This window comes from Rhodococcus sp. PD04 (assembly GCF_035918275.1).
GTDB lineage: Bacteria > Actinomycetota > Actinomycetes > Mycobacteriales > Mycobacteriaceae > Rhodococcus > Rhodococcus rhodochrous.
Genome location: NZ_CP142143.1, coordinates 1 through 57671 on the forward strand (window position 1 = coordinate 1; position 57671 = coordinate 57671).

Genomic DNA, 57671 nt, shown 5'->3' on the forward strand with positions numbered 1-57671 from the left:
GTGTGGAAAACCGGTGATCAAAGGGAGGGAAGCTGCGTGAGCGACGAGCCGAACGCGCTGGCCGATGTGTGGACGGACGTCGTATCCGAGCTGACCATCGACGACGGAGTACTGACGAAGAGCCAGAAGGCATGGCTCGCGCTGGTCAAACCGATCACGCTCGCACAGGGATTCGCCCTGCTCTCGGTACCTTCCACACTCGCCCAGCAGTCGATCGAACGTGACCTGCGCGAACCCATCCTCCGCACCCTCAACCGGCACCTCGGTCACCGGGTCGAGGGTCTCGGTGTGCGCGTCGAACCGCGGGAACGCGTGGACGACCCCGCCGAGGATCCCTACGCCGAACCCCGCGACACGCTGCCCCTCGAGGGTCTGCCGGTCGATGCACAGCCTGTGAATCCGCGCACGGTAGAGCCCCGCAGCCGTGATCTGCGCCGCGATCCTCCGATGTCCCGCGAGGTCACCGGACCGCGCGACGGTGCCGTGACCAGGGATCCTGCAGGATCCGCAGACGCCGTCGCCTCCATGGACGGTGGATATCAGCGGGACGGCATGCTTCCCGGTGAGGGTGCGGCCTATCGGCGACGCCTGATCTCCTCCCGTGAACACGACATGCTCGAGGCCGACCACGGCGAACTCGAGGAGGTCGACGACGACCGAGAGGCGATGACCGCCGTCCGCGAGTCGTGGCCGTCCTATTTCACCCAGCCCCCGCCGCCCGAGACGCCGCCCATCGGCAGCAGCAGCCTCAACGCGAAGTACACCTTCGACACCTTCGTGATCGGTGCGTCGAACCGGTTCGCACACGCTGCGGCGGTGGCGATCGCCGAGGCCCCGGCGCGGGCCTACAACCCGTTGTTCATCTGGGGTGCCTCCGGACTGGGGAAGACCCATCTGCTCCACGCCGCCGGCCACTATGCACAGCGGCTCTTCCCGGGTATGCGGGTGAAGTACGTCTCCACCGAGGAGTTCACGAACGACTTCATCAACAGCCTCCGCGACGACCGCAAGGTCGCGTTCAAGCGGCGTTACCGCGAGACCGACATCCTGCTCGTCGACGACATCCAGTTCATCGAGGGCAAGGAAGGTATCCAGGAGGAGTTCTTCCACACCTTCAACACCCTCCACAACGCCAACAAGCAGATCGTCGTCTCGTCCGACCGGCCGCCCAAGCAGCTCGCGACGCTCGAGGAACGACTGCGGACCCGGTTCGAGTGGGGACTGATCACCGACGTCCAGCCCCCGGAACTCGAGACGCGCATCGCGATCCTGTCGAAGAAGGCACGCATGGACGGCCTGAACGTGCCGCACGACGTGCTCGAGCTGATCGCGAGCCGGATCGAACGCAACATCCGCGAACTCGAGGGTGCCCTGATCCGTGTGACGGCCTTCGCGTCGCTCAACAGGCAGCCGCTCGATCTCACTCTCGCCGAGGTCGTGCTGCGTGATCTGATGCCGGATTCCTCGGCTCTCGAGATCAATGCCGCCACGATCATGGCCGTGACCGCGGAGTACTTCGGAACGTCGATCGACGACCTGTGCGGGCCCGGAAAGGCACGACCGCTGGCGCAGGCCCGCCAGATCGCGATGTATCTGTGCCGCGAGCTCACCGATCTGTCGCTGCCGAAGATCGGGCAGACCTTCGGTCGCGACCACACCACGGTCATGTACGCGGACAAGAAGATTCGCAAGGAGATGACCGAGCGTCGCAAGGTCTACGACCAGGTGCAGGAGCTCACCGCGCGTATCAAGCAGCGGTCCAAGCGCTGATTCCTCGAGCCTCGAGTTTCCATCCACAGGGAGCGTCCACAGGGCGCTCCCTGTCCCGTATCTCGAGAAATTTCCGGTCCCCACACCTGTGGACAAGGGTGTGCAGAACGTGGGATCTTTGTGGACGAACGGTGGACAAAGAATGAACAGTCTCGAGGAATCCACATTCGTCCTCGAGAACTCCTCGAGTTCATCCTCGAGTTCGACCCCCTCGAGAACGTCGCCCCACCAGCCTAGACGGTCGTTCGTCCACAGATTCCACAGGCCCTATTACTACTTCTGTGAGTTCTCTTCAGAAATCTTCTTTCAAAACAGGTGTGTGGAGAGCGTCGGTCCACAGGCCCTCGAGTGAGGCTCACGCCTCGAGCCTCCCGGCTTTCCAAGCAGCGAGGGAAGGCATAACGTGGACCCGCATCCCCCGGCTCCGCCTCATCGGTGTCGGGGTTCTGTGACAGACTTCGTAGACTTGTCGAGACCACGATCGAAGGGATCCACCGGGCGATGGAGCTGGGAAGTATGAAGTTTCGTGTGCCTCGCGAGGACTTCGCTGATTCCGTTGCATGGGTTGCCCGAAGCCTTCCATCGCGACCCCCCGTTCCCGTCCTGGGCGGTGTCCTGCTCGGAGCCGACGAGCGCGGGCTGACGGTCTCGGGCTTCGACTACGAGGTATCCGCGCAGGTCCACGTCTCGGCCGAGGTCATCACCCCCGGTCAGGTGCTGGTGTCCGGCAAGCTGCTCGCCGACATCACCCGCGCGTTGCCCCACAAGCCTGTGGATGTCGTGCTCGACGGCACCCGCGTGCTCATCACATGCGGTAGCGCCAAGTTCTCGCTCCCCACCATGCCTGTGGAGGACTACCCGCAGCTGCCCGCGCTCCCGCAGCAGACCGGTTCGCTCTCCGGCGATCTGTTCGCCGAGGCCATCAGCCAGGTCGCCGTCGCCGCCGGCAAGGACGACACGCTCCCGATGCTCACGGGCATCCGGGTGGAGATCGAGGGCACCGACATGGTGCTCGCGGCCACCGACCGATTCCGTCTCGCGGTGCGCAAGCTCGAGTGGATGCCCACCGCGGAGTCCACCAGCTCGGCCGTGCTCGTGCCCGCCAAGACCCTCTCCGAGGCCGCGAAAACCGTTGGCGGCTCGTCCAACTCCCCGGTCCAGCTCGCTCTCGGCAGTGGGTCGTCGGTGGGCGCCGAAGGTCTGCTCGGCATCGTCGCCGAGGGGCGCCGCACCACCACGCGCCTGCTCGACGCCGAATTCCCCAAGTTCCGCCAGTTGCTCCCCAACGAGCACACCGCGATGGCGACCGTCGAGATCGCGCCGCTGGTCGACGCGATCAAGCGTGTCGCGTTGGTCGCCGAGCGCGGTGCACAGGTCCGACTCGAGTTCACCGAGGGCAGCGTGATGCTGTCGGCCGGTGGCGACGATGCCGGTCGTGCCGAGGAATCCCATCCCGCGGAGTTCTTCGGTGAGCCGCTGATCATCGCGTTCAACCCCGGCTACCTGCTCGACGGACTCACGTCGCTGCACACCGACAAGGTTTCGTTCGGGTTCACCACCTCGAGTCGTCCGGCCGTGCTGCGGCCGGCGCTGGACGAGGAGCCCGTGCCGGACTCCTCGGGTACGTTCGCCGCTCCGGACAGCGATTACACCTATCTGCTGATGCCGGTGCGCCTGCCGGGCTGACCGGCCCCGAGACTGGACCCCCGTGTACGTTCGCACCTTCTCGCTGCGCGACTTCCGTTCGTGGAGAACGGTTTCCGTCGACCTCACTCCGGGGGCGACGGTCTTCGTCGGGCGCAACGGGCACGGGAAGACCAACCTGCTCGAGGCCCTCGGTTATCTGTCGACGCTGTCGTCGCACCGGGTGTCCTCCGACGGTCCGCTGCTGCGGGCCGGCACGTCGCGGGCGTTCGCCGGTGCGCTGGTCGTCAACAACGGTCGTGAGCTCGGAATCGACATCGAGATCAACGAGGGCAAGCAGAACCGGGCGCGGATCAACCAGTCGCCGGCCCGTCGTCCTCGAGAGATCCTCGGCATCCTCCGCACGGTGCTCTTCGCCCCGGAGGACCTGTCGCTCGTGCGCGGCGACCCGGGCGATCGCCGGCGGTTCCTCGACGAACTGCTCAGCACGCGTTTCCCGCGGATGAGCGGGGTGCGGGCCGACTACGACAAGGTGCTCCGCCAACGGTCCGCCCTGCTCAAGACCGCGGGTGGAGCACTGCGGCGCGGGAGCCGCTCGAGCGACGGGGCGAGCGCTCTGGCGACCCTCGACGTGTGGGACGGCCATCTCGCGGCCCACGGAGCCGAGCTGCTCGCCGCACGCATCGCGTTGCTGAACGAGCTGGCTCCGCACGTCTCCGAGGCATATCGGTCGATCGCACCCGAGTCCCGTCCGGCGAGCCTGCGTTATCGCAGCAGTCTCGCCGACTCGTTGCCGCCGGAGTTCTCCGACCCGGCCCGGACGCCCGCGCCGGACGATCGGGAGTTTCTCGAGACCGTCTTCCTCCAGCGCCTCGCGGAGGTGCGGTCGAAGGAGGTCGAACGCGGTGTCTGCCTCGTCGGGCCCCACCGCGACGATCTCGACCTGATGCTCGGTACCGAACCCGCGAAAGGCTATGCGAGCCACGGAGAATCGTGGTCGTTCGCGCTCGCGCTGCGGCTCGGGGCGTTCGCCCTGCTTCGCACCGACGGCACCGATCCGGTCCTCATGCTCGACGACGTCTTCGCCGAACTCGATCGACGCCGCCGGTCCGCCCTGGCAGAGGTCGCCACGACGGCCGAACAGGTGCTGATCACGGCTGCCGTGCCGGAGGACGTGCCGGCCGAGCTGAACGGCGCCCGATTCCCCGTGCATGCCGAGGACACCGAAGATGGTCGTATCTCTGTGCTGGGATCGGTGCAGCGGGAGACGGACCCGATCACCGGGGAGGTCGGATGAACGACGAACACACAGGTCCCGAACGCGATGCCGGACCGGAGCGCAGCGCGGGCGAGCCGGAGTTGAAGGGCATCGATCTCGCCCGCCGTGCGCTCGAGGAGGCTCGGGCCGCCGCGAAGGCGAGCGGTAAGGCCGTCGGTCAGGGACGCGCGTCGCGCGGTCCGCTGCGCCCCAAACGCCGACGTCGTGGCTGGTCGGGGCCCGGTCCGGACGACCGCGATCCCCAGCCCCTCGGATCGCTCGCGCAGTCGCTGTCCAAACAACGGGGCTGGTCGGCGCACGTGTCCGAGGGCACCGTCATGGGGAGCTGGGCACGGGTCGTCGGCGACGACATCGCGAGTCATGCCCAGCCGACCAGGCTGCGCGACGGCATCCTGCACGTCTCGGCCGAGTCGACGGCCTGGGCCACCCAGCTGCGGATGATGCAGTCGCAGATCCTCGCCAAGATCGCCGCGGCCGTGGGACACGGGGTGGTGAAGGAACTGCGGATCACCGGCCCGACGGCTCCGAGCTGGCGGAAGGGCGAACGCCACATCCGCGGCCGCGGACCACGCGACACCTACGGGTGATCCCGGGCTCGCTCCCGGGCCGTACGAGGGGCGAAAATCGGAGCGCGTAGGAAATCACGCTGTCCGGGTCGCAAAGGGGCCGCTACGGGGACGTCAGCGGTGCGGAACACCCGCTTTCGTGTCCACCCCGGCGCAAGGCTCGCGGGCACGTAGGATGGACAGGAATGCGTCGCGCGCGTGCGCGGGGCCGATCGGAGAAGGAGAGCTACCCACCCGTGGCTGCCCAGAAGTCGAACAACAACAAGAGTGAGTACGGTGCGTCGTCCATCACCGTCCTCGAGGGTCTCGAGGCGGTGCGCAAGCGCCCCGGTATGTACATCGGTTCCACCGGAGAGCGTGGCCTGCACCACCTGATCTGGGAGGTCGTCGACAACTCCGTCGACGAGGCCATGGCCGGATACGCATCGAAGGTGGAGGTCACCCTCCTCGCCGACGGCGGCGTCCAGGTCGTCGACGACGGTCGCGGTATCCCCGTCGGTATGCACGCCTCCGGCGTCCCCACTGTCGAGGTCGTCCTCACCCAGCTCCACGCCGGCGGCAAGTTCGACTCCGATGCCTACGCCGTCTCCGGCGGTCTGCACGGTGTCGGTATCTCCGTGGTGAACGCCCTGTCCACGACCCTCGAGGTCGAGATCGACAACGACGGCTACCACTGGGAGCAGACGTACACCGCCTCGAAGCCGGGCGAGCTCATCCGCGGCGAGGCCACCAAGCGCACCGGTACCACCGTCCGTTTCTGGCCGGACCCGGAGATCTTCGAGACCACGACGTTCAACTTCGAGACCGTCGCGCGTCGCCTGCAGGAGATGGCGTTCCTCAACAAGGGACTGACCATCACCCTCACCGACGAGCGTGTCGCGCCCGAAGAGGTCACCGACGAGGACGTCCCGGAGACCGCCGAGGCACCGAAGACCGCCGAGGACCAGGCCGTCGAGGCCGCCGAGCCCGAGGTGCACAAGGTCAAGGTCCGCACCTACCACTACCCGGGTGGTCTCGAGGACTACGTGCGCCACATCAACCGCACGAAGACGCCGATCCACAACTCGGTCGTCGGGTTCACCGCCAAGGGCACCGGTCACGAACTCGAGGTCGCGATGCAGTGGAACTCGGGTTACTCCGAATCCGTCCACACCTTCGCCAACACCATCAACACCCACGAGGGCGGCACGCACGAGGAAGGCTTCCGTGCGGCGCTGACCACGGTCGTCAACCGTTACGCGAAGGACAAGAAGCTCCTCAAGGAGAAGGATCCGAACCTCACGGGCGACGACATCCGCGAGGGTCTCGCGGCCATCATCTCCGTCAAGGTCGGTGAGCCGCAGTTCGAGGGCCAGACGAAGACCAAGCTCGGCAACACCGAGGTGAAGTCCTTCGTGCAGAAGGCGTGCAACGAGCACATCTCGCACTGGTTCGAGGCCAACCCGGCCGATGCGAAGACGATCGTCACCAAGGCCGTGTCGTCGGCGCACGCCCGCGTCGCCGCCCGTAAGGCGCGCGAGCTCGTCCGCCGCAAGAGCGCGACCGACATCGGTGGTCTGCCGGGCAAGCTCGCCGACTGCCGGTCGAAGGACCCGAGCAAGTGCGAGATCTACATCGTGGAGGGCGACTCCGCAGGTGGCTCCGCCAAGTCGGGTCGCGACTCGATGTACCAAGCGATCCTTCCGTTGCGCGGCAAGATCATCAACGTCGAGAAGGCCCGCATCGACAAGGTCCTCAAGAACGCCGAGGTCCAGTCGATCATCACGGCGTTCGGTACCGGCATCCACGAGGAATTCGACATCTCGAAGCTGCGGTACCACAAGATCGTCCTGATGGCCGACGCCGACGTCGACGGTCAGCACATCGCGACGCTGCTGCTCACACTGCTCTTCCGCTTCATGCGGCCGCTGGTCGAGGAAGGCCACGTCTTCCTGGCGCAGCCGCCGCTGTACAAGCTCAAGTGGCAGCGCAGCGAGCCGGAGTTCGCGTACTCCGACCGCGAGCGCGATGTCCTGCTCGAGGCGGGTCTGAAGGCCGGCAAGAAGATCAACAAGGACGACGGCATCCAGCGCTACAAGGGCCTCGGTGAGATGAACGCCAAGGAGTTGTGGGAGACCACCATGGATCCGAGCGTCCGCGTCCTGCGTCAGGTGACCCTTGACGACGCCGCTGCGGCCGACGAGCTGTTCAGCGTCCTCATGGGTGAGGACGTCGCGGCGCGACGCAGCTTCATCACGCGCAATGCGAAGGATGTCCGCTTCCTCGACGTCTGATCGCCGTCGGCTCCGCTCGATGCGGAGACCGAATCCGCATCCGAACCCCCGCTGTGCTGTAACTCACAGCGGGGGTTCGGATGTCTGCCACCGGAAACGTGGAAGGGCCGTTAGCCTTCTTCGTTACTCGTGAGTACACTCCATTCGGCCATCTGTCCGCGTGGCTGCCGAAGAGGGGGCCGGGGCAGCGCGGGGGTGCGGGAAGGACTCACTCTTCCGTATCCGCTGTATGTCCCGATATGGTGCCCTCACCCGAAACGTCTCGTTCGACTGCACTCGATCGAAAACGCGCTCATCGGAGTGCAGTGCCGACTGGTGCTCGTCGCCCGGCGCGGACGGGGTGGAAGGAGAGCTGTAATCCATGAGTGACAAGTCGCCGCCCCAGCAGCGGTGGTGGAACATCGAGGGGTGGGGTCTTCGCAGGAAGGTCACCGCCGTTCTCGCTGTCCCCGTGACCGTGGCAATGGTCCTCGGTGGTCTTCGTGTCGAGAACGAGCTCAGCAACGCCGTCCACTTCTCGTCCGCGGCCGACCAGGTCGCGGCCGTGCCGGACATCGTCGAGTTTTCGACGGCGTTCGCGACCGCCACCGCGAGTGCCGCCGCCGGGACGGTGACTCCCGAGGAGATGGCGGCGCTCGGCGACGCCTTCGGCACCATCGCCTCGGTCACGGAGAACCCCGAACTCGATCCGGCGGTCACCGCCGACCTGAGCCGTACTGCTGCCTCCGCGCAGTCGCTCTACACGAAGCTGCAGGCCGGACCGGTTCCGGTCGAAGAGATCAGCGCCGTCACCAACGAGGTTCGTGACAGCCTGAACCGCATCGTCGAAGCGATCCTCGACGAGGTCGAGGACCGCGAGATCCTCATCTACGGCGACCAGCTGATCAACGCCTGGTATTCGCAGCGTTACCTGTTCGGCCAGGTGCTCGGTGTGCTCCAGCTCCTCGCCGACCCGAACCAGCCGGGCACCGCGCTGGTGTCCGCCTCCGGCGCCGAGCTCGCGATGCTCGACCTGCTCGCCCGCTCCTACCCGATGGCCGATCAGCAGATCGCCGAACTGCGGGCCGGCGTCCAGGAACGTGCCGACATGGTCGACGCGGCCGGTTCCGGTCCGCTCCCGATCCTCAACATCCGCGCGTCGCTGCTCAACAGTGTCGACATCTACGGCACCATCATCGACGAGGCGTCGGCGCAGGTCAGCACCACGATTCAGGACCGCGCCGCGGAAACCCGCTCGGTCGCTCTCCGCGATACCGCGATCGTGCTCGCAGCTCTGCTCGCGGCGCTCGTGCTCGCACTGCTCGTGTCCCGCTCGCTGGTCGGCCCGATCCGCCGCCTGCGTTACGGCACGCTGAAGGTCGCGCGGCAGGAGCTGCCCGAGGCCATCGACCGCATCAAGGTCGGCGACAACATCGAGGACATCGAGTTCACCCGGGTCCCGGTGCACACCACCGAGGAGATCGGTCAGCTCGCCCGCGCCGTCGACGACATGCACGGGCAGGCACTGCGCCTCGCCGGCGAGCAGGCGCACCTCCGCCTCCAGATCAGCGACATGTTCGAGACGCTCGCACGTCGCTCCAAGTCGCTCGTCGAGCAGCAGCTCGGCCTCATCGAACGACTCGAGTACGAGGAGAAGGATCCGACCCGACTCGAGAGCCTGTTCCGCCTCGACCACCTCGCCGCGCGTATGCGCCGGAACGGCGACAACCTGCTGATTCTCTCCGGTACCCGCATGCGCCGCGGCCACTCCGCGCCCGTGCAGCTCGGCGACATCCTGCGCGCCGCGATGTCGGAGGTCGAGGACTACCAGCGTGTGCAGATCGGTTCGACTCCCGACGGTGCCCTCAGCGGCGCGGTCGCGACCGACATCGTGCACCTTCTCGCCGAGCTGGTCGACAACTCGCTGCGCGCGTCGCCGCCCGACAGCAACGTCACCTTCAGTTTCGCGCGTGCCGTCGACGGCGGCCTGCTCGTCGAGATCGCCGACCGCGGTATCGGTATCCCGGCCGACGAACTCGAGTCCATCAACCAGCGTCTCTCCAAGGGTGGCGAGGTCGGTCCCGACACCGCACGCCACATGGGTCTGTTCGTGGTCTCGCGACTGGCCGAACGGCACGGTCTCACCGTGCGTCTGCGCCCGACCTTCGACACCGCACGCAACCCGGGTATCACCGCGAGCGTCCACATCCCGGACGTCCTGCTGGTCTCCCCGTTGGCGTTGTCGCACACCGGTCCTCAGACTCGCATCGAGATCGAGGCGGAGGAGTACTCGGCACCGCCGGCGCTCTCGGCGCCCGTCGCACAGCAGGGTCTGCCCGCGGGCGACGAACAGCACGAATACGCGACGTCACAGCAGGCCGACTCCGCCGACGACGTCCGTGCGGACGAGTCCGAGGATGCCTACGCCGACAACGGCTACGCGACCGACGGCTACGCCGACGGTGTCGACGAGAGTGCTTCCGCTGCACGGGATGCGGAGCCGTCCTACGACGACGAGCGACGCGACGAGCCGCAGCGCGAAGCAGGATCCGACGAGTTCTCTCGGTCCGCGTCGTCGTTCCAGGCACCGCCGCCCCGCGAGCCTCAGGGACCGCCGCAGCGCGACCCGCAGGCACCGTCGCCGCGCGACAACCAGGCACCGTCGCCGCGCGACAACCAGGCACCGCCGGCACCCCGCGAGTTCGGACCGTCGGGTCTCCCTCAGCGTCGCCCCGGTGGGACTCCGGGTCTGCCCACGCGTCAGCCGGGCAAGACGCCGGGTCTCCCGACTCCGCCCCGGTCGCCGCAGCCGCGCCGGATCGAACCGGATGCCGCAGCAGCCTTCGCGTCGTCGTTGCCTCCGCGCGGTCCTCGTCGCGGGCCGGACGAGACCAACGGTCACTCGTTCGACGGGCGCAACGGAGACGGGCGCAACGGCGACGGTCGTAACGGCGCCGGGCCGCGACCCGACGCCGACCAGGCTCGCCGGGAAGGTCTTTCGGGTCTTCCGCAGCGTCGTCCCGGTGCCACGCCGGGTCTGCCGCCGACGGACTCCGCACCTTCCCGCGACACCCGGCAGGACCAGCCGCAGGGACGGGACGCCCAGCAGGGTTCGGCGCATCGCGCACCCGCGCCGCCGCAGCGCCCCGCGTCCCCCGGTCATCCGCAGCGCCGTCCGGGCGCAACTCCCGGCCTGCCGGGGCGGGCTGCCGGATCGTCTCCGTCCGTTCCGCAGAACCGGCCGCAGCAGCAGCCGGTGGCGGGACCGCTCGCAGGTGGCGACTCCGCGGGCCGACCGGACGCACCGAACCGTCCCGACCTGCCACAGCGTGCACCCGCGCAGGAGCCGCAGCGTGCACCCGCGCAGGCCGCGGACCGTCGGCAGCAGGAACCCTCGCCGGGTCTCCCGCAGCGTCGTCCGGGCAGCACACCCGGTCTGCCGCGTCGTCAGCCGGGCAGCACGCCCGGGCTTCCGCAGCGACCCGCTGCGTCGACCAACGGTTCCGAACCCGATTCGGCCGCAGCGGCTTCCGGTCCGAGCATCGCCGACGGCGGCTCCGTCTCGCCGCACAGCGACGCGCAGCAGGCGGCACGGCATCGTTACCGGACCAACTCGGCGAAGACGGCATCGTTCTTCCAGCCGCGGTCCGACCTCGCGTCGTCCCGTCCGCAGCCGGCGAACACCCCGATCTTCACCACGATGATGTCGGACTGGCTCGTCGACCCGACGAGCCTTCCGGAGGACCGCAGGAAGCGGGAGTGGCGCTCCGCAGCGGACGCGGGTTGGGAAGCCGCACAGCGTGCTACCGAGGCCCCCGTGGAGGAGCACACCACCGCGGGTCTTCCGCGGCGCGCTCCCGGCGAACGCCTGGTGCCGGGTGCCGTTCGGGCGCCGGCAACGGGTGAGTTGCCGAAGACCATTCGACGTCGAGACCCGGAAGCCATCCGGGCCAACTTGAGCCGCCATCAGCAGGGTGTCCGCAACGGGCGCGCCTCGGCGAATACCAGCAATCGCGAGAACGACGAACAGGGAGTTCGATGAATATTGATCATGGATCCGACGCAGCTCGTCCATTGGACTGGTTGGTTTCCAACTTCGCGCGCGAAGTCCCGGGTGTCTCGCATGCCGTGCTCGTGTCCGCCGACGGTCTGCTCATGGCCGCCAGCGCCCACCTCCCGGTGGATCGTGCCGAGCAGCTCGCTGCGGTGACCTCGGGTCTGGCGAGCCTGTCCAACGGTGTGTCGCAGCTGTTCGACGGCGGGGGTGTGCTGCAGTCCGTCGTGGAGATGCAGCACGGATACCTGCTGCTGATGAGCGTCGGCGACGGCTCGCACCTGGCGGCCCTGACCGCCTCCGAGTGCGACATCGGACAGGTCGGTTACGAGATGGCGCTCCTGGTCGATCGAGTGGGTGCTTCGGTCGAAGCCACCCCGCGGGTCGGTCTAGGGTCCTGACGTCGAGGTGGCCATGGAATCGCGGAAGCCGGAGTCGGCGCCGGACCAGCCCAGTCTGGTCCGGCCCTACTCCCTGACTTCGGGACGTACGAGTCCTGCGGTCGAACTGGCGTTGGAGGCGCTCATCCAGGCCATTCCGGGAACCGACGATCGGTCCCGGGATCTGGACAACATCAACGCCACGATCCTGGAGCTGTGCAAGGAATCACCCTCGGTCGCGGAGATCGCCGCGCGCGTGGGGGTGCCGATCGGCGTGGCACGCGTGCTCGTCGCCGATCTCGTCGAAGCCGGACACGTACAGATCCTGGCCACGCTGAAAGACGATTCGAGCGACGCGGAGCGTCGTGAGCTGATTGAAAGGGTCCTCAGTGGACTTCGCGAACTCTAACGCCACGAAGCGCGTGACCTCGACCAAGATCGTGATCGCCGGAGGCTTCGGCGTCGGCAAGACGACTCTGGTCGGGGCGGTGTCGGAAATCGTGCCGCTTCGCACCGAGGCGCTCGTGACGAACGCCAGCGACGGCGTCGACAACCTCTCTGCGACACCGCAGAAGGCGACCACCACGGTCGCCATGGACTTCGGCCGTATCAGTCTGGCCGACGACCTCGTCCTCTATCTGTTCGGTACGCCCGGACAGCACCGCTTCTGGTTCATGTGGGACGACCTGATCCGCGGCGCCATCGGTGCGATCGTGCTGATCGATACGCGTCGCCTGGACGAGAGCTTCGCCGCCGTCGACTTCTTCGAGGCGCGCAATCTCCCGTTCATCGTCGCCATCAACGAATTCGACGATGCGCCCCGGTACCCGCTCGAGGACATCCGTCAGGCGATGGCGATCTCGGCGGACGTGCCGATCGTGTCGATCGACGCGCGCGCCCGTGAGTCGGCGAAGCAGGCTCTGGTCACCGTCACCGAATACGCCCTGCGGAAGCTGCACCAGCCGGTGACCCAGTAATGGGGGAGGGCCTCGAACTCTTCACGATGGGCTCGTGGGTCACGGTCCTGGCCTATCTGACCTCGGCGATCGGGGTGTTCGTCGGTGTCACCGGTGCTCGACGGGTCCGCACCACCTCCAGTGATCGATTGCGTTCGTACTGGATGATTCTCGCTGCTCTGGTGAGTGGCGGCGTGGGTGTCTGGCTCGCCATGTTCCTTCCGATGGCAGGCTTCAACGTCGAGGACAGCGTGGTGCGGTTCGACACCGTCACCATCGTGTTCTCGATGCTCGTCGCGCTGGTGTCGGTGTACGTGGCGTTGCTCGTCGCGATTCCGAACAACGGTCCCGCCACCCTCGGCCGGACGGTCACGGGTGCTCTCGTGCTGGGCGCCGGCCTGGCGGGCGTGCCGTTCTCGGTCCTCGCATCGGTGCGGATCCAGGGCTCGCTGACCTTCGATCCCCTCTGGGTCGCCGCAGCGGTGGGACTGGCGATCGTGACGGCCGTGGGCTTCCTGGCCCAGGTGAAGACCGCGGACACGTGGCCCAAGCGCCTGCTGAGCAGCGCGTTGGCCGGTGCCGCCGTGATCGCGGTGCACTTCCTCGCCGCCGCGTCGGTTCGTGTGGAGATCGACCCCGCCGTGGTGGTCTCCGGTGGGATCGAGGTCTTCTCGATTCTCTTCCCGCTCTTCGTCGTCGGCCTGCTGCTGCTGGCCGTCCCGATCGTTCTGGTGCTCCAGGCCCCGGATCGTCTTGCGGCGGAACTGGAAGCGGAATCCGAGCGATGGGCGGCGGACGGTCCGGAAGAGCCCGTCGACGGTCGGATCTACTGAAATTCGCCCTAATTTGTTGTCACTCAACATATCTGGTTGAAATCCCGGAAGTGGAGTAGCCTTCTGCGCAGCGTCGGGGGTCGCTGTCGGTCTACTCGGCACGACACGGCCCGATACGCCGTGCGTGCCGCTTCCTGGGGGGCAACATGTCGCACGAGGTTCACCATTTCTCCATGGGCGGTTGGCTTTTCGCTCTCGCCTACATCACGTCCGCGGTCGGGTGCTATGCCGGGCTGTCCTGCGCGCGCAAGGCTGCGAACGCGTGGACGTCGGTCGCCAGGACCCGATGGACACTCATGGCGGCGCTGTCCATCGGCGGCGTCGGAATCTGGTTGATGCACTTCATCGGCATGATGGGCTTCGACGTACCCGGCTCGACCATCCGTTACGACCTCGGGCTGACGCTGCTGTCCGTCGCACTCGCCGTGGCGGCCACCCTGTTCGGATTGCGGATCCTCGACACCGACGCGCAGTGGATCCGCGCGTTGCCGTCGGATATCCGACTCCTCGTCGGTGGCGTGATCATGGGGTTCGCCGTCGCCGGCATGCACTACAGCGGCATGGCCGCGGTGCGGATCCAGGGCGAACTCGAGCAGGGGAGGTCGTACGTCACGGCGTCCGTGGCGATCGGTGTCGTCGCGTCGATCGTCGCGTTGTGGCTGTCGCGGGTCGCGGAACGGCCCGCTGTACGGATCCCGGCCGCCGCCGTCATGGGATGCGCCGTGGTGGCACTGCACTACACGGGCATGGCCGGGATCGCGGTGACCGTCGATCCGTCCGCTCCGCATCCGGAGGGGATGACCATCATGACCCTGCTGTTTCCCGGTTTCATCATCGGTGTCACGTTGCTCGCGGTGCCGGTCGTGGCCCTGATGGCATCGGCGAGCACCCAGGACCTCGAGCAGGAGCGGGAGGTGGCGACCTGGTTCGGCGGGGGCGGAGCCGAGACGGCCTCCCGTCCTCACGGGCGACATGTGAAACGGTGATGTGATGTGAACGCCCACAGTGCGATAAGGTCTCTTACGCTGCTGGAAAATCGGGGTGCAGCTCGCATCGGGTAGGTCGTGGCGCGCGCCCACCGAGCGCGGTGGTGATAGCGCGCCGCTACGAGGACCTCACGTGTCGCACGACGTACACCATTTCTCCATGGGGATGTGGGTATTCTTCCTCTCCTACACCACCGCCGTGATGGGCTCCTTCGTCGGATTGTCGTGCGTCCGGCGGTCGCTCGAAGAACCGCGGCGCAGCGGCAACTGGTGGCTCCTCATGGCGTCGTTGTCCATCGGCGGTGTGGGCATCTGGCTCATGCACTTCATCGGCATGATGGGCTTCTCCGTGCCGGGGACGACCATCCGGTACGAACTGGCACCGACGGTCTTCTCCGTCGTACTCGCCGTCGTCGCGACTCTCGTGGGCCTGCGGATAGCCGACGTACACGATGTCAGCAAGCACCGCATTCCCGAATCGGTGCGGTTGCTCGTCGGCGGGCTGCTGATGGGCGCCGCCGTCAGCATGATGCACTACAGCGGCATGTACGCCATCCGCATCCGGGGCACGATCGAACACGAGACGGGGTACGTGATCGCCTCGGTGATCATCGGTGTCGTCGCCTCCACGGCCGCACTCGCGCTGGCCCGCCGCGCGCGTCGTCTCGAGATCCGCGTCGTCGCGGCCTTCGTCATGGGATGCGCGGTCGTGGCGCTGCACTACACCGGCATGGCCGGCGTGCGGGTCACCCTTGATCCGAGCATGCCCGCCCCGGAAGGCATGACCGTGATGTCGTTGCTGTTCCCGGCGTTCGTCCTCGGCATCATCGTCCTGGCCGTGCCGATCACCGCGTTGCTACTCGCCTCCGACCCGGAGGACGCCGTGCGCGACGCCCGGCTCGAGCAGTGGGCATCGGGGGTGGAACGGCAGGTCGACCGCGACCCGGTCACCGGATCCCACATGTGAGAGCTCGGTTCCGGACAGATCTCGGGCTGTGAAGTGCCTGTCCTTCTCGGCATCGGCTGACCTGCACCTATAGACTCGTGTGGTTGCGAGACGTCCGTCGGGCCGAAGGCCGGAGCCGGGCGTGCGAGCCGAGTAGAAGAAGGAGCTCATGACCGACACCACGTTGCCTCCGGAGGGGCCGGGGCACGACCGCATCGAGCCCGTCGACATCCAGCAGGAGATGCAGAGCAGCTACATCGATTACGCGATGAGCGTGATCGTGGGCCGTGCTCTGCCCGACGTGCGTGACGGTCTCAAACCGGTGCACCGTCGCGTGCTCTACGCGATGTTCGACAACGGCTTCCGCCCCGACCGCGGGTACGTGAAGTCGGCGCGCGCGGTCGCCGAGACCATGGGCAACTACCACCCGCACGGCGACGCGTCGATCTACGACACGCTCGTGCGTCTGGCACAGCCGTGGTCGATGCGCTATCCGCTCGTCGACGGCCAGGGCAACTTCGGTTCCCGCGGCAACGACGGCGCCGCCGCCATGCGGTACACCGAGTGCCGGCTCACGCCGCTCGCGATGGAGATGCTGCGGGAGATCGACCACGAGACGGTCGATTTCCAGCCGAACTACGACGGCCGCACGCAGGAGCCGACGGTTCTCCCCAGCCGTATCCCCAACCTGTTGATCAACGGTTCGGGCGGTATCGCGGTCGGTATGGCCACCAACATCCCGCCGCACAATCTCGGCGAGGTGGCGGAGGCCATCTACTGGGCGCTCGAGAACTTCGAGGCCGACGAGGAGACCACCCTCGCCGCCGTGATGGAGCGGATCAAGGGACCGGACTTCCCGACCTCCGGCCTGATCACCGGATCGCAGGGCATCCACGATGCCTACACCACCGGTCGCGGATCGGTGAAGATGCGCGGTGTCGTGGAGATCGAAGAGGATGCCAAGGGCCGCACCAGCATCGTCATCACCGAGCTGCCCTACATGGTCAACCCGGACAACCTCATCACGTCGATCGCCGAGCAGGTCCGCGACGGCAAGATCGCGGGCATCTCCGACATCCACGACGAGTCGTCCGACCGCGTCGGCATGCGCATCGTCGTCACCGTCCGCCGCGACGCGGTGGCCAAGGTGGTTCTCAACAACCTCTACAAGCACACGCAGCTGCAGACGAGTTTCGGCTGCAACATGCTGTCGATCGTCGACGGGGTGCCGCGCACGCTGCGCCTCGACCAGATGATCCGGTTGTACGTCAACCACCAGATCGAGGTCATCGTCCGGCGTACGCGGTACCTGCTGCGCAAGGCCGAGGAACGCGCCCACATCCTGCGCGGCCTGGTCAAGGCCCTCGACGCGCTCGACGAGGTCATCGCGCTCATCCGCGCGTCGCAGACCGTCGACATCGCGCGTGCCGGCCTGATCGAGCTGCTCACGGTCGACGAGATCCAGGCCGACGCGATCCTGGCGATGCAGCTGCGTCGCCTCGCCGCTCTCGAACGGCAGAAGATCGTCGACGACCTCGCCGAGATCGAGCGCGAGATCGAGGACTACAAGGACATCCTGGCCCGCCCCGAGCGGCAGCGTGCCATCGTCCGCGACGAGCTGAAGGAGATCGTCGACAAGTACGGCGACGAGCGTCGTACGCGGATCGTCGCGGCCGACGGCGACGTCAACGACGAGGACCTCATCGCACGCGAGGACGTCGTCGTCACGATCACCGAGACCGGCTACGCCAAGCGCACGCGTACCGACCTGTACCGCTCGCAGAAGCGCGGCGGCAAGGGCGTCAAGGGTGCCGAGCTCAAGCAGGACGACATCGTCAAGCACTTCTTCGTGACGTCCACGCACGACTGGCTGCTGTTCTTCACCACGAAGGGCCGCGTCTACCGCGCGAAGGCGTACGAGCTGCCCGAGGCGAACCGCACGGCCCGCGGTCAGCACGTCGCGAACCTGCTGGCCTTCCAGCCCGACGAGCGCATCCAGGGCGTCATCCGCCTCAAGACCTACGAGGATGCGCCGTATCTGGTGCTCGCGACCCGCAACGGCCTGGTCAAGAAGTCGCGCCTGTCGGACTTCGACTCCAACCGTTCGGGCGGCATCGTCGCGATCAACCTGCGTGGCGACGACGAGCTCGTCGGCGCGGTGCTGTGCTCCGCCGAGGACGATCTGCTCCTCGTCTCGCAGCAGGGCCAGTCGATCCGCTTCTCGGCCACCGACGAGGCGCTGCGTCCGATGGGCCGCGCGACCTCCGGTGTGCAGGGCATGCGGTTCAACGGCGAGGACAAGCTGCTCTCGCTCAACGTCGTCAAGGAGGGCACCTACCTGCTGGTCGCTACCTCGGGTGGTTACGCCAAGCGCACCCCGATGGAGGACTACCCGGTCCAGGGCCGCGGCGGTAAGGGTGTTCTGACCATCCAGTACGACCGCAAGCGTGGCAACCTGGTCGGGGCGCGCATCGTCGAGGACGACGACGAGTTGTACGCCATCACCTCGAGCGGCGGTGTCATCCGCACTGCGGCGAAGCAGGTGCGCAAGGCAGGCCGTCAGACCAAGGGCGTGCGGCTCATGAACCTGGCCGAGGGCGATACATTGCTCGCGATCGCGCGCAACGCCGACGAGCCGGACGAAGCCGACGCAGCCGGAGCTAAGGAGTCGTAAGTGAGCACTCCCCAGGGACCGAACGGGGCCGATCGCGGGCAACCCGGTCGGAAGCCGGAGGACCGTACAGAGAACGAGGTGAAGCCCGAGAACAAGGGCACGCAGCAGGGCCCGGCCTCGGAGCAGAAACCGGCGCCGGAGAACCGGCCGTCGCAGTCGTCCCCGACACAGCCTTCGCAGGCTCCTGGGACACCGGCGCAGGGCTCGTCCGCTCCCGCGGCGGGAGCTGCAGCGGATCCGGCACCCGCGCAGGGTTCGGCCGACCGGACGCCGGCAGCCGGGCAGAAGGCCGCCGAGCCGACGGCGAAGGCGGCGCAGGACAAGCCTGCTCGGGGCGACGCTCCGAAGTCCGGCGGTGCCTCGGCCGACGGTGGGAACGGACGGTCGGCTGCGGCCGATCAGCCGGCCACCGGACAGCAGCGCACCGCTCAGATGCCCCGCTCCGGCGGCCCGACCCCTCCCTGGCAGCGGGGAGCGGCGTCGGCGCAGTCGGGCTCTCCGCAGAACGCTCCGCAGACGAACGTTCCGGGTGTGGGTCCGGGTCTGTCGAAGCAGGGGGGCACGCCTCAGCGTCCCGCTGCGGCCTCGGCCAAGGGTTCCGAGACCGGAGGCCCGGCGCCGTCGACGCGTCCCGTCGTGACCGGCACAGCGGCTCCCAAGGCCGCCGGAGGAGCTCGCCCGGCCGGTGGCGGAGACTCCGCGCGCGGAGCGGGCGACCGGGCTGCTGCGGCGAAGGCGAAGTCCGCGGTCATCGACGGCCCGACGCGGCACATCGAGCGCAAGGATCTCGCCAAGGATCTGCCGGATCTGTCCGCGGTGAAGCATCCGTCGCCCGGCTCGCCGAGCACGGGGGAGACCCCGCAGGTGAGTGCTCCCAGCACCACCGCCGTTCCCACGGCGAGCCCCGCTGCCGGACCGCTGCGGGCCACCGTGCAGATCCGCCGCATCGACCCCTGGTCGATGTTGAAGATCTCGTCGGTGATCTCGGTGTCGCTGTTCTTCGTGTGGATGATCGCGGTCGGCCTGCTCTACGGCGTGCTGGCCGGCATGGGGGTGTGGGAACGCCTCAACAGTGCGTTCACCGACATCGTCTCCGACGCCGGTAGCGGTGCGCTCGTCTCGGCCGGCCAGGTGTTCGGCTACGCGACGATCATCGGCATCGCCAACACGGTGTTGCTGACGGCTCTCGCGACCCTCGGTGCGTTCATCTACAACCTCTGCACCGATCTCGTGGGCGGTGTCCAGGCCACCCTCGCAGACCCGGATTGACCTGCAGGAACACTGCCCCGCCGAGGCGATTTGTTTCCGGCGGCCCCGGTGGGGTAGTGTTCCATCTCGGTTCGAGGGCCTATAGCTCAGGCGGTTAGAGCGCTTCGCTGATAACGAAGAGGTCGGAGGTTCAAGTCCTCCTAGGCCCACTCCCGTGCCGGAAGGATGATCGGAATGAGGGTTCTCGCGCTTGTGGGAACCGGGATTCTGATCGTTCTCGGAATCGCTCGCATGCTTCGGAGCGAAGACGAATGGCACGCGGTTCCCAGCCGCTGATGCGGCGGACGGGGCCTTAGCTCAGTTGGTAGAGCGCTGCCTTTGCAAGGCAGATGTCAGGAGTTCGAATCTCCTAGGCTCCACAATCACATGAATACGGTTAGAGGGCGTTTCCGATCCTTCGGAAGCGCCCTTTCTCTGTTGCTGCACCACACTGTGTGCCCACATTCCACACTCGAAGGGTGACCGCCCGCCTCTCTCCACGACTCGCCGGAATCGTCGCCGCGCTGCCGCTGGAGCCGCACCTGCGGGTGCTGGAGATCGGGTGCGGTCCCGGTGCTGCAGCGCGAGCCGTCGCCGAACGGCTGACCACCGGGCACATCCTCGCCATCGACCGCTCCCGGGCGGCGATCGATCGACTGATCGTCTCGTCGGGCGACCTCATCGCGTCGGGACGGCTGAGTGCGCGCTGCGTGGCCGTCGAGGACTTCGTCGTGGAGGAGGACGAGGAGCTGTTCGACCTCGTCTTCGCGATCAGGGTGGGTGCACTCGATGGTCGGCATCCCGAAGCCGGCAGGGCCGCTCTGAGGCGGATTGCGGTGGCGACACGGCCGCAGGCGCGCCTGTTCGTCGACGGTGGTGACCCGCTCAGGGAGCTTCCGATTCCGAGGCGATCGTGAACGGTCCCGAATCGACGGTCCGTTTCACGTGAAACATCAGGACAGCGCGGTGGTGAGGACCCTGCGGATCGAGGTGCGCACCTCGTCGAGCCCGCGGCCGGATTCGATCAGTTCCGTGCCCTTGTGCACGAGAGCTGTGACGAGTTCGGCGTCGAGTTCGGGGTCTGCGACTCCCCGGGCGCGCAGCGCCTCGAGAAGTGGGAGGACCAGATCCTGGTGCATCGCGTGCATGCTCTCGTCGCTGAACGCCTGCGGTGTGAAGGTGGCGAGAGCACCGACGATCGCGTGTTCCCCCTCGGCGACCAGTTGCAGATTGACGTCGATGTACATCAGCACCCGCTCGGTCGGATCGGAGACCTCGTCCATCGCCTCGACCACGCGTTTGTTCCAGCGGGGGAACAGATCGACGACGACTGCGTGCAGCAGGTCGTCGCGGGAATCGAAATAGTTGTAGACGCTCGACCGTGCCAGACCGGCACGGCGGGCTACGTCGCCGAGAGAAGGCGCCTGTTCCGGCGTCTCGGCGAGGAGTTCGAGTGCTGCGTCGAGGAGGGCACGGCGCTGCGCGGCGCGATGCTCCGCGACCGTCGCTGCGGAAATCTTCGGCACCGCCGGCCCTCCTCGTTCAGCTGTCGACTTCTCAGTCGTGTGGTCGAAGTCTTCCGTCGACCATTTCCAATACGCGGTCGCAGTGCCGCAGGACTTCGTGGTCGTGGGTGACCATGATCGTAGCCACCCCACTGGTGTGGGTTTCGCGTGCCAGCAGTTCGACGACCTCGTGGCTGCGTTTGCGATCCAGCGCCGCGGTGGGTTCGTCGACGAGCAGCAGCGACGGTTCGGCCATCAGGGCACGGGCGATGCCGACCCGCTGACGCTCACCACCCGAGAGCTGACCCGGCCGACGGTCGGCGCGGTGCTCCATGCCCACCGAGGCGAGCAGTTCGGCGGGATTCCGCCCGGGCCGTCCGGTGATCTTCTCGACGAGGAGCAGTTGATCACGCGCCGTGAGGGCAGGGAGGAGGTTGCCGGACTGGAACACGAAACCGATGCGTTCGCGCCGCAGCTTCGTGGTGGCCTTCCGGTCGAGTTCGGTCAGTTCGATCCCGTCGACCTTCACGGCGCCGGAGGTGGGTCGGCTCAGGCCGCCCGCGACCGCCAGCAGGCTCGACTTGCCGGCGCCGGACGGGCCGACGATCGCGACGAGTTCACCGGGGGCGACGTCCAGATCGACGTGGTCGAGGGCGTGGACCGTGCTGTCACCGTCGCCGAAGGACAGGCAGACGTCGGCCAGGCTCAGACCTGTGGTGGTGGTGACGGTCATCGGTTCTCTCCCAGTGCTGCGAGCGGGTCGACGCGGACGATGCGGGCCACGGCGAGCGCGGCGCCGACGAGGCCGAGGACGACGAGCAGGACGGCGCCCTGCACGATCGGCCCGGTCTCGAGGACGAACGGCATACCGCTGCCTTCGAGGCCCGATCCGAGACCGAGGCCGATGAGCACGCCGACGGCCACGGAGCCGACGAGCACGATCACAGCCTGCAGGAGCGAGTCGCGCAGGAGGAAGCCGGTGGAGGCGCCCATCGCGCGGAGCACGGCGATCTCACGGCTGCGCTGCACCGTCCAGATCGTGAAGAACGCTCCGACGACGAGGGCGGAGATCGCGTAGAGGAACGCGATGATCATCGACATCGTCATCATCTCGGCGCTGTAGCCGGGGGAGGCGTCGAACGATTCCTCGAGGGTCTTCGCGGCCGTACCGGCCTCTGCGTCGCCGGCGGCGAGGTCGGGCAGTGCTCCGTCGACGCCCTCGATCGCGACCACGCTGGCTTCGGTGTACGCGCTCGGGGGGACCTGCTCACCGAGCCGGACGCCGGCGTGGATCTCCTGCCAGGTGTTCAGGGGCAGGTAGGCGACGTCGACGTGTCCGAAGGTGCGCTTGTCGGAGGTGAATCCGACGACGTTCAGCCGGGTACCGAGACGGTCGACGACGATGGTGTCGCCGAGTTCGACACCGGTGGCGCGGGCGCTGTCGCTGAGGACGACGTCGGTGTCACCGCCGATCGGTGTCCCCTCGGCGACCGAGGGTTCGAGGAACGAGCCCGGCCGGATGCCGAAGAGGGTGAGGTCGACGGGGGTTCCACCGTCGGTCTTCGCGTTGACGATGGTGTTGCCGAACAGTTCGGCCCGGGCGACGTCCGGGCGGGCACGCCAGGCGTCGGCCTGGTCCTCCGTGACCACGGATCGGGAGAACGCGGAGTCGGTCTTGGTCCCCTCGGCGAAGGCGAACGCCTGGACCGGTGTGCGCTGCAGGGCGGAGACACCGTCGACGACGAGACCGGACGACAGGCCGGACAGGATGACCATGAGGATCGAGATGAGCGCGACGACCGCGCCCATCAACAGAAAGCGGGTGCGCGCAAACCATAGTTCGCGCATGGCAAGAAACATGTGGAGTCCTTCGTGGGCTGGACCGGACAGGTACCCCCGATCTTCTCGACGGCACGTCGATATCTTACCGACATGCTGTCGGCATCTTTACGTGACGGTTACTACATTAGGTAGTAATTGCAGGTGAGGGAAGTATTCTGACCCCATGGCCGTCGACGTGGAGACCGTGAGGCGCATGCGCGCGGTCTTCGTGGGCGCAATCTCGGTCACCCTGAGCACCGCCGCGCACGCAGTCGCGGGCGGCGCCGTGCCGCATCAGGACGTGCTGGTGCTCCTCGCCGGTTCGGCTGTCGCCTCCGGTCTGCTCGCCGCGGAGACCCGCCTTCCGGTGCCGCTGCTCCTCGTCCTCGCTCAGGTGACAGGGCACCTCGTGCTCGGACTGCACGACGGCCATCTGCACACCCCGACAGCCGGGATGCTCGTCGCCCACGTCGCCGCGGTCGCCGTGGCGGCTCTGCTCCTGCGCGGCGCCGAGAAGGGCTGCGAGGTGGCGCTCGCGGCCCTGCACCGGATGGTCCCCGAGCTGTTCCGCGCGCTGCCCGTGGCCGTCGTGGAGCCCACCCGCATCGCCCACCGGCCCCGCGTGGGCCCGGGGGTCCTGCTCGTCGGTGGGGTGGGAAGTCGCGGGCCACCCGCAGTTCTCCGTTAGATCCCTCATTCGGTCGTCTCCCGACGACCGTTCGTTCGGCGTGCCCGTATGCCGCCACCGATCCACGGAGAATCATGAAGAAGACCCTGCTCTGCACCGCGAGCGTCGCCGTCGTCACCGCACTGTTCGCGACCGCCTGCGGATCCGAGACCACCACGACCTCGGCGGATGCCGTCGTCGTCGCCGATGCCTGGGTGAAGGCCTCCGACACCGGGATGACCGGAGCCTTCGCCGAGATCGAGAACACCGGAAGCGACGACGTGCACATCGTGGGCGCGTCCAGCCCCTCGTCCGCCTCCACCGAACTGCACGAAATGGTGTCTGCGGAGGGCACCTCGATGGTCATGCAGGAGATGGGCGACGGGCTCGTCGTTCCTGCCGGGACCACCCACACCCTCGCTCCCGGCGGTGATCACCTCATGCTCATGGACCTCGCCGAACCCCTGAGGCCCGGCAGCACGGTGAGCTTCACGCTCGAGTTCGCGGACGGTTCCACCGAGGAGTTCACCGCCCAGGTCCGCGACTTCGCCGGAGCGCAGGAGGAATACGTGCCGGCCGACGGAGCGGCGCACGATGGCTAGGTTCACCCGACGCGCTCTGCTCGGTGGCGGTGTCGCCGCACTGGGTGCCGCGGGACTCGGCGCGGTCGGTGGCGGGACGGCGGTCGCGTCCCGCATCCCCGAACCGATCGGCGCGCGGACCGTGGAGATCCACGGCGCTCATCAGGCCGGTATCGACACCTCCGCGCAGTCGTTCGCGTCGTTCGTGGCACTGGACCTCGCCGACGGTATCGATCGTGACGGGCTCGTCGGGATCATGCGGGTGTGGGCCGAGGACGCCCGGCGCCTCACCACCGGCATGCCCGCGCTGGGCGACACCGAACCCGAACTCGCCGTCGACCCGGCCCGGCTGACGGTCACCGTCGGCTACGGTCCCGCGGTCTTCGACGCCGCTGGTCTGACCGATCTGCGACCGGCGTGGCTGAAGCCGCTGCCGGCCTTCCCGATCGACCGGCTCGAGGAACGATGGTCGGGCGGCGACCTGCTGTTGCAGGTCTGCGCCGACGACCCGGTGACCGTCTCGCACGCGGTGCGCACACTCACCAGGAGTGTGCGCTCGCTGGCGACGGTCCGCTGGATCCAGCGCGGATTCCGGCGTGCGGCCGGCACGCGGCCCGACGGGACGACGATGCGCAACCTCATGGGTCAGGTCGACGGCACCGTCAATCCCGTCCCGCACAGCCCGGACTTCGACCGGCAGGTGTGGAATCCGGGCGACCCGCCGTGGATGGCCGGCGGTACCTCGCTGGTGCTGCGCCGGATCCGCATGGAACTCGACACGTGGGACGAGCTGGACCGTCCGGCTCGCGAGCTCGCGGTCGGCCGGCGACTGTCGAACGGTGCTCCCCTGACGGGTTCGGAGGAATACGACGACGCCGATTTCGAGGCCACCGACCGGTTCGGCATCCCGGTGATCCCACCGGAATCGCACGTCGCGCGGGCACGTCCCCGCACCGGCGACGAGCAGTTCCTGCGACGGGGGTACAACTACGACGACCAGGACGGCGTCGGGCTGCTGTTCGCCGCCTACCAGGTGGACGTGGAGCGTCAGTTCGTCCCGGTGCAGCAGCGCCTCGCCGAGCACGACGCGCTGAATCCGTGGATCACCCCGATCGGGTCGGCCGTCTTCCTCCTTCCGCCGGGCTTCGGTCCCGACGGGTATCCCGGCGACGTCCTGCTGGGTGTCTGAGACAAGTCCGCGACGGATGTGGAATCGAGGTCTAGCCTCGATTGTGTGACCGAGATTACACAGATACGTCAAGGCTTCGCGTCGTTGCGGGAAGGCGGTCTGAACTGGGACGCCTTCCCGCTGCGTCTCTTCGCGAAGGGCAACGCAGCACATTGGGACCCGATGGACATCGACTTCTCCCACGACGCCGACGACTGGGCCTCGCTCAACTCCGAGCAGCGCCGCAGTTCGACCTATCTGGTCGCGTTGTTCGTCGCGGGTGAGGAGGCCGTCACCCAGGACATCCTCCCGTTCCTCCGCGCGATGGAGGCGGAAGGGCGACTGGGCGACGAGATGTACCTGACGCAGTTCTGCTACGAGGAGGCCAAGCACGTCCAGGTGTTCCGTCGCTGGATGGACACCGTGGGACTCACGTCCGACCTGCATCCCTTCGTCGCCGAGAATCCCTACTACCGGAAGCTGTTCTACGAGGAACTACCGCACAGCCTCCGCGTCCTCGAGAGCGATCCGTCGCCGGCCAACCAGGTCCGCGCGAGCGTCACCTACAACCACGTCATCGAGGGCAGTCTCGCGCTGACCGGGTACTACGCGTGGCAGAAGGTGTGCACGAAGTTCGGGATCCTTCCGGGCATGCAGGAGATCATCCGGCGGATCGGCTCCGACGAGCGCCGACACATGGCCTGGGGCACGTTCACCTGCAGACGGCATGTGGCAGCGGACGATTCGAACTGGAACGTCGTGCTGCAGCGGATGGAGGAACTGATTCCCCTCGCGACCGGCATGATCCAGTGGCAGAACGAGCAGTTCGACGAACAGCCCTACGGCCTCGACAACGACGAGTTCATCTCCTACGCGGCGGACCGGGCCCAGAGACGGCTCGGCGCAATCGAATCCGCGCGCGGGCGTCCCCTCGAGGAGATCGATCTCGATTTTGCTCCCGCGGTGCTCGAGGACCGTTTCGGCGACGAGGACGCTGCCGCTCTCGCCGCAGTGCCCACTCCCGATCGCATCCCGGCGGAGCGAGCGGGGGAGTAGTCAGAGCAGCACGCCCACGACGAGCGCGATCAACACGAGAACGGCAACGGCTGCGATGGCCACCGTTCTCGTGTTGCCGCCGCCGGTCTCCTCCTCGGTGTCGGCGGTGAGAACGGGCACGGGCGCGGACTCCTCCGCGGCGTTGCGCGCGCCCACGAGGTTCTCGGCGTCGATGCGCCGCTCGAGTTCGCGCAGTCGCGCGAGACCACCGGTGAGAACGTCGGTTTCGTCGTAGGAGGGTGGCAGTCCGATCCTGGTCTTGTTGGTCTCGCGTGCCGGGGTGAATCCGGCCGCGAGGATCGCCGCGCCGAGCGCCGCGGTCTGTTCCGGTCCCGGGCCGACGAGACTGCGCACCGTGAGCTTCGTGGCGAGGCTGTTCGCGATCCCCTGGATATGGGTGCGGTCGCGTGCGACGAGACCGTCGCCCATGACGACGACCGCCTCGAGATTGTCCGGAATCCAGCCGAACGATCCGAGGGCCGTGGCGAGTTGGGCTGCCGGGGACGGAGCGCCCTGGGCGGGAGTGCGGTAGGCCTTGCCGGCGGGCACGCCCGAACGCACGAGGGTGACGGTCGAGCCGCCGTCGTCGAGGTGGAAGACCCCGACGAGCTGGCCCGGGGTCTCGGATATCTCGGAGGCGTACCAGGCGGCGGCCGCCTGCGCGTCGGACACGAGGTCGACGTGTCGCAGATCCGCATAGTCCAGGGCCGCGCGCAAGGTCGCGATGGTGTCCGGATCCCAGTGCGACGGGTAGGTCGCGGCGTAGCCGGGGTCGCTGTCGCGGTCCATGCCGCCGAAGGTGGGCAGCGGGTGGCACTCCCGCAGCAGGCAGTGGATGGCGGTGGCCATCGCGTCCTCGGCGCGGTACATGCGACCGTCGCTCGCGGTGATGCCCGATGCGTCGCCGACCCGCGTGAGGAAGCCCGCGATCGTGCGCGCTTCGTCGCCGTGCGCCACGCTGCCGAGTGACGTGTTGCCGTCGTGGTCGACGTGCAGGACGGAGTCGCGGGCGAGGACGACAGGGTCGGGAGTGCCGGGTTCGTTGGACGCGATGACCGCCGTGGACACGACTCGCCCGATCCGGAGGCCGACACCGATTGCCATGTCTTCCCTTCCCTCGAGAGGCTGCTCGTCCGTCTTGCCGGCGAGACCCGACTCGCTCCGGGTGCGCCGGACAAATGCACCGCTTCGGGCGCGAAGAACGATTGTGGCAGACAGGGTGGGAAGTGCCGACCTTACTTTCCGGTAAGTACGTGTTACAGTCCGTACCGCCGTGACGAGGGACACACGGCTCCGGTGGATCCAGGTGGAGGAACAACACAATGGGGCGTGCTCGGAAGTGGATGGCCGCGGCGGTGACCACGACGGTCCTCGCGGGTGGACTTCTCGGAACCGCGACGACAGCGGGAGCCGAGACGGACTTCTATCTCCCGCCGGATCCGCTGCCGACGAGTGCTCCCGGCGACGTCCTGCGCACGGCACCGTCCGATCTGGCGTTGCGCGCACCCGTCGCCGACGGTGTCTTCCCCGGTCAGGGCACCAAACTGCTGTACCGCAGCAACGACGCCAAGGGTGCGCCCAACGCGGTGAGCGGCACCTACATCGAACCGTCGACGCCGTGGGACGGTCCCGGCGACCGGCCGCTCGTCGCACTGGCCATCGGCACCCACGGTCAGGGTGACCAGTGCGCGCCGTCCCGCAACCTCGGGGCGCTCGTGAACTACAACCCGCCCCTCGACTTCTTCACCGAGTACGAGGTGCTGTCGATCAACGCGCTACTGCTGCGCGGCATCGCCGTGGTCGTCACCGACTACGACGGTCTCGGTACGCCGGGGCACCACACCTACGTGAACCGCGCCGCCGAGGCCCACGCTGTCCTCGACTCGGTGCGTGCGGCGCTGAAGCTCGAGAACGCGTCGGTGACGGAGAACAGCCCGGTCGGCCTGTTCGGTTACTCGCAGGGCGGCGGCGCGTCGGGCGCTGCGGCCGAGCTCGCACCCGAGTACGCCCCCGAACTGAACCTCGTCGGCGCCTACGTGGGTGCTCCGCCCGCCGACCTGGTGGCCACGCTGAAGCAGATCGACGGCACACTGCTCACCGGTGCCATCGGATACACGATCAACGGCCTGGCCGACGCCTACCCGGAGATCCGCGACGAGATCGACGCCGAGGTCAGCGATCACGGTCGCGAGATGCTCGCCGCGGTGGCGAACCAGTGCGTCCCGGAGACGATCGCGAACTTCGCGTTCCAGCGCACCGGCGACTACACCCGCACGGGTGAGCCCCTCGACGTCGTGCTCGAGCGCCTTCCCCAGGTCCAGAAGATCCTCGCGGAGCAGCGCATCGGCAACCGCACCCCGGCCGTGCCCGTCCTGCTCCAGCACGGCACGCAGGACGACACCGTCCCTTACGGTCAGGGCCGTCAGCTGGCGCTGGACTGGTGCGACAAGGGCGCGACGGTGCAGTTCCTGCCCAACACGACCCCGCCGATCCTGCCCGGCTTCATCATCAACCATGCGGTGCCGATGATCGGCGGACTGCCCGAGTCCGTCTCGTACATCGAAGCGCGACTGCGCGGTGAGCCCGCACCGTCGAACTGCGGAGCCTTCTGACGCTCCGACCGATCCACAACGGAGCCGGCCCGCACTCCCTTTCGGGATGCGGGCCGGCTCCGTGTGCGGGGACTACACCGAGTGTCGGGTGTCGATGATCCGGCGCGCGACGTTCGTCTCGGTCGACGGACCCGGTTCCCAGCGGGAGATCCACGGGCCGGTGCCCTCGCTCGGATCGAGCACGCCGCGCTCGAGCCACTCGTATCTACCCTCGAGAACGCCGGCCGCGGTGCGACGGTCCTCGGCGTCGGTGTTCGTCCACAGGGCGTCGAACAACTTCTCCACACGCAGCCGCGACTGCTTGCAGAAGGCGTCGGCCAGCTCGAAGGCCGCGTCGGCTCCCGGATGCCCGTCCACGCGTTGCCGTTCGGCGCGCACGCACACGGCGGTCGCGGCGAACAGTTCGGCCCCGATGTCGACGATCCGGCCGAGGAAGTTCTCCCGCTTCTCGAGTGCGGCCTGCCAGCGGGCCATCCCGTAGAAGGTCGAGCGGGCGAGCTTGCGTGAACTGCGTTCGATGTACCTCAGATGAGGTGCCAGGGAACCGAATTCGTTGTATGTCCGCGGTAACTGTCCCTTACCGGCGACGAGCTTCGGGAGCCACCGGGCGTAGAACCCGCTCGCCCGTACCGCGGCCTGCGCCTTCTCCTTCCCCGTCGAATCGGGGTCGGCGAGTTCGCCGGCCGCGCGCAGGTGGGCGTCGACCGCCTCGCGGGCGACGAGCAGACGCATGATCTCGCTCGACCCTTCGAAGATACGGTTGATCCGCAGGTCGCGGACGAGTTGCTCTGCGGGAACGGCTCGTTCACCGCGTGCCGCGAGGGACTCGGCGGTCTCGTAACCGCGTCCGCCGCGGATCTGCACGAGTTCGTCGGCGATGAGGCATCCCATCTCGCTCGCCCACAACTTCGCCAGCGCCGCCTCGATGCGGATGTCGTTGCGCTGCTCGTCGTTCATCTGCCCCGACAGTTCCACGACGGACTCGAGTGCGTAGGTGGTCGCGGCGATGAACGAGATCTTCGCGGCGACGGCCTCGTGTTCACCGACCGGCCTGCCCCACTGCACCCGCTCCGACGACCATTCGCGGGCGATCTTCAGCGCCCACTTGCCGGCGCCCGCGCACATCGCGGGGATGGCGAGGCGACCGGCGTTGAGCGTCGTCAACGCGATCTTCAGGCCGTCGCCCTCACGCCCGATGAGGCTCTCCTTCGGAACCCGCACCTTGTGCAGTCGGGTCACGCCGTTCTCGATACCGCGCAGGCCCATGAAGGAGTTGCGGCGTTCGACGGTGATGCCCGGCGAATCCGCTTCCACGACGAAGGCGGAGATCCCGCCGCGATGGCCCTCGCTCTTCGGTACACGGGCCATGACGACGAGCAGTTCGGCGACCACCCCGTTGGTCGTCCACAGCTTGACGCCCTCGAGTTCGTAGGCGCTGCCGTCCTCGACGGGAGTGGCGGTGGACGCGAGTCGGGCGGGATCGGACCCGACGTCGGGTTCGGTGAGCAGGAAGGCCGAGATGGCGCCACGCGCGCATCTCGGCAGGAAGCGCTGTTTCTGCTCGGGGGTGCCGGCGAGCTTCAGCGGTTCCGGCACGCCGATCGACTGATGGGCCGACAGCAGCGCGCCGATGCTGGGGTGCACGCAGGCGACGACCGTCAGGGCCCGGTTGTAGGCGACCTGCGACAGGCCGAGGCCGCCGTACTCCTGGGGGATCTTCATACCGAAGCAGCCGAGTTCGGCCAGTTCACGTACGTATTCATCGGGTATCCGCGCGTCGCGTTCGATGCGGCCGCCGTCCATCGAACTGCACGCCGCGCGCAGGCGTGCGAGGAACTCCTCGGTGCGGGAGTCCTCGTCGGGTGTCGGTCGTGGGAAGGGGTGGACGAGGTCGAGGGTGAGCCGTCCGAGGAACAGTTCCTTCGCGAAGGACGGCTTGTTCCACTCGGATTCGCGGGCCTGCTCTGCTACTTCGCGAGCCTGCCGCTCGGTTACTTCGCGAGCCTGCTGCTCGGTGACCTGTGGGGTTCGGACATCGGCGCTGTCTGCCATGACTGCCTCCGGGTCGCGTGCCTACTGGTGAGTATGCACCCGGATGTGTCGCTTATCACAGCTTCGGCCAAGTCGATCATGAAGCGACAGGGATGTGAACGAGATCACTGCCGGGGAGGTGGTCGGAGACGTGCCGGTACACCCGGACGCGCCTCCGCTCGAATCGTCACCGACGACGTGCCCCGCCCGTCACTCGCCGATCCCACCGCGGATCGGAACGGAGGTGGCCATGGAATTCCTGGCCTTCGTCCCCGTCCTGCTCACCTTCCTCGGCGCGCTCTACTTCGCGGCGCGCCTCATCGTCGACCGCGAGATCCGATCCGCGGAACGAGAATTCGGTACCGCGGACAGCGGTCAGGCCTCCGAGGTGTCGGTGGATTCGGGGGAGACCGGGGTCGACGCGGCCTCGCCGGTCGTCGTCGCGGCGGACTCTGCGGGCCGCACGCGCGGCGGTTCCGGAGCGATCGGAGGGTGAGCCGGACGGCGTCGCCGGTAGAGCACGACCCCGCCTGCGGCTGCGACGGCAACCGCGCCCGCGACGACGAGACCGACCCGCCTGCCCGTGCGCTCCGGTCGTGAGGAGGACTTCGCGGCACACCGCTCGGCCGCGGCACGCCGGGCCGCCGTGAGCAGTCCGCCCGCGACGTCCAGGCCCTTGCGGGCTGCGAACAGTCCGGCCGCACTCGAGCCCTGCGCGAGCGCTACCGCACCCTCGCCGGCCACGCGGAGAGCACCCGCGAGATTGCCGGATTCGTCGTGGCGTCGCACGAATGCCGGAAGCCACACGTCGTCGGTCTCGGCATGGATCAGCTTGCTCATGCGTCCACTCTTCCACACCACCCGGGACCTGAGGTCGTGACCGGAGGAGCGTGTCCCGCGCCGCCTGCCCTGCCCGGGAAGCGGGCAATGGCACCATGGTGGGGTGACTTCACCGCATCAGACAGCAACGGCCACGCTCCATACGAACCGCGGCGACATCGTGATTGCTCTCTTCGGCAACCACGCGCCGAAGACGGTCGAGAACTTCGTCGGCCTCGCTCAGGGCACCAAGGAGTACAAGACCCAGAACGCCAAGGGCGAGACCAGCGGTCCGTTCTACGACGGCGCGGTCTTCCACCGCGTCATCGACGGCTTCATGATCCAGGGTGGCGACCCCACCGGCACCGGCCGCGGCGGCCCGGGCTACCAGTTCGCCGACGAGTTCCACCCCGAGCTGCAGTTCGACCGCGGCTACCTGCTCGCGATGGCGAACGCCGGCCCGGGCACCAACGGCTCGCAGTTCTTCATCACCGTCGGCCCGACCCCACACCTCAACCGTCGCCACACCATCTTCGGTGAGGTCGTCGACGCCGAGTCGAAGAAGGTCGTCGACGCGATCGCGACCACCGCCACCGACCGCGGCGATCGCCCGGTCGACGACGTCGTGATCAACAGCATCACCATCTCCTGAGAGAGTTCCCATGACGAACCCCGGCTGGGGCTCCGCGGCCGAGGGTGGTGGCCCGCAGCCCCAGCCGCGGTGCGTTCGCCATCCCGACCGCCCGACCCTTCTCGCCTGCTCCCGCTGCGGCCGGCCCGCGTGCCCCGAGTGCCTGCGTCCCGCCTCGGTCGGTCAGCACTGCGTCGACTGCGTCGCCGCGGCCGAACGGTCGACACCGCAGGCCCGCACCATCGCCGGCGCACCCGTCCGCTCCGATCGGCCCTCGCCGATCGTGACGTACGTGCTCATCGCGCTGAACGTGCTCGTCTTCGGCATCACCGCCGCGCAGTCGGGCAGCGTGATGACCAACGAGCAGGGCTCGGCGCTGTTCCTCGACTGGGCGCTGTGGCCGCCCATCATCGCCGCGCACGGCGAGTACATCCGGATCCTCGGCAGCGGCTTCCTGCACTTCGGCCTGCTCCACCTGGCCGTCAACATGTTCGCGCTGTGGGTGATCGGCCGCGACACCGAACTCGTGCTCGGACGCGCCCGGTACCTCTCGGTCTACCTCGTGTCGATCCTCGGTGGGTCCGCCGCGGTGATGTTCATGGAGACCGGTGCGGTCACCGCCGGAGCGTCGGGAGCGGTCTTCGGTCTGCTCGGCGCGCAGGCCGTCATCCTGCTGCGCCTGCGTCGCAGCCCGGCACCCGTGCTGACCATCGTCGGCCTCAACGTGATCATCAGCATCACCATCCCTGGCATCTCCCTGTGGGGTCACCTGGGCGGTCTCGTCGCCGGTGCCGCCGCGACCGCGGCCCTGCTCTACGCCCCGCAGTATCTCGGTGCCGGCACCGACCGGGACCGCATCGTGCGCACCGGGTGGATCGCGCTGGTCGCGGTCGTCGTGGTGACGCTGGTCGCGATCGTGCTCGCCGTCGTGCGGCTACGCGATCAACTGGGCGTCTGATCGGGCGCGAGATCGCGCACCGCCAACGCGGCGTGCACGTTCCGCGGGTCGGTGCCCAGATCCCACCGGCCGAAGATCATCAGGTTCTCCGTGCCGGTCGCGGAGTCGATCGTGTCGATCTCGAGCATCGGCACGCGCCGCCCGAAGCGCGGGTACTCGACGATCCGCACGCGGTGCAGGGCCGCGCGCGGGAACTCGCGACGACCCGTCAACCGCATCGTCGCGATCCCCGTTCCTCCGGGGAGCACTTCGAGACGCGGACGCTGCCGCAGTGCGAGCGCGACCATCACGAGGACGAGCACCGCAGCGAACCCCACCAGCACGCGACCGGCCGCGTCGGGAACCGCAACCGCGGCCGTCACGGCCAAGGCGATCCCGGCAGCCGACAACGCCGCTATCGCGGCGGGTGGCGTCGCCCACCGCAGCGGTGTCTCGTCGGGCATCTGCGTCCTCTTCCGATCCGTTCTCCGGGGACCCGTCACCGGGTTGTGCACAGTGTTATCCCCAGGTGGGGATGAATAACATCGATGTAACCCGAGCGGGCGCGGAGGTCAGCGCCAGTTCATCGTCATGATCAGACCGACCACCATGAACCCGAAACCGATCAGGAAGTTCCAGGCACCGAGATCGTTCATCCACGTGATCTGCTCGGCCGCGAGGTAGTAGACGATCAGCCACAGCAGCCCGATGACCATCAGGGCGAGCATCACCGTCACGTACAACGTGCTCGACGGCGTGCCCTTGACCTTCACCGGGGTGCGGCTCACCGTCCGGGTCGCGGAGACGTCCTTCTTGCGAACCTTCGACTTGGGCATGGTGTCCTCGTTCTCAGGACTCCACCCGTCGTGCGCGGATGGAGTGGTCGGTCAACTACCTGTTGAGATCACGCTAACGTAAGCCCAGGATCGGAGGTACGACGTGTCGGAACGACGACTGCGCGCGCCCGTGTGGGGTGTCGCGACCCTCGTCGTCTGCCTCGTGGCCGGTCTGCTCGTGGGCACCACCCGCGGAGTGTCCGAGGGCGACGAACTGCGCGCCGGCGACTCCCCGCGACTGTCCGATCTGGTCCGGGCCGCCCAGGAGAAGGCCGACGAACTGGCCGCCACCCGCGACGATCTCACTGCCCGCATCGACGAACTCCAGGACCGTGCCGCGGTGAACGACGAGGACGTCGCCGCAGTGCTCGACGACCTGTCCGCGATCGGGGACCCGGCCGGACTCGTGGCCCGGAGCGGTCCGGGCGTGACCGTCACCCTCACCGACGCGCCCCGTGATGACAACGGGCGCTATCCGTCCGGTGCCTCACCCGACGATCTCGTCGTGCACCAGCAGGACGTGCAGAGCGTGCTCAATGCGATGTGGGCCGGCGGTGCCGAGGCCGTGGCCATGCAGGACCAGCGGATCGTCGCGACGTCGGCACCGCGTTGCATCGGCAACACGCTGCTGCTGCACGGACGCACCTACTCACCGCCCTACGTCGTCACCGCGCTCGGCGACCCGGCACGGTTGCAGGCCGCGCTCGACGCCGAACCCGGGATCCGCATCTACAAGCAGTACGCGGCCCGCTATCAACTCGGGTACACGCAGCAGGCGTCGGAGGATCTGTCGGTCCCGGCCTACACCGGTAGTTCGTCCGCGCGCTGAGACATGCCCGGGCGGGTCGCCCTCTACCGAGCACCGGGCGGGTCGCCCTCTACCGAGCACCGGGCGGGTCGCCCTCTACCGAGCACTGAGTACCCTCGTCTCATGCGCATTCTCGTCGTCGACAACTACGACAGCTTCGTCTTCAACCTGGTCCAGTATCTGGGGCAGCTCGGAACGACGGCCGACGTGTGGCGCAACGACGACGAGCGGCTCACCGCACCGGGTGCTCTCGCGCGGGTCGCGAAGGAGTACGACGGCATCCTCCTCAGCCCCGGTCCGGGCACACCCGAACGCGCCGGAGCGAGCATCGACCTGGTCAAGGCATGTGCCGACAGCAGCACGCCGCTGCTCGGTGTGTGCCTCGGCCACCAGTCCATCGGTGTCGCGTTCGGCGCGACCGTCGACCGCGCCCCCGAGTTGCTGCACGGCAAGACCAGCCTGGTCCGCCACAACGGTGCCGGAGTTCTTGCGGGTCTGCCCAACCCGTTCACGGCGACCCGCTACCACTCGCTGACCGTGCTGCCCGAGACCATGCCCGCCGAACTCGAGCCCACCGGCCACACGGAGACCGGCATCGTCATGGCCTTGCGTCACGCCGAGCTGCCGATCCACGGTGTGCAGTTCCACCCCGAGTCGGTGCTCACCCAGGGCGGTCACCGGATGCTCGCGAACTGGCTCGCGGCCTGCGGCGAGGCGCCGGACGAGACGCTCGTCGCGCGCCTCGAGGCGCAGATGGCACGCGCGCTCGACGGCGGAGCCGCCTGACCCACTCCGTATCCGACGAGAAAGGCGCCGGTCCTTCGAGGACCGGCGCCTTTCTCGTCGTCAGCTCGCTCAGCGGATGCCGAGCACACCGACTCCCACGGAGATGGGCTGTTTCTTCGAGATCTCCGATCCCGGCGGCTGGGCCTGCGTGATCACGGTGCCGACGAGATCGACGTCGAGCGTCGCCTCACGCGTCTGCTGCAGCTGGGAGGCGTTGCCCGTCCAGCCGGCGCTGCGCAGCGCGGCGAGCGCATCCGAGACCGACCGGTTGGTGATGACGGGCATCTCGATGCGGTCGCCGTTGGACACCCGCACGGTCACCGTCGACCCCTGTTCGGTGGAGGCACCGCCGGCCGGGCTCGTCGACACGACAGTGCCCTCGGTCTCGCTGGAATCGATCTGTTCGACGACGACCTTGAAACCGGCGCCCTCGATGTTGTCGCTCGCCACCTCGACGGTCTGGCCCACGACGTTGGGGACGCGCACCAGTTCGGGGCCGGATCCCAAAGTGATGGTGATGGGGCTGTCGCGGTCGACGCTGGCTCCCGCACCGGGGCTCTGGTCGACGACGAGGTCCTCGTCGTCGGCATCCGACGGAGCGCGTCCGACGTTCGGGTCGAGCCGGAGACCGACGGCGGACAGCTCCTGGGCTGCGCGTTCCTGCGTCATGCCTTCGAGCCGCGGGATCTGCACCTGTTCCGGTCCGCTCGACACCTCGAGGGTGACGGTCGAACCTTCCTCGGCCTGGCTCCCGGGCACGGGACGGGTGTTGATGACGTTGCCGTTCGCGACGACCGGATCGCTCTTCTGCTGGATCGAGACCCGGAAGCCGGCGTTCTGCAGCTGGCTCTCGGCGAGCTCGGCGGAGATGTTGCGGACGTCGGGCACCGCGACCTGGGCGGCCGTCGAACCGGGGCCGAGCGACCACAGGAAGACGCCGACGATACCGACCACGGCGACTGCGGCGATGCCGAGCAGCACCTTCTTGAGAACCGAGCCGCCGCCGGAATCCTCGGCAGGTGCCCCGGCGGCACCGGCGGCCGCGACGCGGCTGTGCCGCCCCGTGTTGTTGTCGACGGAGTCGATCAGCGTCGTGCGGTCCTCGTCGGTCATCACCATCGGCGCACTCGGACGCTGCCCGCTCAGCACGCGGATCAGGTCGCTGCGCATCTCCGCGGCCGACTGGTAGCGGTTCGCGGGGTTCTTCGCCATCGCCTTGAGGATCACCGAGTCGAGCTCGGGCGGCACCGACGAATTCACCGACGACGGCAGCGGCGGATCCTCCCGCACGTGCTGGTAGGCCACCGCGACGGGCGAGTCGCCTTTGAAGGGGGGCTCGCCGGTGAGGATCTCGAACAGGACGCAGCCCACCGAGTACACGTCGGACCGGGCGTCGACCTGTTCACCGCGCGCCTGTTCCGGGGAGAGGTACTGCGCGGTGCCGATCACCGCGGCGGTCTGCGTCATCGGGCTCGCGGCATCGGAGATGGCCCGGGCGATGCCGAAGTCCATGACCTTCACCGCGCCGGCCCTGTTGATCATGACGTTGGCCGGCTTCACGTCGCGGTGCACGATCATGTTGCGGTGGCTGAAGTCCAGGGCCGCGCACACGTCGGCGATGATCTCCATCGCCCGCTTGGGGGTCATCGGACCGTCGGCGCGCACGATGTCGCGCAGCGTGTCGCCCTCGACGTACTCCATGACGATGTACGGGAGCGGCCCGGCCTCGGTCTCGGCCTCACCGGTGTCGTAGACGGCGACGATCGCCGGGTGGTTCAGCGCAGCGGCGTTCTGCGCTTCGCGCCGGAAGCGCAGGTAGAACGTGGGGTCGCGTGCGAGGTCGGCACGCAACACCTTGATGGCCACATCCCGGCCGAGCCGCAGATCCCGCGCGAGGTGCACCTCGGACATACCGCCGAAGCCGAGGATCTCACCCAGCTCGTAGCGGGAGGAGAGCTTGCGGGGTGTGGTCATGACGTTCCTTGGTTGTTCGTACCGTTGTCGGTTTCGGATGAATTGTCGTCCCCTCCACCGGCGGCCTCGGGGTCGGTCTCGTCGTCGCCGTCACCCTCCGCGCCGCCTGTGCCGCCGTCGCCGCCACCCGTGTCCTCCGCTGTGGTGGTCGTCGCCGTCGTCGTGGTCGGGACCGTCGTGGTGGTGGGCGGTTGCGTCGTGATCGGCTCGGTCGTCGGCTCCACCGTGGTCGTCGGCGGCTGCGTCGTCGTCGTGGTCGGAGGGGGTGTGAAGGTCTCCGTCTCGACGGGCGGCGGCAGCGGCACGAACGTCGTCGTGGTGGTCTGCGGCGGACGCGTCGTCGTGGTGGTCGCGCGGGTCGTGGTGAGTTGCGTCGTCGGCGACGGAGCGCTCGGGGTCTCCTCGTCGTCGCCGCCCAACAGCACGATTCCCAGAGTGACCAGGGCGAGCACCACTGCCGCACCTGCGGCCCAGGCCAGCGCTGTGGGACTCGGCGACCGTCGTCCGTCGTCGTCGGCGGGCACTCCCGCAGTCGGCGGACCTGCCACCGGCGGTCGGCCGGCCGTGGGCGGCTGGGCCGAGCGGGGAACCGACGAATAGGCCGTCTGGTCGTACTGCGTCGGGTGCAGGGCACGGGTCGAGGACGTGTGGGCCGTCGTCCCGGGAACGCCGGGCGGAAGCACCCGGTTGGCGCTGGTCACCGGCGGCACGTTGCCGGGCGGAGGCACGGGTCGTCCGGACCGCACAGCAGCGACGGCGTTGGCGAACTCGCCACCGTTCGAATAGCGGTAGGCGGGGTCCTTCGACATCGCGATCTCGATGAGTTCGCGCACCTCGGGCGGAAGATCCGTCGGCAGCGGTGCCGGGGTCTCCTGGACGTGCTTCATCGCGACGGTCACGACGCTGTCGCCGAGGAACGGGCGGCGTCCCGACAGCACCTCGTAGCCGACGACGGCCAGCGAGTACACGTCGCTCGCGGACGTCGCCTCCTGGCCCAGCGCCTGCTCGGGAGCGATGTACTGCGCGGTGCCCATCACCATGCCGGTGCGGGTGACCGGAGAGGCGTCGACCGCCTTCGCGATACCGAAGTCGGTGATCTTCACCTGGCCCGTCGGGGTGATGAGGATGTTGCCCGGCTTGACGTCGCGGTGCACCACGCCGGCGTTGTGGGCCGCCTGCAGGGCGCGTCCGGTCTGCTCGAGCATGTCGAGCGCATGCGGCAGCGACAGACGTCCGAGTCGCGACAGCACGGCGTTGAGCGGTTCGCCGTGCACGAGTTCCATCACGAGATAGGCGATGGACTGGCCCTCGGCGTCGGTGGTCTCGCCGTAGTCGAACACCCCGGCGATGCCGGGATGGTTGAGCTGGGCGGTGGTGCGGGCCTCGAATCGGAACCGGGCGAGGAAGTCCTCGTCGCCGGACAACTCGGCCTTGAGGACCTTGACCGCGACCCGCCGGTCGAGCCGGGTGTCGAGTCCTTCCCACACCTGACCCATTCCGCCGGTCGCGATGAGTCGCTGGAGACGGTAACGGTCGGCGATCATGGCGCCGCTGCTCAGAGCCATGTCAGCCTCCCTGTAATCCGGCCGAGATGACGGCCCGTCCGATCGGGGCGGCCACCGAGCCGCCGGTCGCGGCGAGAGCTCGGTCGCCGCCGTCCTCCACGATCACCGCGACGGCGATGCGGGGTTGTTGTGCAGGTGCGAATGCGATGTACCAGGTGTGCGGCGGGGTGTTCCGCGGATCGTTGCCGTGTTCCGCGGTGCCCGTCTTCGATGCGATCTGCACGCCCTGGATGGCACCGCCACCGCCGGCGTTGTTCTCGGCACCGATCATCAGGTCGGTGAGGGTCGCCGAGACCTCCGGCGAGATCGCCTGGCCCAGCGACTCGGGCTTGGTCTCCTCGAGCACCGTCAGGTCGGGTCCCTGCCGACGGTCGACGAGATACGGCTTCATGCGCACCCCGCCGTTTGCGATGGTCGCGGCGATCGACGCGTTCTGCAACGGAGTGAGGGCCACATCACGCTGACCGATGCTCGACTGGCCGAGTGCCGCGCCGTCCGGGATGGGCCCGACGGTGCTCGCCGCGACGGGCAGCGGCACGTCGAGGGTCTCGCCGATGCCGAGCTTCTCCGCCTGCGAGACCAGGGCCTCGCGTCCGTCGTCGATGCCCATCTCGACGAAGGCCGTGTTGCACGACCGCGCGAACGCCTCCCGCAACGTCACCGTCGGTGCGTCGCCGCACGCGGCTCCGCCGTAGTTCTCGAGGGTCGTCGCGGTGTCGGGCAGGGTGATCTGCGGTGCCGCGGTGAACTGTGTGTCGGGGGTGACGCCGTTCTCGAGCGCCGCCGCCGTCACGACGACCTTGAAGGTCGAGCCCGGAGGGTAGGTCTGGGAGATCGCGCGGTTGAGCATCGGCTTCTCGGGATCGGCGTTGAGCTCGTCCCAGGCCTGCGAGGTCGCGGCGCCGTCGTGTCCCGACAACCGGTTGGGGTCGTAGCTCGGCGTGCTCACCATCCCGAGGATCCTGCCGGTGCTCGGTTCGATCGCGACCACCGAGCCCGTGTAACCCTTCGAGGTCAGCTCGTCGTAGGCCACCTGCTGCACGACCGGATCGATCGTGGACACGACGTTTCCGCCGCGCGGGTTGCGACCCGACACCAGGTCGAACAGGCGACGACCGAACAGCAGGTTGTCGGAACCGTTGAGCAGCGAATCCTCGGACCGCTCGAGTCCGGTACTGCCGTACTGCATCGAGTAGAAACCGGTCACCGGCGCGTAGGCCAGCGGGCTCATCGGCTGGGCCGGCGGCGCCGGATATTCGCGCAGGTACTTGTAGCGGCTGTCGGTGGGCACCGACACCGCGAGAGCCTGGCCCGCCGCGACGATCTGTCCGCGCTGACGGGAGTACTCGTCGATCAGCACACGCGAGTTGCGCGGATCGGTGCGGAGATCGTCGGCCTTGATGACCTGCACGTAGGTGGCGTTTGCGAGCAGCGCGACGACCATGAACATCACGGCCATCGCGACCTTGCGGAGCGGACCGTTCATTCGCGCCCCATCATTTCCGTCTTGGCCTCGGCGATCGGCGTGGGCGCCTTCTTACGGGGGATCGCGGGTTGGCGGGCAGCGTGCGAGATCTTCATCAACAGAGCCAGGAGCAGATAGTTTGCGAGCAGCGACGAACCACCGTAGGACACGAACGGTGTGGTCAGGCCGGTCAGGGGGATCAACTTCGTGACACCGCCGACCACCACGAACAGCTGGACGGCGAGGGTGAACGACAGGCCGGCGGCGAGCAGCTTGCCGAAGCTGTCGCGCACCGCCAGCGCCGTGCGCATGCCGCGGACGACGAGGATCAGGAACAACAGCAGGATGGCGGCCAGGCCGATCAGGCCGAGTTCCTCACCGATCGCGGCGACGATGAAGTCGGTCTTCGCGAACGGCACCTGTCCCGGGCGTCCGCTGCCCAGGCCGGTGCCGGCGACCCCGCCGGTCGCGAGACCGAACAGCGACTGGGAGATCTGGTAGCCGGTGTTGTTGTAGTCGGCGAGCGGATCGAGCCAGGTCTCCACGCGCACCCGCACGTGACCGAACATCTGGTACGCCGCGTAGAAGCCGACGGCGAGCAGCGAGAATCCGATGATCAGCCAGCCGACACGTTCGGTCGCGATGTAGAGCATCACCAGCACGGTGGTGAACAGCAGCAGCGACGTGCCGAGGTCCTTCTCGAAGACCATCACGCCGATCGAGATGATCCAGGCCGCCAGGATCGGGCCGAGATCGCGGGCGCGGGGGAAGTCCATCCCCAGGAAGTGCTTGCCCGCGGTGGTGAACAGATCGCGTTTCGCCACGAGGACCGATGCGAAGAAGATGATCAGCAGGATCTTCGCGAACTCACCGGGCTGGATGCTGAAACCGGGCAGCCGGATCCAGATCTTGGCGCCGTTGACCTCGGAGAACCTGCTCGGCAGCAGGGCCGGGATCGCGAGCGCGATGAGGCCGATGAGACCGAGCGTGTAGCTGAACCGCGCGAGCAGGCGGTAGTCGTGCAGGAACACGAGCACGACGATGAACAGCGCGATGCCGAGCGCCGTCCACAGCACCTGCTGCGTCGCGTCGGGCGACGGCGGCGGAAGGCCCATGTAGCGGGCGTTCTCCTGGTCGGACAGGTCGAGCCGGTGGATGAGCACGAGTCCGAGACCGTTGAGCAGCGCGACGATCGGCAACAGCAGGGGATCGGCGTACTTCGCGAAGCGCCGGACCGCGAGGTGCGCGGCGAGGAACAGCGCCGCGAAGGTCACCCCGTACTTGAGCAGGTCGAGGGTCAGCGCCTGCTCCATCGAGACCTCGACGAGCATGAGCGACACGGTCGTGACACCGATGGCCGCGATGATCAGGGCCAGTTCGGTGTTGCGCCGGGTCGACTGGACGGGAGCCGGGGCGAAACCTCCCGGAGGGCTCGGGAAGGCCCCCACACCATGGGACACCGACATCAGGCGCCCACCCTGCAGTTCTGTCCGGGGATCTGGGGCGTGGGCTCGGGAGCCGGCTCCATGTTCGGAGCAGGCGCGCCGGGAGTCGGCTCACCCGGCTGAGGTTCGCCGGGCCGGGGTTCGCCGGGGAGCGGTTCACCGGGCTGGGAGGCCGGTGCCGGTTCGCCCGGCTGCGGCTCACCGGGCGCCGGGGGCTGCACCGCTGTCTCGGTGGGCGGGGTGCCGTTCGGTCCGGGAGCCGGCTGCGGCTCACCCGGCCCGGGGGCCGGTGCGGGAGTGGGCTCGGGTTCCTCCGGGGTGCACACCGGCAGCAGGTCCAGTTCGGCGAGCCGCTGCATCTGCTCGCGGGTGTCGTCGAGCGACCCCGACGGAAGACCGGCACGGACCTGCTCGCGGGCGGCGGGCCACAGATCGTCGACGAGCATCACCCGGCACGACGCGTTGGCGGGGTCGACGAGCGTGAGGTCGCCCTCGTCGGTGACGCACCCGACGCGCGCGGCCTCCTGCAGCGAGTAACCGAAGACGTCGCCGGGGATACCGCGCAGCACGGTCACACGACCGTCGTCGGCGCCGACGTAGTAGTTGTTGCGGATCAGCTGGCGGCCGACGAACAGGCCGCCGACCAGCACCGCGATGATCACGATGGCGGCGGCGGGCCACCACAGGCGGCTGCGCTTCTTCTTCGGCTCGGGCTCCGCGGTCTTGTTGATGACCCGCTTCGGGGTGGCGCGCGGCGGTCGCATCGCGGCGGCGCGACCCGCTGCGGCGGGGGAGTGTCCTCGTCGTCGTCCGCCGATGCCGCACCGGCGACGATCGGGTGCGACTGGCCGTAGTCGAGATCGATCACGTCGGCGACGACGACGGTGACGTTGTCGGGGCCGCCGCTGCGCAACGCCAGCTCGATGAGCCGGTCGGCGCACTCGTCGTGCGTGCCCTGCCGCATGGTGTCGGCGATCGTCTCGTCGCTGACGACGTCGGACAGGCCGTCGGAGCACACGAGGTAGCGGTCGCCGGCGCGGGCCTCGCGCACGGTCAGGGTCGGTTCGACCTCGCTGCCCGTCAGGGCGCGCATGATCAACGACCGCTGCGGGTGCGTGTGCGCCTGTTCCGGGGTGATACGGCCCTCGTCCACGAGCGACTGCACGAAGGTGTCGTCGCGGGTGATCTGGGTGAGCTGACCGTCGCGCAGGAGATAGGCGCGGGAGTCGCCGATGTGCGCGAGGCCGAGCTTGCTGCCGGCGAACAGGATGGCTGTGAGCGTCGTGCCCATACCGTCGAGTTCGGGCTCTTCCTCCACCTGGTCGGCGATCGAGGCGTTGCCTTCGCGGACGGCCGCGGCGAGCTTGCCGAGGAGGTCGCCGCCCGGCTCGTCGTCGTCGAGGTGGGCAAGCGCCGCAATCATCAGTTGCGAGGCGACCTCACCGGCTGCGTGGCCGCCCATGCCGTCGGCGAGGGCGAGCAGGCGGGCACCGGCGTAGACGGAGTCCTCGTTGTTGGAGCGCACGAGGCCGCGGTCGCTGCGGGCGGCATATCGGAGTACGAGGGTCACGGGCGGAGCTCGATCACGGTCTTGCCCACACGGACCGGGGTTCCGAGCGGGACACGGACAGCGGTGGTGACCTTCGCGCGGTCGAGATACGTGCCGTTCGTCGACCCGAGGTCTTCGACGTACCAGTCGGAACCTCGCGGCGACAGGCGTGCGTGGCGCGTGGACGCGTAGTCGTCGGTCAGCACGAGTGTGGAGTCGTCGGCACGGCCGATGAGAACCGGTTGGGTGCCGAGCGTGATCCTCGTGCCTGCCAGCGCGCCCTGCGTGACCACCAGGTACTTGGCGGTCTTGTTGCGGCTCAGCGTCGGCAGCACCGACTGCTTGGGGGAGTAACGCGGGAGCGGTCGCGCGGCACCGGCGTAGATGTCGGACCGGAGCGTGCGCAACACCGCCCATACGAACAACCACAGCAGGAGGAGGAATCCCGCTCGGGTCAGCTGCAGAATCAGCCCCTGCACGGTGCATCCTCCTTCGGGGTAGTCGACCGGTCGTGTTCCTGGTCGTGCGGTCACTCACAATACGGACACCGGACGACTCCATGCAGCGTCCGACGCGCTGTCACACGCGTCGGACGGTATGAACGGGTCCGGTCGGTCCTTCGATACCGGCTGATCAGAGGATGCGCACGAGGATCTCGGAGTGCCCGGCGCGAATCACGTCACCATCGGCGAGCTGCCAATCCTGCACCGAGGCGCCGTTGACCGTCGTGCCGTTCGTCGACCCGAGATCGGAGAGCATCGCGACCTGGCCGTCCCAGCGGATGTCGATGTGGCGACGCGAGACGCCGGTGTCGGGCAGGCGGAACTGTGCGTCCTGGCCGCGGCCGATGATGTTGCTGCCCTCGCGGAGCTGGTAGTAGCGACCGCTGCCGTCCTCGAGCTGGAGCGTCGCGGTCAGCACCCGACCGGCAGTCGGAGACTGGTAGCCGGCCTGCTGGTAACCCTGGTCGTAGCCGGGGGCCGCGGCGGCGTAATTCTGGTCGTAGCCGCCCTGCTGCGCGCCGTACTGCTGGTCGTAACCCGGCTGTGCGTAGCTCTGCTGACCGTAGGCCTGCTGGTCGTAGCCGCTCTGCTGGTAACCCTGGTCCTGGTAGCCCTGGTCGTAGCCGGGCTGGGCGTAACCCTGCTGGCCGTAGGCCTGCTGGTCGTAGCCCTGCTGCGGGTAGTCCTGGCCGTAGTCCTGGCTGTACGCCTGCGGCTGGGCGCCCTGAGCACCGTAGGCCTGCTGGTCGTAACCGCCCTGGTCGTAGCCGCCCTGTTGGTAGTCCTGCTCGCTGTAGGCCTGGCCGTAGGCCTGCTGGTCGTAGCCACCCTGCTGGTCGTAACCGCCCTGAGCCTGGTCGTAGCCGGCGTTGCCGTAGCCCTGGTTGTAGCGCTGCTCCTGGCCGACGTGCGCGTGACCGTTGCGTGCGTACTGCGGTTCCGCCTCGGCGGGGTCACGGCTGGGGTCGTAGCCGGGGTTCTGCGTCATTGGGCCAGCTCCTGGTTCAGAGGTCACGGGTGGGCGGTTCTGTGGGTTCCGCGGTGACGGAGCACGCGTCGCTGAGCGCCCCGCATCGGGATCTACCGAGCCGCGAGTCCGGAACTGCCCGGTGTGCAGTGCCGACGACGACTCGAAGACGACTTGGATCTCACCGTATGTCTGCCATCCCTGTTCTCGGATGAAGTCCTCAAGGTGACGGGAGAATGCCTTCACAGTCAAGTCCCGATCCGCTGCGAGGGCGTCGTGATCGGTTTCGCTGATCGTGATGACGTAGTGATTGGGGGCGAGTATGTGGCCCCGATCGAGCTGTTGGACGCCGTCCGTTGCCTCCTGCTGCAGCGCCGCCTCGACTTCCTGGGGCACGACGCCGCCGCCGAACACGCGGGCGAAAGCGTCGCCGATCGCGGCCTGGAGTTTGCGCTCGAAGCGCTGGGCGATACCCATGGCGACCCCCTTTCCGTACTCAGCGTGTCGCAATGCAGATCTCGTCACTGCATGGTATCCACTTTTCCCCGGATTCGACCCTGCGGTATTCGGCACGTCTCCGACGGATGTGCTCGGCGAGCGAGCCGGTGGCGCTCGCAGCCCTCTGACCAGGCGAATAGTCGTTTGGCTTCGGTGTGTGTTACTGTTTTCGGCGTTGCTCGGGCGAGTGGCGGAATGGCAGACGCGCTGGCTTCAGGTGCCAGTGTCCTTCGGGACGTGGGGGTTCAAGTCCCCCTTCGCCCACAGGGTGCAGTTCCACGAACTGTGACGGACGAGGCCACGAACTCTTCGGAGATCGTGGCCTCGTCCTTTTTCGTTCCCGTTTTCCTGGGCCGGCCCCGGTCCCGGCTACTCGCCCGGCCGACTCCGCGGTACCGGCACGCCCGCGGGCACCCGGGTGCGTCGATTGCCGTGCGCGGCGGCGAGTTGCGGCCCGGTGACATACAGCGCGAGGGACAGATCGGCATCCTCCACCCGCGCGCCGCGGAGGTCCGCCCCGAGCAGATCCACCCCCGCGAGGTCGCATCCTCGGAGATCGGCACCGATGAGCAGCGCGTTCCTCAGGTCGGCGCCGCACAACCGGTGGCCGCGCAGATCGGTGCCGGCGAGGTCGGCTCCCGGGACCAGATCGGGATGCATCGGTGCGTCGTCCGCGAAGTACGAAGCCCGCACCTCCGCGCTGACCTCCAGCAGGACCGGTCGAACGGATGCGCGTATCTCCCCGATCCCGAGGGACTCGAGTTCGTCCACGCTCCGGCGGGTCAGGGTGGCAAGGGATTCGACGAGCTCCCGCGCGGCGTCCGCGATATCCGGATCGTAGGTGCGCTGCTGGGCCTCGAGCAGGTGCCACATCATCTCGTGCAGCTCTTTCGCAACGGCGAATGCCGAGAACATCCGGTCGCGAGTGTCGGGTCGGTCCCGCCAACTCATGCCGGCGAACAACCGCTGGGAGACCGCCTGTCCCGCACCGAAACAGTCGAAGACGGTGCAGCCGCGGAATCCGCGGGACGGCAGCGTCTCATGGATGGTGCACGAGAAGCGCCCGTCGAGATGCCGACACGGTGACCCGGCGGGCTTGTCCTCGGCGAAGTCCGAAGACCTGGTGAATCCGAAAGCCGTGCAACACAGTGCGAAACACCGGCTGCAGTCGCCCCGGAGGTCGGATCGATGGACGGTCGGCGACGGGGACGAGTGAAGCGATGGGGTGAACATGTGAACTCCGAGAGTCGATTCCGATGTACGACGGGATCGGGGAACCCTGGCGCGGGTTCCCTCTCGGTGCACACCGAATCACCGCCGCCTGCAGGCGCGGTTCGCGGATAGCGCGGGACATCTGTCTCACGGATACACGGTGCTGATCACTGGACCCGAAAATACCAGTCGGCACGCGCGGTGTCAGCGGGCCCGACGGCTGTCGTCGGACCTCGGGAAGACCACCTCGGGAAGACCTTCGCCTTCAGGCGCTCGCCTCGCGCGACCCCACCTGTGTCAGGGTGAGGCGCAGCAACTCGTCGAGGGCCTCACGACTACGTGTCAGGCACGCGATCCGGCCGTCGAGATCCTCGATCTCGTCGACGAGACGGGCGGCGAAGTCTCTGTCGCACTTGCTCGTCCACACGACCTCCCGGTCGACGCGCTGCTCGAGGACGATCGAGACCAGACGTGTGGGCACGCCCGAGGTGACGAGGTCGCGGATCAGTTTCGCGCGTGCCACGTCGTCGTCGGTGTAGTCGCGGTAACCGTTCGCACCCCGTCTCGGATGGATCAGACCTTCCTGTTCGTAGTACCGCAGCATCCGGGTGCTGAGGCCGGTTCGCCGGGACAGCTCGCCGATTCGCATGACTCTCCCCGTTTCGGGCTTGACCTTGACACTGATGTCAATGTTCAGCATGGTGCCATGACCGATACCGACGCACGTGATCCGGCGAGAATTCCGCCGGCGACGACAGTTCCGAACGCGTCTTCGACGGATCACCCACTTCCCTGGGCGACGCTCGTCGCCCTGGCCTTCTCGACCTTCGCGACGGTGACCGTGGAGATGCTCCCGTCCGGTCTCCTCCCGCAGATCGGAGGCGGCCTGGGCGTCGAGCCTGCCGTGGTGGGAGGCCTGGTCACCGCGTGGGCGCTCACGATCGCCGTGAGCAGCATGCCGCTGGTCCGGGTCACGCGGAACGTCCGCCGCACCCGGCTGCTCCCGGCCGCACTCGCCGTGGTGGCCGCCGCAGTACTGGCGACATCGCTCGCTCCGACCTTCGAGATCGCTCTCGCGGGCCGGATCGTGTCCGCGGCCGCGCACGGCGTGTTCTGGGCGGTGATCGTCGTGTACGTCTCCGAGATCGTGCATCCCGACCGGATCGGGAGAGCCTTGGCAATCGTGCTCGCGGGTCCGGCCGTCGCGGGACTGGTGGGCCTTCCGATCGGGGCGGCACTGGTCGACGTCGTGGGCTGGCGCGGCGTCTTCGGTGGCGCATCGGCGGTCCTGGCGATCACCGCGATCGCTCTCGCGCTGATCCTCACCGACCCCGGGAGGGCCACCGGAGACGGTGGGAGTTCCGGGCCGGGCGAGCGCACCTCGGGCTCGGGATGGGACCGCAGCGCGATTCCGTCCACAGGCACGGCCCTGGCGGGAACACTCGTGCTCCTGGGGCATTTCGTGTTGTTCACCTACATCTCGATGATCGTCACCGATGCGGCCCGGTTCGGATCCGGATCGCTTGCGATCGTCCTGGCGGTGTTCGGAGCGGCCGGCGCTGTCGGTGTGACCGTCTCCGGATGGCTGTCGGACCGCTGGCCGAGAGCAACCGTCCCCGCCGCGGTCCTCGTCCTGCTCACCGCGTTCGTCATCGTGGCCGTCGCGCCGACCGTGCCGGTGCTGTTCGTGATCGCGATCGTGCTGTGGGGACTCGTCTCCGGGGTGTTCCCGCCTGCGATGCAGGTCCGGGTCCTCCGGCTGGCATCCGCGCGGTTCCGCACGACCGCCGGCGGGGTGGTGGTCGCGACCTTCAATCTCGGTGTGGCCGCCGGTGCCGCTCTCGGGGGCATGGTGGTCGGTTCCGGCGTCGACCGTCTGGCTCCGGCGGCCCTGGTCGTCAGCGCGATCGGTGGAGTCGCTCTCGTGATCCTCGCCCGGACGGCACCGGTTCCGTCTCCGTGATCCGGGCGGCGTCCGATGACTTCGCGGGGTCCACGGGGTCTTCCTCTTCGTACCGGTCGATGGGGATGTGAGGAGAAGAGGGTGGCCCAGTTGCTGCGAGTACAGAACTTTTCGGTGTCGAGCGACGGTATCGGCGCGAGACAGAACCAGAGCTTCGAGAGTCCTTTCGGCCTGGATCCGGGTCCGATGTTCGAGTGGGCCGGCGCCACGGCGAGTTGGCACCTGCGCACCGAACCCGGCGGGAGCCGGGGACTCGACGACTACTTCATCCGGGACTTCTCCTGCAATATCGGCGCGGAGATCATGGGACGCAACAAGTTCGGTCCTCAGCGGGGCCCGTGGCAGGACCACGATTGGCAGGGCTGGTGGGGTGACGAGCCGCCGTTCCACACCCCCGTGTTCGTTCTGACCCACCACGCACGTCCGTCCTTCACACTCTCCGATACCACCTTCCACTTCGTGGACGGCGAACCGACCGCGGTGCTCGAACAGGCCCGCGCCGCCGCACAGGGTAAGGACGTCCGCCTCGGAGGCGGCGTCTCCACCATCCGCGAGTTCCTCGACGCCGATCTGATCGACACGATGCACGTCGTGGTGTCGCCGGTGCGGTACGACACCGGTCTGAAGCTCTGGGAATCCCCGGACGAGCTACGGGACCGTTTCCACCTCGAGGTCGTGCCCAGTGCGAGTGGGGTGGTGCATCACCTGTTCTGGAGGAAGTGAACGCCCGCGACCGGCGCATAATGGGGGTGGGGTCAGGAGGTCGTCATGCGTGCTCTGAGTGGCCTACTGGATGTCGTGCTCGGACTTCTCACCGCCCTGCTCGGCACCGTCCTGGGGATCGTCGCTGCGGTGGTGATGCTCCTGGGCGCGGTGTTGTGCGTGACGATCCTGCTGATCCCGCTGGGCATCCCCGTCATCCGGCTCTCCCGCCGGCTGTTCACCCTCGCCGGGAAGATGATGCACGTGCCGTGAGTCCCGCGACCTATCGATGACGAGGCGCTCGGCCATCTCGTGAGGTGCTCGGGCAGGTCCTTCGCAGGCCTGCGGAACCCTCTTCGGATCGACCCCGCATTCTCGGGAATGCGGGGTCGACTTCTGTATCCGTCGTGACGTCATGGGCCTCTACCTGCGCAGATGCACGGCATACTCCATTGGTTGCCGCGTATACCCTAGGGGGGTATGGTATCGGTCAGGACGACCGACGCGACAAGGACGACTCCGATGCCGAATACCCCGAGCGAGACCGTGCACACCGATGCCGTCGCACACGACGACGCACATCAGCACAGCTACATCGCCAACAACACCAAGGCCGACTACCTCAAGCGACTGCGTCGTATCGAGGGGCAGGCCCGTGGCCTGCAACGGATGGTCGAGGAGGAGAAGTACTGCATCGACATCCTCACGCAGATCGCGGCGATGAAGAAGGCCCTCGGGGCCGTCGCGCTCGGTCTGCTCGACGAGCACATGGCGCACTGCGTGGCCGGTGCCGTGCGCGCCGGCGGCGACGAGGCCGACCTCAAGTTGAAGGAAGCCAGCGACGCCATTGCGCGACTCGTCCGCTCCTGATCGTCCCGACCCGTTCACGACCCGTATCCGAGGAGTTCCCATGAGCCAGACCAGCACCTACACCGTCACCGGCATGACCTGCCAGCACTGCGTCGCGTCGGTCACCGAGGAGGTCCAGGAGATCCCGGGCGTCGAGAACGTCGAGGTCGATCTTGCCACCGGTGCCGTCACCGTCACGAGCGCCGAGTCCCTCGACGATGCCGCCGTCGCGGCCGCCGTCGAGGAGGCCGGTTACAGCCTCGCATGAACACCCCGGCCAAGCTCACCGGCTTCGTCGCCGCCGTAGCCGCAGTTTTCGGTATCGCGCTGCTCGTCGGCGCGACCGTCGGCCCGGTGGAGGAGCAGACCGAGGATCCGGCCGTGAGCGCCCACGACGCCGGTCACGGTGAAGACACCGCCACCGGCAGTGCCGCGGAAACACCTGCCGCGGAAACACCTGCTGTGGAAGACATCCCGGGAGGTCTGATGACGTATCGGAACGGTTATACCCTCGCGCTCGCCGAGAAGAATCTCGAGTCGGGTGAGGACAGGAACCTGACATTCGCGATCCACGGTCCCGACGGCGCGCCGGTGACCGACTTCGACGTCACCCACGACAAAGAGCTGCACCTGATCGCCGTGCGCCGCGACTTCACCGGTTTCCAGCACGTCCATCCCGTGCTCGACGAGAACACCGGCATCTGGTCCGTCGACGTCGACCTCACGCCCGGCACGTGGCGGGTCTTCACCGACTTCACTCCCACCGGGGGAGAGGCGCTCACGCTGGGCACCGACCTCGCGGTGGCGGGCGAATTCGTCCCTGCCCCAACGGAAGCCGATAACCGCACCGCGACCGTCGACGGCTACGAGGTCACCCTCGACGGCGACCTGTCGTCGGGTGGTGACGCGATGCTCACCCTCACCGTGAGCAAGGACGGACAGCCAATCACCGACCTGCAGCCCTATCTCGGTGCCTACGGACACCTGGTGGCACTGCGCGGCGGCGACCTCGCCTATCTCCACGTCCACCCGGACGGGACACCCGGCGACGGCACCACACGACCCGGTCCCGAGGTCGTCTTCCACACCTCCGTCCCGAGTGCCGGCACCTATCACCTCTATCTCGACTTCCAGCACGACGGAGTGGTTCGCACCGCGGCGTTCACCCTCACCGCTGGGGGCACCGGCGAGGTGCAGTCGGGGTCCGGCGCGCACGGTGACCACAGCCATTCCGGCCGCTGACGGCCCTTTTCCCGAGGAGACACACATGACCACGCAGAGTCAGCCGGTCGCCGCCGAATCGATCGAACTCGCCATCACCGGCATGACCTGCGCATCCTGCGCCAATCGCATCGAGCGCAAGCTCAACAAGCTCGACGGCGTCACCGCGACCGTCAACTATGCCACCGAGAAGGCGAAGGTCACCTACCCCGACGACCTGACACCCGAGCAACTCGTCACGGTCGTCGAACAGGCCGGCTACGGCGCCGCACTGCCGCCGCCGCCCGCGCAGGGGGCCGACCGGACCGATGACGTGCCAGAAGCCGATCCCGTTGCGGCGCTTCGTCACCGGCTCGTCGTCTCGGCGATTCTGACGGTGCCGGTGATCGCGATGGCGATGATCCCGGCCCTGCAGTTCACCAACTGGCAGTGGCTCTCGCTCACCCTCGCCGCACCGGTTGTGGTGTGGGGTGCGTGGCCGTTCCACCGGGCGGCGTGGATCAACCTGCGCCACGGCACGTCCACGATGGACACCCTCGTGTCGCTGGGAACCCTTGCCGCCCTAGGGTGGTCGGTCTACGCCCTGTTCTGGGGCACGGCGGGTGAACCGGGGATGGTCCACCCGTTCGAGTTCACCATCGAGCGGGGCGACGGCAGCGGCAACATCTATCTCGAGGCCGCGGCCGGTGTCACGACGTTCATCCTCGCCGGACGCTACTTCGAGCAACGGTCGAAGCGACGCGCAGGCGCCGCCCTGCGTGCCCTGCTCGAACTCGGGGCCAAGGACGTCGCGGTCCTCGGACCGGACGGGACCACCGAAACCCGGGTGCCGGTGGAGCAGTTGGCGGTCGGGGATCTGTTCGTCGTACGGCCGGGCGAGAAGATCGCCACCGACGGTGTGATCGAGCGGGGCACGTCGGCCGTCGACGCGTCGATGCTGACCGGTGAGTCCGTTCCCGTCGAGGTCGGTGTGGGCGACAGTGTCGTGGGCGGCACGGTCGACGTGGGTGGACGACTCGTGGTGCGCGCGACCCGCGTCGGCTCCGACACCCAGCTCGCGCAGATGGCGAAGCTGGTGGAGGACGCCCAGAACGGCAAGGCCCAGGTGCAGCGCCTGGCCGACCGGATCTCCGGCATCTTCGTGCCGATCGTCCTGCTGATCGCCGTCGGCACGCTCGGTTTCTGGCTCGGCACCGGCAACGGAGCCGCGGCGGCCTTCACCGCGGCGGTCGCGGTGCTGATCATCGCCTGCCCCTGTGCCCTCGGCCTCGCCACCCCGACCGCGCTGATGGTCGGTACCGGTCGCGGCGCCCAGCTCGGCATCCTCATCAAGGGACCCGAGGTCCTCGAGTCGACCCGTTCGGTCGACACCGTGGTCCTCGACAAGACCGGTACGGTCACCACCGGCCGGATGACCCTGCGCGAGGTCGTCGCCGACGACGGTGAGAACGCCGACGACGTGCTGCGGTACGCCGGGGCACTCGAGTCGGCGTCGGAACACCCGATCGCACGTGCCGTCAGCGATGCGGCGGCGGACAGGTTCGGCGGTCTGCCCGAGGTCGAGGACTTCACGAACGTCGAGGGTCTCGGCGTTCAGGGAGTGCTCGTCGACGGCGACACGAGCCGCGCCGTGCTGGTGGGACGCCCGAAGTTGCTGGCCGACTGGTCACAGCATCTCTCCGAGAAGTTGCAGCAGGCGTTCGAGCAGGCCCAGAAGTCCGGTGGCACGGCCATCGCCGTCGGCTGGGACGGTAAGGCGCGCGGCATCGTGGTCGTGGCGGACGCGGTCAAGCCGACCTCTACGAAGGCCGTCGCCGAACTGCGGGAACTCGGTCTGCGTCCGATCCTGCTCACCGGTGACAACGCCGCCGTCGCGCACACCGTGGCGGCCGAGGTCGGCATCGACGAGGCCGACGTGATCGCCGACGTGCTGCCCACCGACAAGGTCGATGTGGTCGAGCGACTCCAGCGCGAGGGTGCGGTGGTCGCGATGGTCGGCGACGGTGTCAACGACGCCGCGGCGCTCGCCCGGGCCGACCTGGGTCTGGCGATGGGCACGGGCACCGACGTGGCGATCGAGGCGAGCGACCTGACGTTGGTCCGCGGCGACCTGATGGTCGCGGTCGACGCCATCCGGTTGTCGCGCCGCACGCTGACGACGATCAAGGGCAACCTGTTCTGGGCGTTCGCGTACAACGTCGCGGCTCTGCCGCTGGCGGCCGCGGGCCTGCTCAACCCGATGCTCGCCGGTGCGGCGATGGCGTTCTCGTCGGTGTTCGTGGTCTCCAACAGCCTGCGACTGCGACGGTTCCGCGCACACGCGGCCTGACCGCTTTCGGCTGCAGCGAGGAGGACGGCCTGTCAGGATCGGATCCATGACACAGCCGTCCTCCTTCCGTGCCCTGGTCGTCGACGACACCGACGACGACCAGGTGGCACAGTTCCGCGAACTGACCGACACCGACCTTCCCGACCACGACGTCCTCGTCGAGGTCGAGTACTCCTCGCTGAACTACAAGGACGGTCTCGTGATCGCGGGACCGCAGAAGATGGCGCGACGCACCCCGCTGGTCGCCGGAGCCGATCTCGCCGGGACCGTCCTCGAGAGCAGCAACCCCGACTGGAAGCCGGGCGACCGCGTCGTCGTCAACGGCTGGGGTCTGTCCGAGACGCAATCGGGCGGGTACACCCGGCGCCAGCGTGTGAAGCCCGAATGGCTCGTCCGCATCCCCGACGCCTTCTCCACCCGCGACGCCATGGCCATCGGCACCGCCGGCTACACGTCCGCCCTGTGCCTCGACGCGCTCGAGCGGTACGGGATCGCATCGGACGCGGAACTGCTCGTCACCGGCGCGGCCGGTGGCGTCGGGTCGATCGCCGTCGCCCTCGCCGCTGCCGCGGGACACACGGTCGTCGCCGCGACCGGCCGTCCCGAGACCCACGACTTCCTGAGCGAACTCGGTGCGTCGTCGTTCGTCGACCGCGCCGAACTGCAGGGCAAGGGCCGGCCCCTGGGCAAGGAACGCTGGGATGCCGCGGTGGACGCGGTGGGCGGTTCGACGCTCGTGAACGTGCTGTCGCAGATTCGCTACGGCGGTGCCGTCGCCGCGTGCGGTCTCACGGAGTCGCCGTCGATGCCCGATGCCACGGTGATGCCGCACATCCTGCGCGGCGTCGCCTTGCTGGGCGTCGACTCGGTGATGGCGCCGGCTCCGCTGCGCCGGTCGGCGTGGGATCGTCTCGCCCGCGATCTGCCTGCGAGCGCCCTGGATTCGCTGTCGCGGGTCGAACCGCTCTCGGACGTCCCGCGACTCGCCGAGGAGATCCTGGCGGGCAAGGTGCGCGGCCGGGTGGTCGTCGACGTCACCGCCTGAGAACGGTTCCGGAGAACGACCGGTGGGCAGCCACTTCGACAAGTGACTGCCCACCGGGCCGAGACGGACGGACGCTACGAGGACGCGTGGACCTCGCGCTCGTTGGGCACGCAATGCGTCATCTGCAATCCGGTCACATCACGGGGACCGTTCTTGCCGAGATTCGCTGCGCGTTGCAGTTCGTCCTCGTCGAGGGTCTGGCTCTGCAACGGAGGTAGATCCCGTACGTCGTTGGCACTGATACCGAGTCCGTCGCCGACGCGTTGTCCGAGCTCGTCGTCGCACATGAAGAAGTGCCACACCATCCGCTCCTGCACGTCGCGGACGGCCTGTCCGATACCGCCGACGAGGTTCTTCACCAGGTCGTCCTTCTCCCACTGCTCCATGAGCTGGTAGCGCTGACCGGCCTGCTCGTAGTCGTTGGTACGCGGAATACGTTTGCGCGTGAGACGACCCCGGATCTCCGGCCCCTGATCGTCGTGGGTCGGGAACTCGGCCTCGCGCAGACCGCCGGTGATGGACGGTTCGTAGTTCACGTGCGGGTTGTCGCCGACATCGTCGACGCCGTATGCCATCGGTCCGCCCTGCTGATTGGTGGCCACGTGGGCGTTCTTCGCCGAGTTGACCGGAAGTTGCAGGTAGTTGGGACCCACCCGGTAACGCTGCGTGTCGGAATAGGAGAACGTGCGTCCCACGAGCATCTTGTCGTCGGAGAAGTCGAGTCCGTCGACGAGGACGCCGGTGCCGAAGGAGATCTGTTCGTTCTCGAGGAAGTGATTCTCGACGTTGCGGTCGATCACCATCCTGCCGACCGGCATGGCGGGGAATTCGTTCTCCGGCCAGACCTTCGTGTCGTCCAGGGGGTCGAAGTTCAACTCCGGATGGTCGTCGTCGCTCATCATCTGTACGCGCAGTTCCCATTCGGGATGGTCACCGCGCTCGATGGCCTCGTACATGTCCTTGCTGGCATGCCCGAGATCGTGCGCCTGAATGGCCGCCGCGTCGTCCTCGGTCAGGCTCTTGACACCGATCTTCGGAATCCAATGGTATTTCACGAGGTGTGTCACGCCCTCGGCGTTGACCCACTTGTAGGTGTTGACCCCGAAGCCCTGCTGAGTCCGGTAGTTGGCCGGAATGCCCCGGGGACTGAACAGATTCACCAGCATGTGCATTGCTTCGGGGGTCTGCGACATGAAGTCGAAGATGCGTGCGGGTTCCTGCCGGAAAGTGACGGGGTCGGGCTTCAGCGAATGGATGACGTCGGGGAACTTGATCGCGTCGCGAATGAAGAAGACCGCGAGGTTGTTTCCGACAAGATCCCAGTTACCGTCCTCGGTGTAGAACTTGACCGCGAAACCTCGCGGATCGCGAGCGGTTTCCGACGAGTCGCGTCCACCGATGACCGTGGAGAGCCGGATGGCGACGTCGGTCCGCTTCCCCGGCTCGGCGAAGAGTTTCGCGCGCGTGTAGTTCGTGATGGGTTCATCGCCCCATTTCCCGGTGGCTTCGAAATATCCGTAGGCGACGAAACCGCGCGCGTGCACCACTCTTTCCGGAATGCGTTCTCGATCGAAATGGCTGATCTTTTCGAGGAACTGATAGTTCTCCAGCGTCGCGGGTCCGCGTGGGCCCACCGTCCGCTGATTCTGGTTGTCGTATACGGGATGGCCCTGGCGGTTGGTCAACACACGTCGGTCGTCTCTCCGGGCCGGGCCCTGCGACGAAACATCGGTCACGGTGTTCTCCCCTCGGATGCAGTTGATGGGCTTTCTCGTAATCGAGTTGTCGACCGTCCTGTGCGGCGGCGACATCCCTTTCACTATTACGTTCTTTCCGGGTTCCCGTCGGCCTTTCGCGAACAACAACCCGGATGCCCGACAACCGGCGCACCGTCTACACGATCAACTCGCGGTCTCCGCGTTCGGCAGTTGTTCCGGCGAGGCGGAGTCCGGATCGGTCCGCCGACCGAAGGCGAGCCAGAGCAGGAATCCGAATCCTGCTGTGACGTAGAGCGTGCCGAGCAGGTGCTGCCATGCGGCCCAGCCGAGTTCGAGATCGCCACCCGTGGGGAACAGGTGGTGCGGGCCGATCAGGAAGACGAGCGCGAGTCCGGCGGCGATCGCCGTGAGTCTCTGCGCATCGGGTGCGCACCACGCCCCGAGCGCGGGGGCGAGCAGTGCCGGCGCGACCCACACCCAGTGGTGCGACCACGACACCGGCGACGCCAGCAGCACGGCCGTCGCGTTCGCGAACAGGGCGAGCACGAGATCGCCCTGCTCGAGGGCACGGCGGATGGCCACCACCGCGACCAGCAGCATCACCGCGACGGCGAGCAGCCACAGCACGGAACCCATGAGTTCGGGCGGTCCGAAGCGGGAGATCACGGCCTTGAAGGACTGGTTGGTGGCGAAGTACGCCGCGCCGATCCGGCCGGTGTCGGGCAGGGTGTCCAGCCAGTACTTCGCGGAGGTCGCGGGCATCACGGCGAACGCCAGGGCGGTGAAACCGAAGGTCGACGCGAGGATGGTGGCGCTGGTC

The 57671-nt window shown here is 68.0% G+C and carries 50 protein-coding genes, 3 tRNA genes and 1 pseudogene (1 of these 54 running past the window's edge); 35 read left to right on the forward strand and 19 right to left on the reverse strand.

The features are described from left to right. Positions 1-90 precede the first annotated feature (90 nt). From dnaA to U9J23_RS00085, 17 genes are all read left to right on the forward strand, one after another. Positions 91-1770, forward strand: coding sequence for a chromosomal replication initiator protein DnaA (dnaA, locus tag U9J23_RS00005; protein ID WP_410458054.1), 1680 nt, complete (start codon positions 91-93; stop codon positions 1768-1770). Between the two features lie 501 nt (positions 1771-2271). Further along, a complete protein-coding gene (dnaN, locus tag U9J23_RS00010) occupies positions 2272-3456 on the forward strand; it encodes a DNA polymerase III subunit beta (protein WP_059381952.1) in 1185 nt (394 codons plus the stop codon). A 22-nt stretch (positions 3457-3478) separates the two neighbouring features. Then, positions 3479-4711 carry a DNA replication/repair protein RecF gene (gene recF / locus U9J23_RS00015; protein ID WP_059381953.1) on the forward strand — a complete coding sequence of 411 codons (1233 nt, stop codon included), beginning with the start codon at positions 3479-3481 and terminating at the stop codon, positions 4709-4711. Then, a complete protein-coding gene (locus tag U9J23_RS00020) occupies positions 4708-5280 on the forward strand; it encodes a DUF721 family protein (protein WP_059381954.1) in 573 nt (190 codons plus the stop codon). The genes recF and U9J23_RS00020 overlap by 4 nt, the downstream gene beginning before the upstream one ends. Before the next feature lie 215 nt (positions 5281-5495). Further along, positions 5496-7532, forward strand: a complete 2037-nt coding sequence (gene gyrB / locus U9J23_RS00025; RefSeq protein WP_059381955.1) for a DNA topoisomerase (ATP-hydrolyzing) subunit B — start codon at positions 5496-5498, stop codon at positions 7530-7532. A gap of 361 nt (positions 7533-7893) precedes the next feature. Then, positions 7894-11553, forward strand: coding sequence for an ATP-binding protein (locus U9J23_RS00030; RefSeq protein ID WP_326600846.1), 3660 nt, complete (start codon positions 7894-7896; stop codon positions 11551-11553). Continuing rightward, positions 11550-11966, forward strand: coding sequence for a roadblock/LC7 domain-containing protein (locus U9J23_RS00035; RefSeq protein WP_006550917.1), 417 nt, complete (start codon positions 11550-11552; stop codon positions 11964-11966). The genes U9J23_RS00030 and U9J23_RS00035 overlap by 4 nt, the downstream gene beginning before the upstream one ends. A 13-nt stretch (positions 11967-11979) precedes the next feature. Then, a complete protein-coding gene (locus tag U9J23_RS00040) occupies positions 11980-12354 on the forward strand; it encodes a DUF742 domain-containing protein (RefSeq protein WP_085468661.1) in 375 nt (124 codons plus the stop codon). Positions 12355-12367: 13 nt separating this feature from the next. Then, a complete protein-coding gene (locus U9J23_RS00045) occupies positions 12368-12922 on the forward strand; it encodes a GTP-binding protein (protein ID WP_016691076.1) in 555 nt (184 codons plus the stop codon). Further along, entirely contained in the window at positions 12922-13734 is an 813-nt protein-coding gene (locus tag U9J23_RS00050) for an MHYT domain-containing protein (protein ID WP_059381956.1), read from the forward strand. The genes U9J23_RS00045 and U9J23_RS00050 overlap by 1 nt, the downstream gene beginning before the upstream one ends. Positions 13735-13880: 146 nt before the next feature. Continuing rightward, the gene (locus tag U9J23_RS00055) at positions 13881-14720 is read left to right on the forward strand and encodes an MHYT domain-containing protein (protein WP_059381988.1); all 840 of its coding nucleotides are present in this window, start codon (positions 13881-13883) and stop codon (positions 14718-14720) included. A gap of 166 nt (positions 14721-14886) precedes the next feature. Then, positions 14887-15687, forward strand: a complete 801-nt coding sequence (locus U9J23_RS00060; RefSeq protein WP_085468662.1) for an MHYT domain-containing protein — start codon at positions 14887-14889, stop codon at positions 15685-15687. A 148-nt stretch (positions 15688-15835) separates the two neighbouring features. After that, on the forward strand, positions 15836-18340 hold the full coding sequence (gene gyrA / locus U9J23_RS00065; RefSeq protein ID WP_059381958.1) for a DNA gyrase subunit A: 2505 nt from the start codon (positions 15836-15838) through the stop codon (positions 18338-18340). Further along, positions 18341-19609: a DUF3566 domain-containing protein gene (locus U9J23_RS00070; protein WP_059381959.1), complete on the forward strand. Its 1269-nt coding sequence runs from the start codon at positions 18341-18343 to the stop codon at positions 19607-19609. Between the two features lie 75 nt (positions 19610-19684). Beyond that, a tRNA-Ile gene (locus tag U9J23_RS00075) sits at positions 19685-19758 on the forward strand. A 137-nt stretch (positions 19759-19895) separates the two neighbouring features. Continuing rightward, positions 19896-19968: transfer RNA gene (locus U9J23_RS00080), tRNA-Ala, on the forward strand. Positions 19969-20067: 99 nt separating this feature from the next. Next, on the forward strand, positions 20068-20505 hold the full coding sequence (locus U9J23_RS00085; protein WP_059381960.1) for a class I SAM-dependent methyltransferase: 438 nt from the start codon (positions 20068-20070) through the stop codon (positions 20503-20505). Between the two features lie 36 nt (positions 20506-20541). Here U9J23_RS00085 and U9J23_RS00090 read toward each other — a convergent pair whose 3' ends face one another. From U9J23_RS00090 to U9J23_RS00100, 3 genes are read right to left on the reverse strand one after another with little or no spacing between them, the layout of a single operon-like run. Continuing rightward, positions 20542-21114 (reverse strand): TetR/AcrR family transcriptional regulator, encoded by a 573-nt coding sequence (locus U9J23_RS00090; protein ID WP_059381961.1) that lies wholly within the window; start codon positions 21112-21114, stop codon positions 20542-20544. A 31-nt stretch (positions 21115-21145) separates the two neighbouring features. Next, the gene (locus tag U9J23_RS00095) at positions 21146-21826 is read right to left on the reverse strand and encodes an ABC transporter ATP-binding protein (RefSeq protein ID WP_059381962.1); all 681 of its coding nucleotides are present in this window, start codon (positions 21824-21826) and stop codon (positions 21146-21148) included. Then, a complete protein-coding gene (locus U9J23_RS00100) occupies positions 21823-22953 on the reverse strand; it encodes an ABC transporter permease (protein WP_179161736.1) in 1131 nt (376 codons plus the stop codon). The genes U9J23_RS00095 and U9J23_RS00100 overlap by 4 nt, the downstream gene beginning before the upstream one ends. A gap of 145 nt (positions 22954-23098) precedes the next feature. Between U9J23_RS00100 and U9J23_RS00105 the strand changes: the two genes are divergently transcribed. The 4 genes from U9J23_RS00105 to U9J23_RS00120 all read left to right on the forward strand — a co-directional run bounded on the left by U9J23_RS00105 (position 23099) and on the right by U9J23_RS00120 (position 26386). Beyond that, complete coding sequence (locus tag U9J23_RS00105; RefSeq protein WP_059381964.1) at positions 23099-23602, forward strand: hypothetical protein; 504 nt, start codon at positions 23099-23101, stop codon at positions 23600-23602. Between the two features lie 74 nt (positions 23603-23676). Further along, positions 23677-24183 carry a copper chaperone PCu(A)C gene (locus U9J23_RS00110; RefSeq protein ID WP_326600847.1) on the forward strand — a complete coding sequence of 169 codons (507 nt, stop codon included), beginning with the start codon at positions 23677-23679 and terminating at the stop codon, positions 24181-24183. Next, a complete protein-coding gene (locus tag U9J23_RS00115) occupies positions 24176-25351 on the forward strand; it encodes a Dyp-type peroxidase (RefSeq protein WP_059381965.1) in 1176 nt (391 codons plus the stop codon). Before U9J23_RS00110 ends, U9J23_RS00115 begins: the two co-directional genes overlap by 8 nt. Positions 25352-25396: 45 nt before the next feature. Then, positions 25397-26386 carry a R2-like ligand-binding oxidase gene (locus U9J23_RS00120; RefSeq protein WP_059381966.1) on the forward strand — a complete coding sequence of 330 codons (990 nt, stop codon included), beginning with the start codon at positions 25397-25399 and terminating at the stop codon, positions 26384-26386. On the opposite strand, the gene U9J23_RS00125 is transcribed toward U9J23_RS00120, so the two are convergent. Beyond that, positions 26387-27490, reverse strand: a complete 1104-nt coding sequence (locus U9J23_RS00125) for a hypothetical protein (RefSeq protein WP_059381967.1) — start codon at positions 27488-27490, stop codon at positions 26387-26389. A 218-nt stretch (positions 27491-27708) separates the two neighbouring features. Here U9J23_RS00125 and U9J23_RS00130 point away from each other — a divergent pair, with 218 nt between their 5' ends. Further along, on the forward strand, positions 27709-28998 hold the full coding sequence (locus tag U9J23_RS00130; protein WP_059381968.1) for a lipase family protein: 1290 nt from the start codon (positions 27709-27711) through the stop codon (positions 28996-28998). 72 nt (positions 28999-29070) lie between these two features. Here U9J23_RS00130 and U9J23_RS00135 read toward each other — a convergent pair whose 3' ends face one another. Beyond that, on the reverse strand, positions 29071-31050 hold the full coding sequence (locus U9J23_RS00135) for an acyl-CoA dehydrogenase family protein (RefSeq protein WP_326600848.1): 1980 nt from the start codon (positions 31048-31050) through the stop codon (positions 29071-29073). Positions 31051-31404: 354 nt separating this feature from the next. After that, on the reverse strand, positions 31405-31869 hold the full coding sequence (locus tag U9J23_RS00140; protein ID WP_085468669.1) for a hypothetical protein: 465 nt from the start codon (positions 31867-31869) through the stop codon (positions 31405-31407). Between the two features lie 103 nt (positions 31870-31972). Between U9J23_RS00140 and U9J23_RS00145 the strand changes: the two genes are divergently transcribed. Both U9J23_RS00145 and U9J23_RS00150 read left to right on the forward strand, forming a co-directional pair. After that, positions 31973-32500, forward strand: a complete 528-nt coding sequence (locus U9J23_RS00145; RefSeq protein WP_059381971.1) for a peptidylprolyl isomerase — start codon at positions 31973-31975, stop codon at positions 32498-32500. 10 nt (positions 32501-32510) lie between these two features. Then, the gene (locus tag U9J23_RS00150) at positions 32511-33437 is read left to right on the forward strand and encodes a rhomboid family intramembrane serine protease (protein WP_059381972.1); all 927 of its coding nucleotides are present in this window, start codon (positions 32511-32513) and stop codon (positions 33435-33437) included. On the opposite strand, the gene U9J23_RS00155 is transcribed toward U9J23_RS00150, so the two are convergent. Together U9J23_RS00155 and crgA are read right to left on the reverse strand one after the other, a co-directional pair. Continuing rightward, positions 33422-33880, reverse strand: a complete 459-nt coding sequence (locus U9J23_RS00155; protein ID WP_059381973.1) for a PH domain-containing protein — start codon at positions 33878-33880, stop codon at positions 33422-33424. The two genes, U9J23_RS00150 and U9J23_RS00155, sit on opposite strands and share 16 nt — an antisense overlap. A gap of 108 nt (positions 33881-33988) precedes the next feature. Then, on the reverse strand, positions 33989-34252 hold the full coding sequence (gene crgA, locus U9J23_RS00160) for a cell division protein CrgA (RefSeq protein WP_006550938.1): 264 nt from the start codon (positions 34250-34252) through the stop codon (positions 33989-33991). Between the two features lie 103 nt (positions 34253-34355). On the opposite strand from crgA, the gene U9J23_RS00165 reads away from it, so the two are divergent. Then, positions 34356-35081: a DUF881 domain-containing protein gene (locus U9J23_RS00165; RefSeq protein ID WP_059381974.1), complete on the forward strand. Its 726-nt coding sequence runs from the start codon at positions 34356-34358 to the stop codon at positions 35079-35081. Between the two features lie 102 nt (positions 35082-35183). Then, the gene (locus U9J23_RS00170; protein WP_059381975.1) at positions 35184-35846 is read left to right on the forward strand and encodes an aminodeoxychorismate/anthranilate synthase component II; all 663 of its coding nucleotides are present in this window, start codon (positions 35184-35186) and stop codon (positions 35844-35846) included. Positions 35847-35915: 69 nt separating this feature from the next. Here U9J23_RS00170 and pknB read toward each other — a convergent pair whose 3' ends face one another. The 7 genes and pseudogenes from pknB to U9J23_RS00205 all read right to left on the reverse strand — a co-directional run bounded on the left by pknB (position 35916) and on the right by U9J23_RS00205 (position 45791). Continuing rightward, positions 35916-37820: a Stk1 family PASTA domain-containing Ser/Thr kinase gene (gene pknB, locus U9J23_RS00175; protein WP_064059963.1), complete on the reverse strand. Its 1905-nt coding sequence runs from the start codon at positions 37818-37820 to the stop codon at positions 35916-35918. Then, a complete protein-coding gene (locus U9J23_RS00180; protein ID WP_059381990.1) occupies positions 37817-39385 on the reverse strand; it encodes a serine/threonine-protein kinase in 1569 nt (522 codons plus the stop codon). The genes pknB and U9J23_RS00180 overlap by 4 nt, the downstream gene beginning before the upstream one ends. Position 39386: 1 nt before the next feature. After that, a complete protein-coding gene (locus tag U9J23_RS00185) occupies positions 39387-40871 on the reverse strand; it encodes a peptidoglycan D,D-transpeptidase FtsI family protein (RefSeq protein ID WP_059381991.1) in 1485 nt (494 codons plus the stop codon). After that, positions 40868-42316 carry an FtsW/RodA/SpoVE family cell cycle protein gene (locus U9J23_RS00190; protein ID WP_059381992.1) on the reverse strand — a complete coding sequence of 483 codons (1449 nt, stop codon included), beginning with the start codon at positions 42314-42316 and terminating at the stop codon, positions 40868-40870. The genes U9J23_RS00185 and U9J23_RS00190 overlap by 4 nt, the downstream gene beginning before the upstream one ends. Further along, positions 42316-43865: pseudogene (locus tag U9J23_RS00195) on the reverse strand (protein phosphatase 2C domain-containing protein). Before U9J23_RS00195 ends, U9J23_RS00190 begins: the two are co-directional and overlap by 1 nt. Then, positions 43862-44323 (reverse strand): FHA domain-containing protein FhaB/FipA, encoded by a 462-nt coding sequence (locus U9J23_RS00200; protein ID WP_006550946.1) that lies wholly within the window; start codon positions 44321-44323, stop codon positions 43862-43864. The pseudogene U9J23_RS00195 and the gene U9J23_RS00200 overlap by 4 nt, the downstream one beginning before the upstream one ends. 154 nt (positions 44324-44477) lie before the next feature. Next, complete coding sequence (locus tag U9J23_RS00205; RefSeq protein WP_059381994.1) at positions 44478-45791, reverse strand: DUF3662 and FHA domain-containing protein; 1314 nt, start codon at positions 45789-45791, stop codon at positions 44478-44480. A gap of 202 nt (positions 45792-45993) precedes the next feature. Here U9J23_RS00205 and U9J23_RS00210 point away from each other — a divergent pair. Further along, positions 45994-46076 (forward strand) — tRNA-Leu (locus U9J23_RS00210). Positions 46077-46181: 105 nt separating this feature from the next. On the opposite strand, the gene U9J23_RS00215 is transcribed toward U9J23_RS00210, so the two are convergent. Together U9J23_RS00215 and U9J23_RS00220 are read right to left on the reverse strand one after the other, a co-directional pair. After that, positions 46182-46763 (reverse strand): pentapeptide repeat-containing protein, encoded by a 582-nt coding sequence (locus tag U9J23_RS00215; RefSeq protein ID WP_229579955.1) that lies wholly within the window; start codon positions 46761-46763, stop codon positions 46182-46184. A 526-nt stretch (positions 46764-47289) separates the two neighbouring features. After that, entirely contained in the window at positions 47290-47673 is a 384-nt protein-coding gene (locus U9J23_RS00220) for a MerR family transcriptional regulator (RefSeq protein ID WP_059381996.1), read from the reverse strand. Positions 47674-47730: 57 nt separating this feature from the next. On the opposite strand from U9J23_RS00220, the gene U9J23_RS00225 reads away from it, so the two are divergent. From U9J23_RS00225 to U9J23_RS00260, 8 genes are all read left to right on the forward strand, one after another. Then, positions 47731-48987: an MFS transporter gene (locus U9J23_RS00225; RefSeq protein WP_064059962.1), complete on the forward strand. Its 1257-nt coding sequence runs from the start codon at positions 47731-47733 to the stop codon at positions 48985-48987. 81 nt (positions 48988-49068) lie between these two features. Further along, positions 49069-49710, forward strand: coding sequence for a dihydrofolate reductase family protein (locus U9J23_RS00230; protein ID WP_059381998.1), 642 nt, complete (start codon positions 49069-49071; stop codon positions 49708-49710). A gap of 45 nt (positions 49711-49755) precedes the next feature. Then, the gene (locus U9J23_RS00235) at positions 49756-49962 is read left to right on the forward strand and encodes a hypothetical protein (protein WP_006553307.1); all 207 of its coding nucleotides are present in this window, start codon (positions 49756-49758) and stop codon (positions 49960-49962) included. A 249-nt stretch (positions 49963-50211) separates the two neighbouring features. Next, positions 50212-50559 carry a metal-sensitive transcriptional regulator gene (locus U9J23_RS00240; RefSeq protein ID WP_059381999.1) on the forward strand — a complete coding sequence of 116 codons (348 nt, stop codon included), beginning with the start codon at positions 50212-50214 and terminating at the stop codon, positions 50557-50559. Between the two features lie 40 nt (positions 50560-50599). Beyond that, complete coding sequence (locus U9J23_RS00245) at positions 50600-50806, forward strand: heavy-metal-associated domain-containing protein (protein ID WP_016691112.1); 207 nt, start codon at positions 50600-50602, stop codon at positions 50804-50806. Continuing rightward, positions 50803-51780 carry a hypothetical protein gene (locus tag U9J23_RS00250; protein ID WP_059382000.1) on the forward strand — a complete coding sequence of 326 codons (978 nt, stop codon included), beginning with the start codon at positions 50803-50805 and terminating at the stop codon, positions 51778-51780. The genes U9J23_RS00245 and U9J23_RS00250 overlap by 4 nt, the downstream gene beginning before the upstream one ends. Positions 51781-51805: 25 nt before the next feature. Continuing rightward, positions 51806-54088, forward strand: coding sequence for a heavy metal translocating P-type ATPase (locus U9J23_RS00255; protein ID WP_326600849.1), 2283 nt, complete (start codon positions 51806-51808; stop codon positions 54086-54088). 46 nt (positions 54089-54134) lie between these two features. Further along, entirely contained in the window at positions 54135-55133 is a 999-nt protein-coding gene (locus tag U9J23_RS00260) for an MDR family oxidoreductase (RefSeq protein WP_059382002.1), read from the forward strand. Positions 55134-55207: 74 nt separating this feature from the next. Here U9J23_RS00260 and U9J23_RS00265 read toward each other — a convergent pair whose 3' ends face one another. Next, complete coding sequence (locus U9J23_RS00265) at positions 55208-56869, reverse strand: catalase (RefSeq protein ID WP_085468677.1); 1662 nt, start codon at positions 56867-56869, stop codon at positions 55208-55210. A 165-nt stretch (positions 56870-57034) separates the two neighbouring features. Next, positions 57035-57671, reverse strand: partial view of a glycosyltransferase 87 family protein gene (locus tag U9J23_RS00270; protein ID WP_059382004.1) — the 3' portion only. 623 nt of this gene lie beyond the right edge of the window; 637 of the gene's 1260 nt are visible here — the last part of the coding sequence; the start codon falls outside the window, past its right edge; its stop codon occupies positions 57035-57037.

What these genes read in the sequence shown, in the direction of transcription:
- dnaN (WP_059381952.1), top strand. Translation starts at nt 2,272, where the DNA reads ATGGAGCTGGGAAGTATGAAGTTTCGTGTGCCTCGCGAGGACTTCGCT.
- U9J23_RS00235 (WP_006553307.1), top strand. Translation starts at nt 49,756, where the DNA reads ATGCGTGCTCTGAGTGGCCTACTGGATGTCGTGCTCGGACTTCTCACC.
- U9J23_RS00205 (WP_059381994.1), bottom strand. Translation starts at nt 45,791, where the DNA reads ATGGGTATCGCCCAGCGCTTCGAGCGCAAACTCCAGGCCGCGATCGGC.
- U9J23_RS00040 (WP_085468661.1), top strand. Translation starts at nt 11,980, where the DNA reads ATGGAATCGCGGAAGCCGGAGTCGGCGCCGGACCAGCCCAGTCTGGTC.
- U9J23_RS00250 (WP_059382000.1), top strand. Translation starts at nt 50,803, where the DNA reads ATGAACACCCCGGCCAAGCTCACCGGCTTCGTCGCCGCCGTAGCCGCA.
- U9J23_RS00245 (WP_016691112.1), top strand. Translation starts at nt 50,600, where the DNA reads ATGAGCCAGACCAGCACCTACACCGTCACCGGCATGACCTGCCAGCAC.
- U9J23_RS00105 (WP_059381964.1), top strand. Translation starts at nt 23,099, where the DNA reads ATGGCCGTCGACGTGGAGACCGTGAGGCGCATGCGCGCGGTCTTCGTG.
- U9J23_RS00130 (WP_059381968.1), top strand. Translation starts at nt 27,709, where the DNA reads ATGGGGCGTGCTCGGAAGTGGATGGCCGCGGCGGTGACCACGACGGTC.
- crgA (WP_006550938.1), bottom strand. Translation starts at nt 34,252, where the DNA reads ATGCCCAAGTCGAAGGTTCGCAAGAAGGACGTCTCCGCGACCCGGACG.
- U9J23_RS00035 (WP_006550917.1), top strand. Translation starts at nt 11,550, where the DNA reads ATGAATATTGATCATGGATCCGACGCAGCTCGTCCATTGGACTGGTTG.
- gyrA (WP_059381958.1), top strand. Translation starts at nt 15,836, where the DNA reads ATGACCGACACCACGTTGCCTCCGGAGGGGCCGGGGCACGACCGCATC.
- U9J23_RS00055 (WP_059381988.1), top strand. Translation starts at nt 13,881, where the DNA reads ATGTCGCACGAGGTTCACCATTTCTCCATGGGCGGTTGGCTTTTCGCT.
- U9J23_RS00190 (WP_059381992.1), bottom strand. Translation starts at nt 42,316, where the DNA reads ATGTCGGTGTCCCATGGTGTGGGGGCCTTCCCGAGCCCTCCGGGAGGT.
- U9J23_RS00125 (WP_059381967.1), bottom strand. Translation starts at nt 27,490, where the DNA reads ATGGCAATCGGTGTCGGCCTCCGGATCGGGCGAGTCGTGTCCACGGCG.
- U9J23_RS00155 (WP_059381973.1), bottom strand. Translation starts at nt 33,880, where the DNA reads ATGCCCGACGAGACACCGCTGCGGTGGGCGACGCCACCCGCCGCGATA.
- U9J23_RS00115 (WP_059381965.1), top strand. Translation starts at nt 24,176, where the DNA reads ATGGCTAGGTTCACCCGACGCGCTCTGCTCGGTGGCGGTGTCGCCGCA.
- U9J23_RS00260 (WP_059382002.1), top strand. Translation starts at nt 54,135, where the DNA reads ATGACACAGCCGTCCTCCTTCCGTGCCCTGGTCGTCGACGACACCGAC.
- U9J23_RS00150 (WP_059381972.1), top strand. Translation starts at nt 32,511, where the DNA reads ATGACGAACCCCGGCTGGGGCTCCGCGGCCGAGGGTGGTGGCCCGCAG.
- U9J23_RS00240 (WP_059381999.1), top strand. Translation starts at nt 50,212, where the DNA reads ATGCCGAATACCCCGAGCGAGACCGTGCACACCGATGCCGTCGCACAC.
- U9J23_RS00110 (WP_326600847.1), top strand. Translation starts at nt 23,677, where the DNA reads ATGAAGAAGACCCTGCTCTGCACCGCGAGCGTCGCCGTCGTCACCGCA.
- U9J23_RS00225 (WP_064059962.1), top strand. Translation starts at nt 47,731, where the DNA reads ATGACCGATACCGACGCACGTGATCCGGCGAGAATTCCGCCGGCGACG.
- U9J23_RS00060 (WP_085468662.1), top strand. Translation starts at nt 14,887, where the DNA reads ATGTGGGTATTCTTCCTCTCCTACACCACCGCCGTGATGGGCTCCTTC.
- pknB (WP_064059963.1), bottom strand. Translation starts at nt 37,820, where the DNA reads ATGACCACACCCCGCAAGCTCTCCTCCCGCTACGAGCTGGGTGAGATC.
- U9J23_RS00135 (WP_326600848.1), bottom strand. Translation starts at nt 31,050, where the DNA reads ATGGCAGACAGCGCCGATGTCCGAACCCCACAGGTCACCGAGCAGCAG.
- U9J23_RS00030 (WP_326600846.1), top strand. Translation starts at nt 7,894, where the DNA reads ATGAGTGACAAGTCGCCGCCCCAGCAGCGGTGGTGGAACATCGAGGGG.
- U9J23_RS00100 (WP_179161736.1), bottom strand. Translation starts at nt 22,953, where the DNA reads ATGTTTCTTGCCATGCGCGAACTATGGTTTGCGCGCACCCGCTTTCTG.
- U9J23_RS00170 (WP_059381975.1), top strand. Translation starts at nt 35,184, where the DNA reads ATGCGCATTCTCGTCGTCGACAACTACGACAGCTTCGTCTTCAACCTG.
- U9J23_RS00255 (WP_326600849.1), top strand. Translation starts at nt 51,806, where the DNA reads ATGACCACGCAGAGTCAGCCGGTCGCCGCCGAATCGATCGAACTCGCC.
- U9J23_RS00140 (WP_085468669.1), bottom strand. Translation starts at nt 31,869, where the DNA reads ATGAGCAAGCTGATCCATGCCGAGACCGACGACGTGTGGCTTCCGGCA.
- U9J23_RS00050 (WP_059381956.1), top strand. Translation starts at nt 12,922, where the DNA reads ATGGGGGAGGGCCTCGAACTCTTCACGATGGGCTCGTGGGTCACGGTC.
- U9J23_RS00215 (WP_229579955.1), bottom strand. Translation starts at nt 46,763, where the DNA reads ATGAGTTGGCGGGACCGACCCGACACTCGCGACCGGATGTTCTCGGCA.
- U9J23_RS00220 (WP_059381996.1), bottom strand. Translation starts at nt 47,673, where the DNA reads ATGCGAATCGGCGAGCTGTCCCGGCGAACCGGCCTCAGCACCCGGATG.
- U9J23_RS00095 (WP_059381962.1), bottom strand. Translation starts at nt 21,826, where the DNA reads ATGACCGTCACCACCACCACAGGTCTGAGCCTGGCCGACGTCTGCCTG.
- U9J23_RS00180 (WP_059381990.1), bottom strand. Translation starts at nt 39,385, where the DNA reads ATGGCTCTGAGCAGCGGCGCCATGATCGCCGACCGTTACCGTCTCCAG.
- U9J23_RS00020 (WP_059381954.1), top strand. Translation starts at nt 4,708, where the DNA reads ATGAACGACGAACACACAGGTCCCGAACGCGATGCCGGACCGGAGCGC.
- U9J23_RS00185 (WP_059381991.1), bottom strand. Translation starts at nt 40,871, where the DNA reads ATGAACGGTCCGCTCCGCAAGGTCGCGATGGCCGTGATGTTCATGGTC.